The 43,065-nt window shown below is 68.4% G+C and carries 38 protein-coding genes (1 of these 38 running past the window's edge); 20 read left to right on the top strand and 18 right to left on the bottom strand.

Translation table 11 applies throughout. From position 1 onward, the window contains the following. The 3 genes from HJC40_RS36220 to HJC40_RS36210 all read left to right on the top strand — a co-directional run. The coding region (locus tag HJC40_RS36220; protein ID WP_250007984.1) for a phosphate ABC transporter ATP-binding protein at window positions 1–432 on the top strand (432 nt) is incomplete at its 5' end. 427 nt (window positions 433–859) lie between these two features. Beyond that, the gene (locus HJC40_RS36215; protein ID WP_250007983.1) at window positions 860–1,792 is read left to right on the top strand and encodes a CPBP family intramembrane glutamic endopeptidase; all 933 of its coding nucleotides are present in this window, start codon (window positions 860–862) and stop codon (window positions 1,790–1,792) included. Between the two features lie 283 nt (window positions 1,793–2,075). Then, complete coding sequence (locus HJC40_RS36210; protein ID WP_250007981.1) at window positions 2,076–2,537, top strand: PPOX class F420-dependent oxidoreductase; 462 nt, start codon at window positions 2,076–2,078, stop codon at window positions 2,535–2,537. 156 nt (window positions 2,538–2,693) lie between these two features. Here HJC40_RS36210 and HJC40_RS36205 read toward each other — a convergent pair whose 3' ends face one another. After that, complete coding sequence (locus HJC40_RS36205; protein WP_284044223.1) at window positions 2,694–3,809, bottom strand: low temperature requirement protein A; 1,116 nt, start codon at window positions 3,807–3,809, stop codon at window positions 2,694–2,696. Between the two features lie 243 nt (window positions 3,810–4,052). Between HJC40_RS36205 and HJC40_RS36200 the strand changes: the two genes are divergently transcribed. Beyond that, entirely contained in the window at window positions 4,053–5,522 is a 1,470-nt protein-coding gene (locus HJC40_RS36200; protein ID WP_250007980.1) for an alpha/beta hydrolase, read from the top strand. Window positions 5,523–6,124: 602 nt separating this feature from the next. On the opposite strand, the gene HJC40_RS36195 is transcribed toward HJC40_RS36200, so the two are convergent. Beyond that, window positions 6,125–7,024: an LLM class flavin-dependent oxidoreductase gene (locus tag HJC40_RS36195; protein WP_250007979.1), complete on the bottom strand. Its 900-nt coding sequence runs from the start codon at window positions 7,022–7,024 to the stop codon at window positions 6,125–6,127. Continuing rightward, complete coding sequence (locus HJC40_RS36190; RefSeq protein ID WP_250007978.1) at window positions 7,021–8,901, bottom strand: FAD-binding protein; 1,881 nt, start codon at window positions 8,899–8,901, stop codon at window positions 7,021–7,023. The genes HJC40_RS36195 and HJC40_RS36190 overlap by 4 nt, the downstream gene beginning before the upstream one ends. Before the next feature lie 191 nt (window positions 8,902–9,092). Here HJC40_RS36190 and HJC40_RS36185 point away from each other — a divergent pair, with 191 nt between their 5' ends. The 3 genes from HJC40_RS36185 (at window position 9,093) to HJC40_RS36175 (ending at window position 11,028) form a co-directional block, all read left to right on the top strand. Beyond that, on the top strand, window positions 9,093–9,620 hold the full coding sequence (locus HJC40_RS36185) for a MarR family transcriptional regulator (RefSeq protein ID WP_250007977.1): 528 nt from the start codon (window positions 9,093–9,095) through the stop codon (window positions 9,618–9,620). A 239-nt stretch (window positions 9,621–9,859) separates the two neighbouring features. Continuing rightward, a complete protein-coding gene (locus HJC40_RS36180; RefSeq protein WP_250007976.1) occupies window positions 9,860–10,348 on the top strand; it encodes a SigE family RNA polymerase sigma factor in 489 nt (162 codons plus the stop codon). Beyond that, the gene (locus HJC40_RS36175) at window positions 10,345–11,028 is read left to right on the top strand and encodes a hypothetical protein (RefSeq protein ID WP_250007974.1); all 684 of its coding nucleotides are present in this window, start codon (window positions 10,345–10,347) and stop codon (window positions 11,026–11,028) included. The genes HJC40_RS36180 and HJC40_RS36175 overlap by 4 nt, the downstream gene beginning before the upstream one ends. A gap of 56 nt (window positions 11,029–11,084) precedes the next feature. Here HJC40_RS36175 and HJC40_RS36170 read toward each other — a convergent pair whose 3' ends face one another. The 8 genes from HJC40_RS36170 to HJC40_RS36135 form a co-directional block, all read right to left on the bottom strand. Continuing rightward, complete coding sequence (locus HJC40_RS36170) at window positions 11,085–11,417, bottom strand: hypothetical protein (protein ID WP_250007973.1); 333 nt, start codon at window positions 11,415–11,417, stop codon at window positions 11,085–11,087. Window positions 11,418–11,432: 15 nt separating this feature from the next. After that, window positions 11,433–11,867 (bottom strand): hypothetical protein, encoded by a 435-nt coding sequence (locus HJC40_RS36165; protein ID WP_250007972.1) that lies wholly within the window; start codon window positions 11,865–11,867, stop codon window positions 11,433–11,435. Between the two features lie 302 nt (window positions 11,868–12,169). Then, window positions 12,170–12,670, bottom strand: a complete 501-nt coding sequence (locus HJC40_RS36160; protein ID WP_250007971.1) for a hypothetical protein — start codon at window positions 12,668–12,670, stop codon at window positions 12,170–12,172. After that, complete coding sequence (locus tag HJC40_RS36155; protein ID WP_250007970.1) at window positions 12,667–13,164, bottom strand: hypothetical protein; 498 nt, start codon at window positions 13,162–13,164, stop codon at window positions 12,667–12,669. Before HJC40_RS36155 ends, HJC40_RS36160 begins: the two co-directional genes overlap by 4 nt. Window position 13,165: 1 nt before the next feature. After that, entirely contained in the window at window positions 13,166–13,705 is a 540-nt protein-coding gene (locus HJC40_RS36150) for a MauE/DoxX family redox-associated membrane protein (RefSeq protein ID WP_250007969.1), read from the bottom strand. Continuing rightward, window positions 13,705–14,451 (bottom strand): hypothetical protein, encoded by a 747-nt coding sequence (locus HJC40_RS36145; RefSeq protein WP_250007968.1) that lies wholly within the window; start codon window positions 14,449–14,451, stop codon window positions 13,705–13,707. Before HJC40_RS36145 ends, HJC40_RS36150 begins: the two co-directional genes overlap by 1 nt. Window positions 14,452–14,596: 145 nt before the next feature. Further along, a complete protein-coding gene (locus tag HJC40_RS36140; protein WP_250007967.1) occupies window positions 14,597–15,514 on the bottom strand; it encodes a helix-turn-helix domain-containing protein in 918 nt (305 codons plus the stop codon). A gap of 323 nt (window positions 15,515–15,837) precedes the next feature. Continuing rightward, window positions 15,838–17,829, bottom strand: a complete 1,992-nt coding sequence (locus HJC40_RS36135) for a hypothetical protein (protein WP_250007966.1) — start codon at window positions 17,827–17,829, stop codon at window positions 15,838–15,840. Between the two features lie 484 nt (window positions 17,830–18,313). Here HJC40_RS36135 and HJC40_RS36130 point away from each other — a divergent pair, with 484 nt between their 5' ends. From HJC40_RS36130 to HJC40_RS36120, 3 genes are all read left to right on the top strand, one after another. Continuing rightward, window positions 18,314–19,003, top strand: coding sequence for an alpha/beta fold hydrolase (locus HJC40_RS36130; RefSeq protein WP_250007965.1), 690 nt, complete (start codon window positions 18,314–18,316; stop codon window positions 19,001–19,003). Next, on the top strand, window positions 19,000–19,821 hold the full coding sequence (locus HJC40_RS36125) for an alpha/beta hydrolase (protein WP_250007964.1): 822 nt from the start codon (window positions 19,000–19,002) through the stop codon (window positions 19,819–19,821). The genes HJC40_RS36130 and HJC40_RS36125 overlap by 4 nt, the downstream gene beginning before the upstream one ends. Window positions 19,822–19,901: 80 nt before the next feature. Continuing rightward, window positions 19,902–20,174 (top strand): CHASE domain-containing protein, encoded by a 273-nt coding sequence (locus HJC40_RS36120; protein WP_250007963.1) that lies wholly within the window; start codon window positions 19,902–19,904, stop codon window positions 20,172–20,174. A 150-nt stretch (window positions 20,175–20,324) separates the two neighbouring features. Here HJC40_RS36120 and HJC40_RS36115 read toward each other — a convergent pair whose 3' ends face one another. Further along, the gene (locus HJC40_RS36115) at window positions 20,325–21,077 is read right to left on the bottom strand and encodes an SDR family NAD(P)-dependent oxidoreductase (protein WP_250007962.1); all 753 of its coding nucleotides are present in this window, start codon (window positions 21,075–21,077) and stop codon (window positions 20,325–20,327) included. A 63-nt stretch (window positions 21,078–21,140) separates the two neighbouring features. On the opposite strand from HJC40_RS36115, the gene HJC40_RS36110 reads away from it, so the two are divergent. Then, window positions 21,141–21,542 carry a helix-turn-helix domain-containing protein gene (locus HJC40_RS36110; protein ID WP_250007961.1) on the top strand — a complete coding sequence of 134 codons (402 nt, stop codon included), beginning with the start codon at window positions 21,141–21,143 and terminating at the stop codon, window positions 21,540–21,542. Between the two features lie 87 nt (window positions 21,543–21,629). On the opposite strand, the gene HJC40_RS36105 is transcribed toward HJC40_RS36110, so the two are convergent. Further along, on the bottom strand, window positions 21,630–21,983 hold the full coding sequence (locus HJC40_RS36105; RefSeq protein WP_250007960.1) for a MerR family transcriptional regulator: 354 nt from the start codon (window positions 21,981–21,983) through the stop codon (window positions 21,630–21,632). Window positions 21,984–22,060: 77 nt separating this feature from the next. Between HJC40_RS36105 and HJC40_RS36100 the strand changes: the two genes are divergently transcribed. Beyond that, window positions 22,061–22,753 carry an SDR family oxidoreductase gene (locus HJC40_RS36100; RefSeq protein ID WP_250007959.1) on the top strand — a complete coding sequence of 231 codons (693 nt, stop codon included), beginning with the start codon at window positions 22,061–22,063 and terminating at the stop codon, window positions 22,751–22,753. Between the two features lie 121 nt (window positions 22,754–22,874). Here the strand turns inward: HJC40_RS36100 and HJC40_RS36095 are convergent, their stop codons facing one another. Then, on the bottom strand, window positions 22,875–23,942 hold the full coding sequence (locus HJC40_RS36095; RefSeq protein WP_284044201.1) for an alkene reductase: 1,068 nt from the start codon (window positions 23,940–23,942) through the stop codon (window positions 22,875–22,877). A gap of 204 nt (window positions 23,943–24,146) precedes the next feature. Continuing rightward, window positions 24,147–25,133, bottom strand: a complete 987-nt coding sequence (locus HJC40_RS36090; RefSeq protein WP_250007956.1) for an NAD-dependent epimerase/dehydratase family protein — start codon at window positions 25,131–25,133, stop codon at window positions 24,147–24,149. A 70-nt stretch (window positions 25,134–25,203) separates the two neighbouring features. On the opposite strand from HJC40_RS36090, the gene HJC40_RS36085 reads away from it, so the two are divergent. Then, the gene (locus tag HJC40_RS36085; RefSeq protein WP_250007955.1) at window positions 25,204–26,169 is read left to right on the top strand and encodes a GlxA family transcriptional regulator; all 966 of its coding nucleotides are present in this window, start codon (window positions 25,204–25,206) and stop codon (window positions 26,167–26,169) included. Window positions 26,170–26,402: 233 nt separating this feature from the next. After that, window positions 26,403–26,666, top strand: coding sequence for a hypothetical protein (locus tag HJC40_RS36080; protein WP_250007954.1), 264 nt, complete (start codon window positions 26,403–26,405; stop codon window positions 26,664–26,666). A 362-nt stretch (window positions 26,667–27,028) separates the two neighbouring features. On the opposite strand, the gene HJC40_RS36075 is transcribed toward HJC40_RS36080, so the two are convergent. After that, window positions 27,029–27,757 carry a hypothetical protein gene (locus HJC40_RS36075; RefSeq protein ID WP_250007953.1) on the bottom strand — a complete coding sequence of 243 codons (729 nt, stop codon included), beginning with the start codon at window positions 27,755–27,757 and terminating at the stop codon, window positions 27,029–27,031. 274 nt (window positions 27,758–28,031) lie between these two features. On the opposite strand from HJC40_RS36075, the gene HJC40_RS36070 reads away from it, so the two are divergent. The 3 genes from HJC40_RS36070 (at window position 28,032) to fxsT (ending at window position 38,283) form a co-directional block, all read left to right on the top strand. Next, window positions 28,032–32,426, top strand: a complete 4,395-nt coding sequence (locus tag HJC40_RS36070) for an RHS repeat-associated core domain-containing protein (RefSeq protein WP_250007952.1) — start codon at window positions 28,032–28,034, stop codon at window positions 32,424–32,426. Between the two features lie 539 nt (window positions 32,427–32,965). Next, the gene (locus HJC40_RS36065; RefSeq protein WP_250007950.1) at window positions 32,966–34,468 is read left to right on the top strand and encodes a hypothetical protein; all 1,503 of its coding nucleotides are present in this window, start codon (window positions 32,966–32,968) and stop codon (window positions 34,466–34,468) included. Continuing rightward, complete coding sequence (gene fxsT / locus HJC40_RS36060) at window positions 34,396–38,283, top strand: FxSxx-COOH system tetratricopeptide repeat protein (RefSeq protein WP_284044217.1); 3,888 nt, start codon at window positions 34,396–34,398, stop codon at window positions 38,281–38,283. Before HJC40_RS36065 ends, fxsT begins: the two co-directional genes overlap by 73 nt. A 2-nt stretch (window positions 38,284–38,285) precedes the next feature. Here the strand turns inward: fxsT and HJC40_RS36055 are convergent, their stop codons facing one another. Together HJC40_RS36055 and HJC40_RS36050 are read right to left on the bottom strand one after the other, a co-directional pair. After that, on the bottom strand, window positions 38,286–40,091 hold the full coding sequence (locus HJC40_RS36055; protein ID WP_250007948.1) for an HEXXH motif domain-containing protein: 1,806 nt from the start codon (window positions 40,089–40,091) through the stop codon (window positions 38,286–38,288). Window positions 40,092–40,114: 23 nt separating this feature from the next. Then, a complete protein-coding gene (locus tag HJC40_RS36050; protein ID WP_250007947.1) occupies window positions 40,115–40,258 on the bottom strand; it encodes a hypothetical protein in 144 nt (47 codons plus the stop codon). A gap of 169 nt (window positions 40,259–40,427) precedes the next feature. On the opposite strand from HJC40_RS36050, the gene HJC40_RS36045 reads away from it, so the two are divergent. The 3 genes from HJC40_RS36045 to HJC40_RS36035 form a co-directional block, all read left to right on the top strand. Continuing rightward, on the top strand, window positions 40,428–41,483 hold the full coding sequence (locus HJC40_RS36045; protein WP_250007946.1) for an alpha/beta fold hydrolase: 1,056 nt from the start codon (window positions 40,428–40,430) through the stop codon (window positions 41,481–41,483). Window positions 41,484–42,163: 680 nt separating this feature from the next. Next, complete coding sequence (locus tag HJC40_RS36040) at window positions 42,164–42,427, top strand: hypothetical protein (protein ID WP_250007944.1); 264 nt, start codon at window positions 42,164–42,166, stop codon at window positions 42,425–42,427. Window positions 42,428–42,440: 13 nt separating this feature from the next. Next, window positions 42,441–43,065 carry the 5' portion of a hypothetical protein gene (locus tag HJC40_RS36035; protein ID WP_250007943.1) on the top strand. It continues 431 nt past the right edge of the window, so the window shows 625 of its 1,056 coding nt (coding positions 1–625); the start codon lies at window positions 42,441–42,443; the stop codon falls past the right edge of the window.

The following is a 43,065-nucleotide window of genomic DNA, read 5'->3' as shown; positions in this document are numbered from 1 at the left end:
AACGACATCGCCGAGAACGCGCTGCGCCGCGCCGCGTTGTGGGACGAGGTCAAGGACCGCCTGGGCAAGAACGCGCTGGGGCTGTCCGGCGGCCAGCAGCAGCGCCTGGTGATCGCCCGTGCCCTGGCGATCGAGCCCGACATCCTGCTCATGGACGAGCCGGCGTCCTCCCTCGACCCGAGAAGCACCTCGCGCATCGAGGACCTGATGCACGAGCTCACACCGGGCGTCACGATCGTGATCGTCACCCACAACCTTCAGCAGGCCGGCCGCGTCGGTGACTACACCGCTTTCCTGAGTTCCGACCCCGACGACAACGACGACAACGGCCCCGTCGTCGGCCGGCTGGTCGAGTTCGGAACGACCAAGAAGATCTTCAGCGGCCCCGACGACAAACGGACCGAGGACTACGTCACGGGCCGTTTCGGCTGATCCGATCGCGCGCCGCCAACGACGTAGGCGCCCGCGGTGACGGGCCGGGCGGACCCACCGCCCGGCTCGTCCTTCGACTGCAGCTTCCAGCGCGGTGGGCAGCCGGGGGTCACGGACCTTGACTGTGTCGCAAGCACACGGTTTCTCATGAGCCGCAGATTCGAAGGGATAAATCACATGTCTTCTCCAGCCGCGCGGCGAGGTCGAAGAACTCTCGCGCGCACCTGCTTCGGCGTCGTGCCCAGCCCTCCTAGTGCCCTTAATTGTGTGCCTGGCACATGGTGTGGGGTGGTCACATGACGCCGAGTGACGTTCAGCATTGGTTTTGCGCTGCAGGAAGGCGCTACAGGCTGGCTCAGCAATGCCGGTACTCCCCGTCGATCGTCGTGGCCGCCGGTTTCGAACCCATCCCTGTGAGAGCTGAACGATGACCGAACGCACAAGCACGAGTCAAGCTGCCCACGACGCCGTGTCGGCGCTCCCTGGCACCGTTCCCGATCGTCCCTTCGGCGTCCACTTCCGCATGGCGCGATGGAAGTCACTCGTCGTTCTCATCGCGATCCCGGTAACGCTTCTGCTCGTCCAGATCATCGTCTTCCAAGGGGTCGTGGCGATTGAGGGGCCGACCGACCCGAACCGGCCCACCCTCACGCCGCTCTCGATCGCCGCGACGGGCATCAGTACCGCCATCACCGCCGTGCTCATGACAATGCTGGTGGCGTCCCTGGCCAAGGTGCCGTGGCGGGCGGTGATCCGCCACACCCGAGCTTTCGATCGGCGCCGTGTCAGCATCTATCTGTTGGGGTCTGCCGTTCTGGTGGGCTTGAGCATCCTCGTGACTCTCCTGATCGCGCCGGAGTCAACAGGATGGGACTCGTTCGCCGTCGGGGCGACCACCATCGCCATCATCCTCGTCACCCTCGTCGCCACCCCGCTGCAGTCCGCAGGCGAAGAAATCGCGTTCCGAGGAGCGGTCATCCCCGCCGCCGGCTCCTGGTTCCGCAACACCCGCCTCGCCATCGTCTTCGCCATCCTCGTCTCCGGCGTACTCTTCGCGGTGGTCCACGTGACGCTGGACCCGTGGCTCGTCAGCTATCTGATCGTTTTCTCGGCATGCACGACCGTCATGGGTCTCATCAGCGGTGGCCTGGAAGCCGCCATTGCCCTTCATGTCTCGAACAATGTGATCGCAGGCATTCTGAACGCCCTGTTCACTGGGGGCGAATCGACGACACTCGACCGGGCTGTGGGTGCAGGGCCCGGTGCCAATCTCATCATCCTGATGGTGATGAATGTCGCGGTGGTCGCCATGGTCTGGCTCGTTGAACGAGCGAAGCGCAAACGGACCGCATCAGCGTGATAAGTATCCGAGGCGGCGCACTGAGGAATCGATGCGAGTGCCGATCGGGTGGTGCGCCGGCAGTAATCCTGGCTCCGGGCCCGTGGAAAGCGTACCTCGATCGGGGCCTCAACTCGCCGAACACCCTTGGCCCTTACCGAACATCTCTCTAAGGTCCCGGCCACCGCTGCATTCTGTTTATTCCTGACATGTCTCAGGCTAGGCGGTGGCTGCTCGCCGTCCACGAACGATCGCACATCGTCGGAGATCAGAAAGAGGTCTGCTGGAGGTATCGAGACGGCATTTGCAGTTCCCGGTTACGTTAAGTTCCTTCACGCCGACAGGCTGGCAGGTGCGAGTCATGACATCTGATCCCGAGATCATTCCCGGCAAGTTTCTCGATCTCTTGGAGCGGCCACTGATCGCTCATCTGGCGACCGTGCGCGACGACGGCGCACCGCAGGTCAATCCGATGTGGTTCAGCTGGGACGGGGAGTTCATCCGGTTCACCCACACGAACTTCCGCCGCAAGTACCGCAACGTCACGGCGAATCCGGCGGTGTCCCTGTCGATCGTCGACCCGGCTGATCCGTATCGATATCTCGAGGTCCGGGGTGTCGTCGAGCGCATCGACCCGGACCCGGCCGGTGCGTTCTTCGTCGAGTTGGCCGAGCGGTACGACGCCCCGTTCGGCGCCACGCCGCCGCCCGACGCCGCCGCCCGGGTGATCTTCGTGGTGCGCCCCACCGCCACCAGCGCGCACTGAGAGACCACCTCACCAGTGGGCGTAGCGCCGCGGCGTCACGCCGGGAGACTGGCGCGACGGCGACAAGGGCGAGAGAGGCGGGCATGGCGGTCCCTCTGAGTCCTCGAGCTCGCGCGCCCGAGGGAAGTTCCGGCCGATCAGTGGGGGTGCCTTGAGCTACGCGCTGACCGCGGTGTCCCCGGACTCGGCGGGCAGCTGTTGCGTTCGGTCCAGAGGGTCTTTCCAGATCAGGGCGACCACCACGCCGGTGAGGACGACGGCGGTGACGGCGAACGGGATCGGGATGAGCGGGTCGATGAGGACGAGGACCGCCCCGGCCGGCACGATGATGTTGACGTGGCGCCCGGCGCTGCGGCGCATCACGAGCACCCAAATGCCGAGGATGAAGACGGCGATCGGAACGGTGTAGGCGAACGAGGCGACCACCGGGCCGAGCTTGCTGTGGCCGGTGATCACGTCGATTTCGGCTTCGATGCCGGCGGAGAGCGCGCCTGCCGCGGCGAAGACGAAGTAGTGACCGTAGCCGTACCCGAGCGAGAGACCCAGACCGCCGATGGCGGTGTGGTGCGGCGCCCAGAAGTACACCCACCACAACGCGGCCGTGACGACCAGGGTGAGCACGGCCACCCCGATCAGCGGACCGAGTGTGTCTCCCTCGTGCAGCGCCTCGATGATCGCGTTGGCCGAGGCCAGCAGGCTTTCGCCCAGCAGGATGAGAGTGAACAGGCCGAACCGGTCGGCGAGGTGGTGCGGATGCCACGGGGTGCCGGCTTGTCGTTCCGCGACGATCGGCACCGAGAGCTCGGCTGCGAACAGGAGGATCACGGCGACCCAGAACGCGCCGGCGGGCAGCAGCAGCGAGGCCAGCCAGAGGATCTGCACGGCGGCGATCCCGACGGCGTAGGTGGTGGTGGACCGGCGGGTGTCCCCGGCCGAGCGTGACGCGCGCAGCCACTGCGCGACCAGCGCGATACGCATGACGACGTAGGCCAGCACCAGCACGACATAGTCCTGGTCCTCGAACGCCGCCTGGATGCCGGAGGCGAGTACGAGCACGCCGCCCATCTGCACGATGGTCAACAGACGGTAGAGCCAGTCGTCGGTGTCGAACGAGGTGGCGAACCAGGTGAAGTTCATCCACGCCCACCAGATCCCGAAGAACACGACGGCGTAGTTGGCGACGCCTTCCAGCACATGCGCTTCGCTGAGCTGGTGGTGCAGCTGGACGGAAGCGATGCTGACCGCGACGACGAAGACCAGGTCGAAGAACAGCTCCAGTTACGACGCGGTGCGGCCGGCCTCGTCCGGGTCGCGTGGCCCCATCGGCACGAGCCGGTAGCGAGACGTGGGTGCATTCATATGGGCTCACCTAGGTCGACTCGTCGGGGCACCAGTGAAGATTCTGTTCTCAGAACAGGGTCAAGCACCTTGGCCGCTCTGACAGCTCGTCTTGACCGTGTTGCCGCGACATGGTTTCCACTGGGCTGGTCATGCATCCTCGAGTGAGGGAATCACATGCGTAAAGCCTTGTCCGCGGCCCTGGCCGTGGCCGTCGCGGCAGTGGCGATGGCCTCGGTCGGTGGAATGTCGGAGGCCACGACCTCCAGCGCGGCTCCGTTGGCGTGGGGACCGTGCCCGGCCGACGTCCTGTCGCCCGTCTTGCAGTGCACGACGATTGCGGTGCCGCTGGATTATCGCGAGCCGGAGGGCCGGAAGATCGATATCGCGGTCTCCCGGGTGGTGAGCAGGAACCCGTCGGAACGCAGGGGTGTGCTGGTGACCAACCCGGGTGGTCCCGGTGCCGGTGGGCTGGACTATCCGGGACTGCTGGTCAACCCGGCGGTGCCGAAGCCGCTGCCGCAGGTCGTGCAGGATCGGTACGACGTGATCGGGTTCGACCCGCGCGGGGTCGGCCACAGCGCGCCCGTGACCTGCGACGTGACCCCGGAGCAGATCGCCCGGCGTAATTTCTGGTATCCCGAGACCGCGGCCGGCGTGCGTAAGGATGCCCGGGTCGCCCAGGCGATCGCGCGGCAGTGCGCCACTTCGGAGACGGCGTCGCTGCTGCCGCACATCACCACCGCGAACACGGCGCGGGACATGGACCGGATCCGCCAGGCGCTGGGCGAGCCGAAGATCTCCTACCTGGGTACGTCGTACGGCACCTATCTCGGTGCGGTGTACACGACGTTGTTCCCGCAGCGCAGTGACCGGTTCGTGCTTGACAGCAACCTTGGGCCCAAGGGGTTCGACCACACGGCTTTGCAGCGGACGGCGGTCGGCATGCACGATCGTTTCCCGGATTTCGCGAAGTTCGCCGCGGCCAATCCGCAGTACGGGCTGGGCCGCACACCGCAGCAGGTGCGCGCGAAGTACTTCGAGCTGGCCGGGCGGCTGGCCAAGCAGCCGGTCCAGGGCATCGACGGTTCGTTGTTCCGGGGGATCACCTTCGACAGTCTCTACAGCGACGTGGGCCTGACGACGTTGGCCGCGCTGTGGCAGGCGCTCGACAACAATCAGCCGCTGCCTCCGGAGCCGCAGCCGGCGGACGTCGACAATCTGATTTCGAGCCGGCATCACGTGCTGTGTGGTGACTCGCGCTGGCCGAAGTCCGTACGCAGCTATCAGCGCGACGTTGTCGCCTACCGGCTGGCGTATCCGTTGAACGGTGCGGGCGCGGCCAACATCACACCGTGCGCCTATTGGCCGGCGCCGGTCGAACGGCCGGTGCGTATCGGTGATCGGGGACCGTCCAACGTCCTCATGGTGCAGAACCTGCGCGATCCCGGCACCCCACTGGTCGGTGCCCGGGAGCTGAGGAAGGCGTTCGGTCAGCGGGCGCGCATGGTCACGGCCGATCAGGGCGGCCACGGCGCTTATGTGCTGCTTGCCCAGAACACGTGCGCGAATGACACGGTGACCACATTCCTGGCCACCGGGCAACGTCCCCAGCACGACCGGGCCTGCCCCGCGGAGCCTCGCTGACCGTTGACTGCGACGGGACCACTCCGGCTCGGGGCGGTCCCGGACGGCGTCAATGTCTTCCAGGGTCTGGGCGAAGTGTCGCGCCGCCAGACACTCTCCTCGGCTTCAGTCCCGACCCGCACGCGGCGCGTGCCGAGGAAGGGGTACGGCCGGCCTCAGCCGCCGAAGAAGCTGTACTCGCTCGGATTCGCCGAGACGACTGTGCCGCCGGGCGCCGGTCCGGTGGCGCACGCGCACGGCGACGAGGACGAGGCTTTCTACCTGCTCTCACCCGGCCTGGTCCGAGAATGTCGGGTTCTGGGGTGACCACTTCGGGTCCCGGTCGGGTTCGTCTGAAGACGTCGGACCGCTTCGGTCGCAACGGGGCCTTGCGGTTCGATGTCTTCGCCGGCCAGGCAGTCAGCCACCAACCGGATCATCGCGACTTCGGCGGGAGTGGATCGGGAGCATCGGTGTAACCGGCATCGAAGTCCAACAACGCTTGGTCCAAGCCCTCCGGGCCGGGGCAGCACCGCCTGCATCCGCCTGGCGGCGACCAGGTTCGGGGTGTCGCGGACCGTCTCTGCCTGAACCTGTGGCGGGGTGGGCTACGCCGTAGCCGGTCACCGGCGGGCGTGCGCCACATTCTCGCGGACCGCGGGGGCGATTTCGGTGCCGAAGCGGGTGAGGGTGGTGGGGTCGTCGCCGCCGATGAGGAACGTGCTGATGCCGTGCTCGAGGGCGAGCATGGTGAGCCGGTCGATCCACACCTCGGGCGGGCCGTCGAGGAAGCCCTGGCCAGTGGGGACAAGGCTGGCGCGCATGAAGTTCATCAGGCGGCGGACCGCGGCCGGCTCCCGCCCGGCCTCGTGGGCGGCGTCGTCGATGCGGTGGTTGGCGTCGGCGAGGCCGGGGAGGCCGCCGTCGATGTATTCGATGCTGGGCAGCCATCCGTCGGCGACGGCGCCGGTGAGGGCGAGCATGCGGGGCTTGTAGGAGCCGACCCAGATCGGGATCGGGCGGTGGGCGTACGGCGTACGGTCGCCGTCTTCGATCCGGTAGAACGGGCCCTCATGGTTCAGCGGCCCCTGCTGGTCCGGGTCCCAGGCGTCGCGGATGATGCCGATCGCCTCCCTCAGGGCCGCGACGCCCTGCGCGGGGGTCAGTTTGCGGCCGCCCATACGGGCGATGCCGTCCCAGAACGCGCCGGCGCCGATGCCCAGCCGGAAACGGCCGCCGGAGAGCCGGTCGACGGTCGCCGCCGCGCGGGCCAGGCCGAGCGGGGGCCGTAGTGGCAGGCTGGTGACGTTGCCGCTGACCGCGATCTTCTGCGTCCTCGAGGCGACATAGGTCAGCAGGGTCGAGGTGTCGTGGAAGGACGGCTGGTACGGGTGGTCCTGAAAGGTGACCAGGTCCAGGCCCGCCTGCTCGGACACGAGAGCCAGGTCGACGCCGTGCTGCGCGGGCTGCGCGACAGGAGTGACGAAGCTGCCGAACAACAGATCGTGGCCGTAGTCGTTCATGCCGCTTTCTCCGTCTCGAACGTCTGCTCTCCGCCGGCCATGGTGCTGACCGGGAGCTCAGCCGGGGGAATGGTGAAGTTGTCCCGGAAGAGATTGGTCGGGTCGTACTCGGCCTTGAGCCGCCGCAGCCGCTCCAGCACCGGCCCTGGGAAGGCGTCCAGAAGGCGTTCGGGGCGCCGGTCGGTCTCGAAGCTGAGGTAGAGGCCGTCGAAGTGTGGCCGCAACCGGTCCCACTCGGCCGACAGGAGGTCGTCGCTGGAACTCATCGCGGTCGCCTGGAACAGCGGCGACCGGTGGCTGAAGGCCATCGCGTCCGACGGCACCTCGGTGATCGCTCCGCCCATCGCGCGCAATTCGAAGAAGTAGACCAGATCGGAGCTCAGCAACTCGGCCGCCTCGTGAGCGAACTGACGGGTGAGTTCGGGGATGAACGCGGAACGCGAGACCGGCTCACCGAAACCCTGCTGGCCGTCCGGTCCGATGTCGACGGCGTTGGCCATCACCCCCGGATATGCGGTCATCACCACCTGTTGCCGGGCGAGCTGGCCCAGGTCGAGGAACGGGGTCAGCCGCGCGATGACGGTGTCCGGGTCGGGGTGGTCGACCACGGCGAAGAGGGAGACCACCCACTGGCCCTGCCTGGCCCGGCCGGTCACCAGGAAAACGGTGGTGTCCGTGGGGGCCTCGCTCGCGATCTGCCCATAGCGGTACAGCGATTCCTCGATGTCGGTGGAGACCAGAGTGAGCTGCGCCCAGCCGACCTGGCCGACCACGGAGGTCTCGAACTCGAACGCCGTCGCGATCCCGAAGTTGGCCCCGGCTCCCCGCACGGCCCAGAACACGTCGGGGTTCTCCGTGTCGGAGGCGCGGACCGGGGTGCCGTCGGCCAGCACCAGCTCCACCGCCCGCAGACGATCGATGGTCAGGCCGTGCTTGCGGGACAGCAGGCCGATGCCGCCCGCTGTGGCGAGCCCGCCGACTCCGACGCCGCCGTAGTCCCCGGAGCCCAGAGCCCACCCGTGGGATACGAGAGACTGCGCCACGCGCTTCCAGGTGCGGCCGGGCCCGATCCGTACCAGCCGCCGCGATCGGTCGAGAACCTCGAGGGAGTCCATCGCTCCGACGCTGATGACCAGCCCGCCCCGGCTGGTGGAGCGGCCGCTGATGCCGTGCCCGGCACTGCGTACCCCGAACGGGATGTCCCGATGGTCGCGGGCGAACGCGATCGCGTCCGCCACCTCGGCGACCGTGCGCGGGCGCAGCACGAGCCCGGGGTTGCCACCGCGCAGGTAGGTCGAGGCGACGGCGCGGTGCTCGGGGTCGCCGGGCTCGACCGCACGGGCGGCCAGGCCGGCCGGCACCGCGTCGTAGGCGATGCCCGGCATCCGCTGCGCCAGCGCCAGGGCGGATCGGTGCGGGCGCCCGGCCGGTGCCTCGGGCTCCGGCGCCGCCACCAGCGGCCGGAGGCGAGTCACGTCGCCGGCAGTGTGGACGGGCACGACGGGGATGCCGGCCCCGGCGGCGTCACGCACCGAGCCGGCATCGGCATCGGCATCGGCATCCACGACCGTCCAGCGGGCACCGGGTGGCAGGGTGCGTTCCGGGGCGAGCGCGGCGAGCGTCGCCACCGCCTTCGCGAGCACCGCCGGAACCGCCGAGTCGGCGCCTGCCGGGTCGAACGGCTCATCGCGCGGCGGGACGCTCACGCGGATACGGTCGGTCACCCCGGTGATCCAGGTCGCCACCACCCACGCGTCCGCATGGCGGTTGCCGGTGACCACGGCAATGCCGATCCCGTTGTCCTCGGCCACCTGCGCGAGGGCGACCAGCTCGTCCGCTTCGGCGCTGTCCGCGTTCAGAAGAACACCGATCTCCACTCCGCACCTCCAGTTTGCCCGACACCTGAGCGCTGCCTTGGCACAGCAAATCTAGTTCCGGATGGTTTGTTCAACAACATGTTTGTTCGACAACTCACCTCTATGGGCGGGCCTGGTGCGAGGCGGTCGGCGCTCGTCGTCAGTTGCTCAGTCAATAATTTGACCAACAAGCGGTCGGTTACCATTGCCGTGTGGATGCAGGTGGTGGGGGCACGCCGACTGTGGGCGTTCCCGGGTCCGACCTCGGTTGGACCTTGGGGGTGATCTTGCGCCGTTGGCACGAGCAGGTGGAGGAAGCCGTCGCGGGGTTGCCCCATGGGCCCCGGGGCTATCAGATTTTGTCGGTCGTCGGCCACAACAGCCCGCCGACCCAGAGTGGGCTGGCCAAGCACCTCAACATTGACAAAACGGTCATGCCCTACATCATCGATGCCCTCGAGGGCGCCGGCCTGATCGAACGCCGGCCCGATCCGTCGGATCGTCGTGTGCGCAGGATCGTCATCACCCCGGCCGGGGCCAAGAAGCTGAAGCAACTCGAGAAGAAGGTGCGCGCAGCCGAAGACTTGGTCTTCCATGGGGTCGCGCCCGAGACGCGCGCGGTTTTCGTCGATCAGGCCACCCGGCTGGCGGTTTCGATTCATACCGACCGGCCTGCGCTTGACCCGTGCATCGCCGTGCGTGATGTCCTGGCCGATCCCGCCCTGGGGCCACCGCGGTAACCGGGCCCACTCGGCGGAGACGAAGGACAGTCTCGTACGCCTCGGAGTCTCTCGATCTGCGACTGGCCCGGGCGACGAGGTGGGGTGGTCGGCAGACCCTAAACCCGGGCGGTTCCTGTCGAGCCGGAAACACCGCTCCTGGCACAGTCCCCGGGGCACTGTGGGCGCCGCCAAGGCGGTTGCTCGAGTTTCCCGCGGCCGGCATGCAACGAAGGCGGTTCCTGGCGTGTAATCAAGGTATGAGAGGTGCGGACTTCGAGGCGTACGTGCGGGAGGTCAGCCCAGGGCTGCTTCGCTTCGGCCACGTCCTGACTCTTGATCGGTCCGAGGCCGAAGATCTTGCGCAGGAGACGCTCATCCGGGTGGGGTTGGCCTGGGCGCGCGTTCGGCAGAACGGCAACCCGGTCGGCTACGCCAACCGGACCATGGTCAATCTGTTCCTCAACCGGCGCCGCAAACGCGTCGACATTCCCGTTGCGGTGATGCCGGAGCGGGGCCAGGAGGATCGTGGTATCGCCGCCGTTGATGCTGCGGGTGCCCTGCGCGACCTGTTGGCCGGGCTGCCACCTCGGCAGCGGGCCGTGGTCGCGTTGCGTTATGTCCATGACATGCCGGATGACGAGATCGCCGCCCTGATCGGATGCAGTCCGCAAACCGTGCGCTCCCAGGTTTCCCGGGGCCTGGCCACCATGCGCTCCCACCGGCCCGACGAGGAGGTGACGTCGTGACCGACCGTGATCTGGCCGAGTTCGACATCCCGGTGCCCCAGGATTTCGTGCAGCGCGTGCAGCGGGGTGTGCGTCGCCGTCGCCTGCTGCGGGCGGCGGCGACCGGGGGTGCCACGTTGACCGTCGCCGGGGTTGTCGTCGGCGGCTTGGCGCTGGCGCAGGGCGGCTCGCAGCAGGCTCCGGTCACGCCGCCGGCCGCTGCGTCGTCGGGGGAGAGCGCGGCGGCCGGTTCGGCCCTGGACGGCTTCGCGATCAGTTCGCTGCCGCAAGGCGTTGTCCGGGCCGGTGAAGACAGTTTCTACACGGCGCGGGTCACCGATAAGGGCCTGGTCAACGACGGCACGGGGCCAGGATTGGGTGACCCGAGCGCGTCGGTGACCATGCGGCGCTACGACCGCACCGATGGGGCCAGTTTCTTCGTCACGGTGATGCGGCCGATGACCGGTGACGCCGCCACCGTCGGGGCTCAGCTGGTGACGGGTGCGACGGCCGGCGTGACGCCGGCCGTCGAGTTCGACACCTCGATCGGTACAGCTCGGATGTTCCGTAGCGTCGGTAACGAGATCACCACGTATCGGGCGGTCGTCGAAACTCCGGAACACGTGGTGATCACGGTCGAGGGCTCCGGGAAAGCCCGCGCCGCGGAGATCCAGGACATGGCCCGGAACATCGCCCGGTGAGCTAGGGCGTATCTGGTGGACCACGCCGCAGCCCCGCGTGATTCACCAGCTACGCCCTAGCAGCGGGGGATCGTCCCGGAGGTGACACTGATCTGGCCGGAGTGGCTGTACCCGGTCACGCCGGTGGTCCGGTTGCGGTGGTTGTACCAGATGTTGGTTCCGCCGGTCTGTTCGCCGAGCTTGTAGCAGGTGATGCTGGCGCCCTGGCCGCGGTAGCCGAGGCCGTGCGCCGCGCAGCTGGAGGTCGCCTGCGGGCATTTGCGGATGCGTACGCCCGAGCCGGTGTAGTCGCCGCTCGCGGCCGCGGAGGCTGCGGTGGCCGGAATCAGCGCGACCGCGCTCAGCAGCACACCGGCCGCGGCCGTGCCCAGTATTTGCCTCGTTCTCATGGCATCTCCTTTTCGCTAGGTCACTGCCTGGATCACTCCAGCGACGGCCAGCAGCGTCGTCGCCACCGTCACCAGCCGGAACGGCCGGCCGGCGATGCTGTACCGCCTGTCCCAGTCGGAGCCGTCGCCCCAGCCGAGCCGGACCAACGGCATCACCGCCCGGCCGGCCCCGAACGCGGCACCGGCCAGTAGTGCATAGGGCCACCAGGCCAGCAGGGCCACGGTCAGCGCGGCCAGGTGCGGCACGCTGCTGGTCATGAACGTGCGCAACCCGGTGCCCATCTCAAAACCGAACTGCCAGGCACCGAGCCGGCCGCCCTCCTGGATCACTGTGGACGGCACCTGCCGGCCATTCTGGGGCAGCCACACCCTTGCCAGACCGGACTCGTTGCCCACCACCACGACCGCGAGCACCCCGATCAGGGCGAGGCGCAGCCAGGTAGGCAGCATCGGTCGCAGCAGCGACCCGAGCAGCACCAGCAGCGCGCCGGTCGTGACGCCACCCAGAACCTCTCCGGCGGCGAAGTGCCACCGTGCCTTTCCTCGCCAAACTGACGAGCTCAGCAGATCCGCTGAGTTCAGGCTTCAAACGGAGCCGGAGATGGCGTACCCGGATACCAGCCCGAGCAGCAGCCACCAAAGGACAGCGACCGGCGGCCCGCCGGCCAGGACCGATGCCGCGGCGGCGGCTGCCGCCGCGGCGAGGACGACGGCCGGTGCCCACGGGTGGAACAGAGGCCGGATCAAAAGCATCAGATGGCCGTCCGGCAGATGCTGAACGTGTTGCGGGACGTGCTGCCATCGCGATAGACGGTCCGGCCGTCGGAGCACTTACGGTTCACGCCGCTACCGGTCCAGCGCCACGCGTTTCGGCTGCTGCAGCTGGTGTTGTCAAAGGTGTAGTTGTAGGTCACGGAACTGCCGGAGTAACTGTCGTTGCGGTGCCAGGAGCCGTTGCAGGTGCTGCTGTACCAGGCGGTTGCGGGGACGCACGTGGTCGGGGAGGAAGAGTAGTAGCCTCGGCAGTCGTTCCACACCGACAGCACCGGGTTCGGGTTGGTGGCGCGGCTCGGCAGCGCCCGGGTGACCAGATCCAGAGCGGCCAGGCCGAGGCCCAACGCGCCACCGCCGACCAGCTGCAGCACGGTGCGCCGGCTCACGCGGGAGCCGCGGATCGTCGCGGTCACCACGCTCGGGGTGGCGTCCGGAGGTGCGGTGTGGAAATCGGGCAGGGTGGCTACGGTGCTCGTCATGACGGGACCTCCGTGGTAGAAGCGGATGTGGGGTCGAGAGCGGCCTGGAGCGGTCTCAGGTCACCACCGGGAACCGCCTCGATGACGGTGCCGTCGGCGGCGATGACGACGATGCCGGGCGACCAGGACGGGGCGAGGTCCCGGTACGCCTGCTCGTCGACCAGCACGTCCACGCCGTCCGACCGCTGGTAGTCACCGAACGCGGCCAGGACGGCGAACTCGGCGGTGCCCGCGTACGTCGCGGCCAGCTCCCGGAACTCCGGCAGCACCTCGGCGCAGATGCTGCATCCCGGCTCGGCCGTGAACACGTACCGTCGGGAAGCGGTGAGCGGGCGCAATGACCGCGCGGAATCGGGCAGGCCGGCGCGGGCGCCGGCCGGCAACCGCAGGGCCGCTTGCAGGATGCGGACCTGTTGCAGCAGTGCCGCGAAGCCGAAGGCGAGCACGATGATCGCCAGCCAGGCGAGGATCAGGGCAGCGGTGGTGAAGCTCATCTCAGAATCTCCTCCGGGGTACAGGAGCGGCGACGGCGGTCAGGACGACGGCCGCGCCGGCGCCCACCAGCGCAGTGAGCGCAGCGAGCAACCGCCAGTCGGCGATCTCTGCCAGGGCAGGCGCCAGCCACGGCGAGGCCACGGCCGCGCCGGCGGCGAGCATCAGAACCGCCCGCAGCAGCGACCGGCCGGCCCGTTCGCCGGTGGTCCCGAGGCACCCGCATGAGGCGGCCGGGTCGCGGTAGGTCAGGACGGACAGGTAACCAGCGAAAATCAGGTAGACGACCGCGACGGCGGCGCCCGCCACCCGCGCTGCACCGGCGGTCAGCACCGGCGCGATGGCGGAGGCGACACCGACCACAATCGACGCCGTCGGCAGCAGGCCGGCTACCGCGTCGATCCACCGGCGCGGAACGATCCGGTGCGCGCGCAGATGGTGCCGCAGCATCGCAGGGTCACGGCGGTGCCGGAGCCCGGCTACGACCAGGAGAGTCGCCCCAGCCTGAACGACGATCAGCAGAGCCAGGGCCGCGAGCGCCATTACTTCCAGTGCAGCGTGCTGAGTCCGGTCAGCAAGGCGAGGGCCTCGTCCTCGGAGCTCTCCCGTGGATCCAGCGTGGCCACCGCGGTCGGCGTCGCGCACACCAGCACGGGCTTCGGCGCGGCCTCCTTGGCGTCACTGATCTGCCGCCATACTTCGCCGACCGCCACCCGGTGGCCGGACCAGGCCGGGAGGCTCGCCTCTTCGGTCTCCGCTTTGCGGACGGTGAGGTAGCCGACCGATGGCAGGTGCTTGAACGCGGTGATCCGCTGCCACGACTGCCCGGAGGGCAGCCCCACCTGGAGCCCTGCCGGGCTGTCGGTGAACGTGAGGTCGTCCAGCTTGCTCAGCATCCCCGCGTGGGTCGCGCGCGGTTCATTGACCCAGCAGTACGCCTCGTGCCAGTGACCCTGCCACGCGACAAGGCCGACCGATCCGTCGACGTTGGCGGCGAGCAGGAAGGTACCGCCCTGGGCCGGGTACTCGGCGATGTACTTTCCGTTCAACAGCACCGCGACATGACCGTCCACAGTGCCCGCCGGACCGGTTTCGAACGCGCGGCCCCCGATGCTGCTCGCCTCGGGAGATCCGCGGAACCTGACCCGGTTCTCGGTGAACCATGGCTCGACCAAGCCGGAATCCGCGTGTTTGACAGTCAATGTGCTGCCGTCGGGCGCGACGAGTCGTCCGCCGGATCGTGGGCGCCAGGCTCGGACCGCCTCGCGATCAATCGTCCGCACTGCCATAGAGATCCCCCCGTTCACTCTTGGTGCGACAGAGGTTACGGACCGGATCGACTTTTCTCGATCCTGAAACAAACATCATCCACAAACGACATAGCGCATACACCGCTCGATCTCCACATTGTTCGGGTCGCTCCAGGGCTCCTCGTCAGCTTCGGGTCAAGATGAAATCCTTGCGGCTGAGCACTGCGGCGAGCACCTCGCGTGGCGCCCGTTCCGGTGAGCCGGACTGATAGGGCGGCTGCGGGTCGTACTCGTGAGCCAGCTGAATGGCCTGGGCCACTGCATCTCCGGCGATGCGGCCGGCCAGGGTGACGGCCATGTCGAGTCCGGCGGAGACCCCGGCGGCGGTGAGGTACTTGCCGTCGGTCACCACCCGCTGTGCGACCGGGACGGCTCCGAGCGGGGCGAGTTGGTCATGTGCCAGCCAGTGCGTGGTGGCGCGCCGGCCGGTGAGCAGCCCCGCGGCGGCGAGCAGGAGCGAGCCGGTGCAGACCGAGGTGGTCCATGTGCTGGTGGTGTCCACCGCGCGCAGCCACTCGCGGATCGGCCCGTCGCCCATGTGGTGGCCTTGTCCCGGCCCGCCGGGCACCACGACCACGTCGCGCCGGTCCACCTCGGACAGGGCGGCGTCGGCGGTCAGGCCGGGCGAGACGCCCAACTCGCGGATGAACGCGCGGCGCATCGTCTCGGCCGTGCCGTATCCGCAGCGGGCGGCGATGCGCTCCAGCCCGTCGTCGCCGTCGAGCAGCAGGCGGCGCGCCGCCTCCAGGCGTACGTCGTCGACGTAGCGGCCCGGTGTCTGGCCGACCTCGTCCGCGAAGGCTCGCGCGAACTGGCGCGGCGACAGGCTCGCCCGCCGGGCCAGGGCCGGCACGCTGAGATCCGCGTGCGGGTTGTCGGCGACCCACCGCTGCACCTCGCGCAGCCCCGGCCGCGCCGCGAGCTGCGCCGACAATGGGGTGCTGAACTGCGCCTGATTGCCCGGCCGACGCAGGAACATCACCAGATGCCGGGCGATCTCCAACGCGATCTCACGGCCGAGATCCTCCTCGACCAGCGCCAACGCCAGGTCGATGCCGGCAGTGACGCCGACCGAGGTGGCGATCGGCCCGTCCAGTACGCACCGGCGTCCCGCCGGGGCTCGCCGTGGTGACCCGGTAGGCCTCTGGGCCGGCGCCGGTGAACACCTCCAGCGGACCCGTCACATCAAGGCTCTGCACACCCTCGAAGGCAATGATCAATACGTCGCGGCCTGACACGGACTCAGCTTCCCGGCCGCCGGCGCTGACAGCAATGTCGTAGATCCCACTTTCCTGCCACGAGCGGCGCCGCTCCCGGTCAGGCCTCACGTTCACCGGCGAGGACTCGCCGCACAGTCGACGACGATCACCCATCGCTGCCGGCGAGAGCCTGGCACAACTTCAGAAGGTGTTCGTCGAGGGGAACCCGGGCGCTCGCCGCCAGGTCGGCGGAGGCGCTGAACCGCCGGTCTGCGCCACTCTCCGCGCGGAACAGGGGTTGCAGTGCGGTTGCCAGCCGGCCGGTCGCTGCCTCGGCGATCGTGGTGCGGGTGTACAGATTGCCGTGCCAGGCGGCGGCCAGGACGGGGACTACCCGTTCGGTCTCGCCGGTGAGCCGCCACAACGTCAGGGCGGCGTGCGCCGGTGTCCACCAGTGCGGGTCCGGTGCGTTCAAGTACGTGGCGACCAGGGGCGCGGCCGAGGCGGCGGGGGAGCCCATGTCCGCGATCTCCTCGAGCGCGTTGCCGGCGGCGGGCCCGTTCAGGCGGGCTGTCAGTAGGGCCAGGGCGTCCGGGGACCGATCGATGCGCCACAGTGCTCCGGCCGCCGCGACGGCCAAATACGGATAGCCGCTGACGGCAGCTTTGCGCAGAGCGGGAAGGGCCTCCGCCGCGGCCGGGCCGATCCGGCCGAGCGTGGCTGCGGAGTCATCGTCCAGACGCGATCCGAGCAGCCGCGCCACGGCCGGGGCGGCGGCCGGGCCGAAGGCCCGTAGCGCGTGCTGCAGCGAACTCCATTCGAAGGGCACCTGATCGCCGGCCTTCATCACCGGCAGACGGGGCACGATCTCGGCGGTAATGAGTTCGGCGTGCCCGGTGTAACGGGCGAGTCCGAATCCGATGTTGTCCGGGCGCTGCTGCTGTCGCAGCGCAGTCAGCAGCAGCGGCAACGCCCGTTCGTCGCCAAGGTTGGTGAGGATGCCGAGGTAGGGGTGCAGCTTGCGTCCTGTCCGGTTCCATGCCGGGCGCCCGTCGCGCCACGGACGGGCGTCGAGGTCGGCCAGGTGCTCCGCGACTGTCTCGACGGCGGGCGCAGCGAGCGGCCCCCAGTCTTCCAGCATGGTGGCGGCCCGCTCGGCGAACGGCTGTGACCGATCGAGGAGCTCCGCGGTCCGGGTCACCGCCTCGCGGTAGTCGCCACGCCATTGACTGATCAGCTGGTACCCGGCGTACAGCGCGTCGCCGGCGAGGTCGTCGTAGGGAGAGGACAGCAGCGGGGTGATGATCGCGGTTCGTTCTGCGACGCGTGGGCCGAGCGGGCCGGTCAGGTCTTCGAGGAGACGCGCGCAGTGCGGCGCACGGCGTTTCTCGTGCAGGCTTTCCCGCGGCGACGCCTGCTGGGCAGCCGGCTCGAAGACGGGGTCTGCCTCCGCGTAGGCGTGGCCGATCAGGATCGGCACGTCATCCAGGGGGACCCGCTGCGGGTCGGTGCGGGCCACAGCGATCAACGCGGCCAGCGCGTTGGACGCCGGTGCGGAACGGCCGAGGCTCAGCAGGTACGTGATCGCGTCGTCATCGAGCCGCAGCCTGCCCAGGGTGTCCAACAGACTCCTGCGGACACCGGGGTCATCCTCGGTGCGGAGCACGTTGATCAGCAGGTCAGCCAGATCGGTTACCGCCGCGGCCAGAAGCAGCTTTGGCGCGACGGCCCGCACTCTCGCGTCGGGATCGCCCGAAAGACCGATCAGATCCGGTGCTGCATCCATGATCAGCGCGTAGGCCCGCCCCGTCTGACGGTGCATCTCGACCCAATCTTCGTCGTCCCGGTCGTACTCGCTCAGCTCGGTCTCGGCTGACCCTTCGCCGGCTTCGGCGATGCTGGTGAGCAGTTCGGCGATCCGTTGCCGACCGGCCGGACCCGGTGTGGCCACAACTTCGATCAGGTAAGGCAGGACGGCGACTGTGGCGTCGTAGATGCTGCCCTGGTCGTCGAACGCTTCGCCGATGGCGTCAAGGGACTCTCGGCGGACCTCCGGGTCCGGGTCGCCGAGGCCACGCACCCAGCCCGGCACGTCTTCCGCCGAGCCATTGGCGTGTTGCAGCGAACCCCAGTCGATGTCTTCCAGTCCGATGTACACCCGCGGAGCCTAGATGGGCACGCCTTGACTCGTGGCTGACATGGCCGCCCGAATTCACCCACACCGCCAACGAGCCCCGATCCGGCGCCGCCTCACGGGGATCGACGAATGATCGGTCGAGCCACTGGGCGTCGTCCAGGATCACGGTGAGTGGTTCGGCTGCGCAGAGTTCGGTCAGCAGGGTCCGGAATCCCAGAGGTACCGGCAAACGGTTGGCCCAGGTCGAACTCGGTCGGCGTGATGGCCGGCACACGCCGCCCGGTTCGCCGGAGACGACGACCTGTCCGCCCGTCGCACTCGCGTCCGCGATGACCCGAAGCCGCTTCACGCCCGAAGAGTCCGAATCCTTCGGCTGTCATGGCGGACCCTGCGGGTCCTCCGCCCAGCCCCCGCAGGGTCCGCTCGAGGGATTTCCCCGACGCCTCGGCAGGCAGTCCATTCCTAGCCTTACGGCATCAGTTCCAGCAAATCCTAGGAGTAAGCAATGAGTGAAAACCGGCCAACGGTGGTCCTGGTCCACGGCGGCTTCGTCGACGGTTCCGGCTGGCGAGGCGTGTACGACCGGCTCCGCGCGATGGGCCACGACGTCCGCATCGTCCAGAACCCCACCCTCACCTTCAACGGCGACATCGACGCCGTCAAACACGTCCTCGACGACATCACCGGCCCCGCCATCCTGGTCGGCCACTCCTACGGCGGCGTGATCATCACCGAAGCCGGCAACGACCCCCGAGTAACCGGCCTGGTCTACATCACAGCGTTCGCCGCCGACAAAGGCGAATCCGTACTCTCCCTCGTCGCCAACCCGGCACCCGGCGCCCCGGTCCCGCCGATCCTGCCCCCGCGCGACGGCTTCCTGCTCCTCGACCGCGACAAGTTCGCGGCCTCCTTCGCCGGTGACCTCCCGGCCGGCGAAGCCGCGTTCATGGCCGACTCCCAGATCCCCTGGGGGCTCGACGCCGCCGACGGTGCCGTGACCGAAGCCGCCTGGCAGACCAAGCCGAGCTGGTACCTCGTCGCCGCCGACGACAAGATGATCCCGCCCGCAGCCCAGCGGCAGATGGCCCAGCGAGCCGGCGCCACCGTGCGCGAGGTCGAAGCCAGCCACGCCGTCTACGTCTCCCAGCCGCAGGCCGTCGCCGACCTCATCCACACCGCGGCGGAAACCGCGTGAACGCCGAAGTGTCCCGCCGTCAAGTACTGGCCGCCGGCGTGGCCGTGGCCGGGGCGGCAGCGCTGACCCCCGGCCCGGCCACGGCCGCCGTCAACAAGGACAAGAAGAAGCCGACAATCGTGCTGGTGCACGGAGGCTACGCGGATTCCTCGTCCTGGAACGCCACCATCCACCATCTGCAGAGTCGGGGATATCCCACGGTCTCCGGGTCGAATCCGTTACGCGGCTTGCCCACCGACGCTCCCTACATCGCGAGCCTGCTCGACTCGATCAGCGGACCGGTCGTGCTGGTCGCGCATTCCATGGGCGGCACCGTCATCACCAACGCCGCGGCTGGCAAGAGCAACGTGAAAGCGCTGGTCTACGTCTCCGCATTCGTGCCCGACGTGGGAGAAACGCAGGGCGAGCTCATCACCAAGTTCCCGGGCAGCGAGGTCGAAGCTGTCAGCGTCGGGGTCCCGTACACCAAGCCTGACGGCACCACCGGTACCGACCTCTACCTGAGCAAGGACGGCCAGGCCGCTTTCGCCGCGGACATCCCTGCCGCGACGTTCCGCGTCCTCCAGGCCACTCAGCGACCCTTCGACGCTGACTCCTTCATTCATCCGACCACGGCCGCCGCCTGGCGTTCGATCCCGACCTGGGGCCTGGTCGCCGGCCGGGACAAAGCGATCCCACCGGCATGCCAGCGATGGATGTACGCCCGGGCAGGCGCTCGCAAGGTCGTCGAGATACCGACGTCCTCCCATGTCGCGATGATCAGCCATCCGAAGGCCGTTGCCGATCTCATCGAGGACGCGGCCCAGGCAACCCGCTGACCGGAAATGTCTGAAGGCGGTGGTGGCCGAGTACCTATCGGCCACCACGGTCCCAAAACGCCGGACCTGAGACTTTCGGAGTGAGATATCACCATGAGAAACACCGCCTTGAGCCCGTCGCGCAGTCCTCGGCACCGTTGCAGGCGCTGGCCGAGGCTCGCCGCAGCGGCCGGGTGACGGTGTCCGGCGCCTACCATCTGATCCGTGACCAACACCTTCCCGTAGCGCAACGGCAGCTGTCGTTCGTGCTCACCACCGCGGTGTACGGCCCGGCCGACGCCGCCGGCACCCGGGCGTTCCGTGGGTGGCTGCTCTCGGTCTGCGCGGGCGCACCTTCGTCACCGAGACCATGAGCCGCGTCTCGCAGGTCTTGGCCGACGTCTCCCTGCACGCCACCGCTACCGACGGGCCCCTTGCACCGCAGCGCAGCCTCATCCGGCCCGGCCGGCCGCAGCATCGCGCGGCTGTTCGCCACGCTCTTCGCCGGGGCCGGCCCACCGGGGTCAGCGCTGGCCGCCGCTGGCGAAGAGGATGTCGCCGGTTACCCAGCGGGCGGCCGGGGAGGCGAGAAAGACCGCTACCGGCCCGTAGTCGTCAGGGGTGCCCAGGCGGCCGAGCGGGATGTCGGCGATGGCGGCGTCGGCCATCGGGGAGCCGATGAAGCCCATCGCCCTTGTGCCGTCGGTGTCGGACACGCTGGGGGCGATCGCGTTGACCCGGATGCCTCGGGGAGCCAGTTCCTTCGCGGCGATCAGGGTCGCGGAGTTCACGGCGCTCTTCGTGGCCACGTACAGGGCGCTGTAAAGAGGGTGGCTCGCCGTGCCGGCCGTGGACAGGTTGATGATGGAAGCTTCACCCAGGTCGTCCTGGGCGGCCAAGGCCTGCATGGTCAGCAGGGTGCCCCAGAGGTTGGTGTCGATCTGCTCGCGGTAGTCGTCCTCGGTGATCGCGGTCAGCGGGCCGAAGGCGTACACGGCGGCGTTGTTGACCAGGATGTCGACCGGGCCGAACGCCTTGCGGGCGGCCGCGAAGAGCACCGCCACGTCGTCGCGGCGGCGTACGTCGGCGGCGACCGCCAGGGCGGTGCCCCCGGCCGCGGTGATCTGCTTGACGACGCGGTCGGCGCCGGTGGTGTCCGAGCGGTAGTTGACCACGACCCGGGCGCCGGCGGCGGCCAGCGCGGTGGCGATACCGGCGCCGATTCCCTTGGCGGCTCCGGTGACGATGGCGGTGCGGTTCTGCAGAGGTGTGTCCATGGCGACTACGTTATGCAGGGAACTTACTGGCGGTAAGTACGTACCTTTTTGTAAGCTGCTGCCATGGTGGTGAGTAAGCAGCTCCAGACGGCTTCGCGGTTGCTCGCGGGTGACGCGTTCGACAGCCGTTGCGCCTCTCGTCCGATCATGGATCAGGTGACCACCCGCTGGGGCACGCTGATCATCGCCGCGTTGATCACTGGGCCGCACCGGTTCTCGGCGCTGCATCAGCGGGTGGGTGGCATCAGTCAGAAGATGCTCTCGCAAAACCTGAAAGCCCTGGTCCGTACGGGTCTGGTCGAGCGTACGGTCGAGCCGGCCGTCCCGCCGCAGGTCACCTACAGCCTGACCGAGCTCGGCGAAAGCCTCGCCGAGCCGCTGTGTGCCCTGCTCGGCTGGTTCGGCGCCAACACCGCGGCGATGGTCGCCGCCCAGCAGAGGCACGACGCCCTCGCCCCTCGGTGAATCGACGCCGCATCAGCTAGGAGCGAGCCGCCGACCGTGCCCGGCGGCATGAATGCCTGGGGCAGCGGGGGACCACCTGCTCCGACGTCAGGCCGCCAGAAGCCTGAGGCGCGTTTCCGCGACCATCTCATCGAGCCTCTGGAGGGTGGCGGCGAGCTCCGCGGCCTGCGCCCGCAGCCGGGTCCGCTCCTCCTCCAGGCGCGCGACCATGGCCGGGGTCGTCGTCCCGGTGTCGTAGCAGGGCAGGATTCCCGCGACGTGCCGGGCGGGAACGCCGGCGGCGAACAGCACCTGAATGGCCTGGACCCGGTCCACCGCGTCGTCGTCGTACTCCCGGTGCCCCCCACTGGTGCGCGTCTCCCGCAGCAGTGACTGCTCGCCGTACCAGCGCAGCGACCTCGGACTCACCCCGGTCAGCCGGGCCAGTTCGCCGATCCGCACGATGTGGCACCTCCATGACACACGTCTCACGACAACGACTTGAACCTGACATGTATGTCAGCTCTTACGGTCGGGTCATGAGAATCGAAAACTCCACTGCACTGGTCACCGGGGCCAATCGAGGGCTGGGTCGCGAATTCACCCGTCAGCTGCTGGTTCGCGGCGCCCGCCGGGTCTATGCCACCGCCCGCGACCCGCGCTCGATCGACGTCGACGGAGCCGTGCCGCTCGAACTGGACGTCACGGATGCCGCCAGCGTGGACGCTGCAGTCCGTGCGGCTCCCGACGTCGACCTGCTGGTCAACAACGCCGGCATCGCCACCCTGCAGCCGGTGCTCGCCGGAGACCTCGACACCATCCGGCGCGACGTCGAGACCAACGTCTTCGGCACCCTCCAGGTGACCCGCGGATTCGCCCCCACGCTCGGCCGCAACGGTGGCGGCGGCATCGTCACGGTGCTGTCAGCCGCCTCCTGGTACGCCGTACCCGGCAATGCCGCCTACTCGGTGAGCAAGGCCGCCGCCTGGAACCTGAACAACGCCTTCCGTGTCGAGCTCGCCGAGCAGCACACCCAGGTCCTGGGCGCCCACGTCGGCCTGGTCGACACGGACATGAGCGCGGGGTGGGACTTCCCCAAGATCAGCGCTGAGGAGTTCGTGACCACCGTGCTGGACGGGCTGGCCGCCGGCGAGATCGAGGTCGTTGCCGACGACTTCGCGCGGCGCGCCAAGGCATCGCTGTCCGGCCCCCCGACGACCTTGAGCCTTTAGAAGGCCTGACTGAAGCTGCGCTTGGTACCCCCTGGCCGCCTCACCACGCTGGCCGCGAGGTTCGGCGGCGGCTGTACGCGTACTTTCGATGCGGCCGACGCTCGGTATGCCGGCCGGCTGTTCAGTCGAGCGGGGCGTAGTCGATGTAGCCGCGGTCGTCGCCGCCGAAGAAGGTGGTGCGGTCACCCTGGGCGAGTGGAGCTCCGGTGGCGAGGCGGTGGGGCAGGTCGGGGTTGGCGATGAAGTTGGCGCCGAAGGCGAGCAGATCGGTGATGCCATCCTCGATGAGCCCCAGGTCGGCCGGGCCGGTGGGCGTCGTTCCGGTGTCGGGGTTGAGGATCAAGGTGTGGGGCCACGCCGCACGGACTCGGCGGGTCAGGTCGCGTCCGGCCCGTTCTGCGAAGTGGAGGTAGGCGAGGTCGAGATCCGCGAGTTCGCGTACCAGGGGCAAGTATGTGGCGTCGTGGTCAGTGCCGTCGTTGATGTCGTTGACGGTGGCCCCGGGTGAGAGGCGGATGCCGACCTTGTCGGCACCGATGGCTTGGCTCGTGGCCCGGGCGACCTCGACGGCGAACCGGATCCTGCCGTCCACGTCCCCGCCCCATCGATCGTCACGCTGGTTGGTGTGGGTGGAGAGGAACTGGTGGATGAGGTAGCCGTTGGCGCCGTGCAGCTCGACGCCGTCGAATCCGGCGGCGATGGCGTTGCGGGCGGCCGAGGCGTAGTCCTCGATGGTGGCCAGGATCTCGTCCTCGGTGAGTTCCCGGGGGACGACGAAGTCCTGCAGGCCGGTGTGCGTGAAGACCTGCCCCTGGGCCTGCACGGGGGACGGGCCGACGGGAACCAGGCCGTCGGGCAGCAGGTCGGGGTGCCCGATCCGGCCGCTGTGCATGAGCTGCGCGAAGATCACACCGTCTTCGGCGTGTACCGCGTCGGTGACGGTGCGCCAGGCGTCCACCTGTGCCGGTGAGTGCAGTCCGGGCACGTCGGTGTAGCCCTGTCCCTGCGCCGACGGGTGGGTGCCCTCGGTGATGATCAGACCGGCGCCGGCTCGCTGCGCGTAGTAGGTGGCCATTGACGGGGTCGGTGTGGTGCCGGGGGCACGACTCCTGGTCATCGGGGCCATGACGATACGGTTCTTCAGTTTCTTCCCGGCCAGCTCATGCGGCTGAAATGCTTTGGTGGACATCACAGTTCCTTTGACGACGTCAACTGGGGATGGTCATTTCTGAACCGGCGATCGAGGACCCCGGCAGCTGCTCAGACAGAGTCGGCCAGGGCGGACGGCGGGCTGCGGTCCCCGCCATGGACGCCGGGCGCGGCGCCGGCATCCGGGGGTTATCGGCCGGTACCGATCTGGCGACGGCGGTGGGCCTGCAAGCCACGCAGCTACTCACTCAGATGGTGCCGCGCTGTTGGGGCCAAGGCGGCTGGAGAGCCGATCGGCGATGTTTCCGGTCGCACCGACGGCGCCGGCCAGCATCTCTCGGAGGACTGTGTCCAGCGGCGTCGGCTGCACGCCGAGGGTCGCCTCGGTGCGGCTGGAGTCGAGCACATGCGGGTTCTCGTTGCTGTACATCATTTCCGTGAGTTCGCCGAAGATCGGTTGCTGTCGAGCCAGTGCGGCGAGCTCGTCGCGGTCGATGCGGTGCAGCTGGGGTGTAGGCGCTCCGGCCAATTCAGTGAGCCGCTCGCTCAGTGCCCGTACGGAAAGAGACGACGTGACCGGCACGTGCCAGGCCCGGCCCCACGCGTCGTCGTTGCGACTCGCGGCCACGAGCGTGCGGGCGATGTCTTCGGTGTAGTTCCAGCTGTGCGCTACGTCAAGGTCTCCCGGCCAGGACGCCAGCTCGCCGGCCAGCAGGGGACCGAGCACGAACGCGCCGTAGGGACCGACCGGGCCCGCGCCGAGGAAACCGGTGGCCCGAACTTCGGTGACCCGTGCGCGGCCTGCTTCGTGAGCGGCCAGAGCGTCGAGCCACATCTGCGCTCGGACACGGCCTTTGACCGTGGTGGCGGTCATCGGCAGGTCCTCGGTCATCGGCCCGTCGACATGACCGTAGCCGTAGGTGTTGCCCAGCATCACGTAGGCCGCTCCGGTCCGCTCGACCGCGCTCAGTAGCGCCGCGGACATCGGTGGCACGTCGACAGCCCACCGGTCGTACGCGGGAATGGCGGTGTTGACCAGCACGCGTGCGCCCTCGGTGAGCTCGGTGAGCCGGTCGGCGTCGGTGATGTCGGCGGCCACGGTCTCCACCAGCGGGTGGTCGGCGCCGCGGCCACTGCGGGTGATCTGGCGGACGCGCTCGCCGCTCTCGGCGAACTGGCGGGCGGTGGGTAGACCGGCTGCACCGGCTCCGGTGACAACGACGAATGACATGTCCCAAGCCTGCCGACCTGCAGCGCTGTACAGTAGTGGCCCGAGTGCCATACATCCGGAGGTTCTGGCCATGCACCGCGTCGTCGTCATTGCCGTTCCGCCGGTCAACACTTTCGATCTGTCCATCCCTGAGCTGATCTTCCGCGGGGTGGAGATCGATGGGCGACCTGCGTACGACGTCCGGGTCTGCACGGCTGAGCCGGGGATCCTGCCGTCCGACGGCGCTTTCGACTTGCTCGTCCGGCACGGCCTGGAGGCAGTCGACGAGGCCGACACGGTGATGGTGACCGGCGGGGCCGGTCGCGACGACGTCCCGCCGGCGGTGCTGGAGGCGCTGCGCACAGCGGCCGCAGCAGGCAAGCGTCTCGCGTCGATCTGCACCGGCGCCTTCGTGCTGGCAGCCGCCGGTCTCCTGGAGGGTCGGCGCGCCACAACGTTCTGGGTGAAGTCAGACATATTCCGCCAGCGCTACCCGGCCGTCACGCTCGAACCGGACGTGCTGTTCGTCGAGGACGGCCCCGTGATCACCTCGGCTGGGCTGGCCGCCGGCATCGATCTCTGCCTGCACATCGTCCGCTCCGACCACGGTGCTGCAGCGGCCAACGCGGTGGCGCGGCTGGCCGTTGTGGCACCGGTGCGCCCGGGCGGTCAGGCGCAGTTCATCGAGACACCCTTGCCGGCCGAGACCGGCGTCTCCCTTGCCGCCACTCGAGCCTGGGCGCTGCAGAGGCTCGACCAGCCACTCACGCTGACCGACCTGGCCCGGCACGCCAACAACAGCGTACGGACTTTGACGCGCCGATTCCGCACCGAGACCGGCCTCAGTCCGCTGCAATGGCTGCTGCATCAGCGCATCAACCGAGCGCGCGAACTTCTGGAGTCCACGAACCTGCCGATGGACCTCGTCGCCGCTCGCAGCGGACTGGGCAGCTCCGACTCGATGCGCCAGCACCTCACCCGCCGGGTCGGGCTGACACCGACGGCGTACCGGCGAACCTTCACCCATCTGCCGGAACACCGGTCGCCGTCGCTTTGAACAGATGAATGTATTGCTTTTCTGATCAGAAATTAAATCGCTTTCCGCCGTAGTGATGAGGTCAGTGGCGATCAGATGCCCAAGGACCAGTCACGCCGGCGGGACCGGGGGTTAACCCGCCGGAGACGACGGAAGCTATCGGGGGGTCTGCACGATTCTGCTGGAAGTCTCTGACCAGCAGGATTAGTCCTGTCAGCAAGACAACGGGAATCCGAACAGACAGGACAGAGACCATGTGGCAGAGCAACTACTCGTACGACGACAGCCAGACCTTCGCCTACGGCTACCAGAGCAGCGGTTCCTCCGGCTTCGAGGGCCAGTGCGAGAGCGGCGCTCCTCGCCAGGACGATGTTCCGCAGCAGGGCGAGCAGCCGGGTGGCTTCCCGTCCGACGACTTCCAGCCGGAGGGCTCGAACTACGGGGAGCACTACCAGACCCAGGAGTTCCACTACTACCACTCCGAGCACCACGTCGACTCGTCCGCGTTCCAAGCCTGAGCTGAGGACCCGCCTGGGTGTCGAGGTCATCGACGGTGCGGTTCAGCACCGCGTGGAACCGCTCGACCCGCCGGGCCGCCAAGGCGGCAAGCCCGGCCGGGAAGTCGGCACCGATCGCCGCCTGACCGGGCATCGGCAGTTGCCGTGCCGCGGGAAGCGGGGTGCCGGCCCGCCGGCGTTCGATCGCGATCACCTGCTCGCCGACGGTCTCCACTTCGATGTTCTCGGGAACGGCCCAGGGAAGAGGCCGGGAGTCAAGATCCGCGTAAAGGCCGCGGTCCGGCGCGGCGCGTCAGCCGATCCGCGTACCAAAGCTTCGCCACACGGAAGTCATCGATCTCGAAGACTGCACCATCGAGAGTTCAAAGGGATGGGCGCCACACCACGCTGACGTAGAAGAGGTGGGGGTCGTTGCCTGCGTCGTATTCGTGGTAGAAGGAGACGCTGCCCGAGCCGGTGGGGTGGCGAATCAGGTCTCGGGTCATGCCGGTTGCCTTCATGAGGGCGTCTCGGGCTTGTACCGGCTCCAAGTCGCAGCCGAAAGCCCGGAGCGCTTCGGGGTATTCGGTGAAGGGGCGGGAGCGGCGCCAGGCCGCGTGCTGCCACGTGTCTGCCTTGGCCTGCTGGGCCAGCACCAGAACGGCTTCGGCGGGAATGGGGAAATGGTCGGGGAAAGCGGGTGGAAGACCGCGTTCGTCGAGCGATTCCAGGAATGTCACGTCGGTCAGGATGTGGGCGTTCGCGTCGTATTCGTAAGGCGGCGCAGGGGGGCGGAGCGGCTCCAGGCGGCCGGACACCCCGCTGGCGTCGAGGGCGGCCAAGGCTGTCGCGACCACCCGCGGGGCCTGGTCGGGGTGGTCCTGCAGGTCCAGGTGGAGGGTCGGGCCGTCGTCGCCGAGAAGGGCGTCCACCCAGTTGGGCAAGGGTTCGGTGGGCTCGTCGGGGTGGGGAATGCCTCGGACGGCGTCGGCTGCGGCTCGCAGGGCGGCCATGGCCGTCTCGGCGTCGGGATTGTCGCGGATCACCAGCACGGCCTGGCTCGGGCGTTCAGCCACGTAGGCGGCCAGGGCGGCCTCGTCTCGTTGCAGCATGGCCGGGATTCTCGCACACGGGCATTGACGTCGGTGGACAGAAAGAATAGCTTCAATGCGCTTCATGGGAGCGCTCCCGCAGTCGAGCGTGGAGTGCACTGAAGACACGGGGGAAGTACAAATGAACAAGATCAGGAGATTGCTGGGCGCTTGCGTCGCGGCGGTGCTTGTGGTGCCCCTTTTGCCGGCCACCGCGAGAGCGGCGCCGATTGTCACGCGGGATGCGGTCGAGCTTTTCGGTACGCATCCGGGTTATGGCTATGCGGGTAGCGGTGTGCAGACGGCCACCGGCAACTTCACGATCGCGGTGCCTGACCTGCCGGGGGTCGCACGGACCTACAATTCGCTCGACGAGACGGCCGGCGTCCTCGGTCGTGGGTGGACGCTCAACCTGTCGATCCACCTGAGTTTCGACGGCGACGACGTCACCCTGCACGACGAGGACGGTCGTGAACTGCTCTTCGAGGCCGACGGTGACGGCTATCGGCGGCCGGCCGACATCGAGGCCGACCTCACCAGGGGCAGCGACGGCGGGTTCGTCCTGCGGTTCACGGCCAGCACCGCCTGGGTCTTCGACGCGGACGGCCGGGCGGTCTCGCGGCGTGCCGGCGGCACGACCACGACCTTCACGTACGCGGGGGAGCAGCTCACCGAGGCGAGCTCGAGTGACGGCCGCAAGTGGACCCTGGCGTACACCGGTGACCGCATCAGCACGGTGACCACAGAGGACGGTCGGAAGGTCACCTACACGTACACCCCGGACGGTGACCTCGCCACCGTGACCTCCCCGCGCGACGGGCTGGTCCGGTACACGGTCACCGACGGGCGCCTCACCCGGCTGACCGACGCCGCGGGGCAGACCCTCACCAACACCTACGACGGCGACGGCCGGGTGACGCGGCAGGAAGCCGGCTCGGGCAGCGCGGTGACCATCGTCTACAGCGACGACTCCACCAAGGTCACCGACTCGGTCTCCGACGCCACCGCGGTCTATCGCCTGGACAGCGCGGGCCACCTCGTCGGGCTGACCGTGCCCGGCGGCGGCGCCTTCACGCAGAGCTTCGACGCGAGCGGGCGGCTGGTCGGCGCGACCACGCTGGGCGGAGCGGCCGCCGCGGTCGAGTACGACAGCCGCGGCAACGTCACCAAGCGGACCTTCGCGGGCGTCAGCACCGGCTACGCGTATGACACGGCGGATCGGGTCACCCAGGTGACCGACTCGGCCGGGCAAGCCACCCGATACACGTACGCCGGAAACGAGACGCTGCCCTCCACTGTGGTCGGCCCGGATGGTGCCACCACGCGCTACACGATCAGCGACGGCCTGGTCAGCATGGTGGTGGATCCGGTCGGCGGGGAGACCGAGTACGCGTACGACGCGCAGCGCCGGCTCACCAGCGCCACCGACCAGGACGACCGGGTCACCCGTTACGGGTACGACGCGGCGGGCAACCGCACCTCGGTCACCTCGCCGGGCGGTGCGGTCACCCGATACGCGTACGACGGCGCGGGCAACGTCACCGAGACGACAGCCGCGGACGGCGGCGTCACCAAGAACACGTACGACGAGGCCGGCCGCATCGCCGAGGTCACGGATCCGGACGGCGGGGTCACCAGCTACGCGTACGACGCCGCGGGCAACCAGACCAGCACGACCGACGCGCTGCAGCGGACCACGACCTACACGTACGACAGCACGGGCAACCGCCTCACCTCGACCAACCCGGCCGGGGCGGTCAGCAAGTACACGTACGACCAGTTCGGCCGGGTCAGCACGGTGACCGACCCGACCGGCGCGCTCATCCGCTACAGCTACGACGCCGACGGCCGGCAGACCGCGCGCGCCGAGGCGGCCGGGTCGACCGCGACCAGCTACGACAAGCGCGGCAACGTCACCTCGACCACCGACGCGCTCGGCAACGTGACGCGCTACGTCTACGACGCGCTGGACCGGCTGACCGAGCTGCACGACCCGATCGGCGGTGTCTGGTACACCCGCTACGACAAGGCCGGCAACGTCGTCGAACGGCAGACGCCGAACGGCGCGATCGCCCGCAACATGTACGACGCGGCGGGACGCCTGCTCACGGCGGTCGACCCGATCCAGCAGACCATCAAATACGCGTACGACAAGGCCGGCAACGTCACCACGGTCACCGACCGGGCCGGCGGCGTCACCAAGATGGGGTACGACGCGGACGGCCGCCGCACCAGCCTGACCACCGCCGCCGGGCTGGTGACCCGCTACGAGTACGACGTCCGCGGCCAGGTCAGCAAGCTGATCAGCCCGGGCAACCGGGCCACCGGCTACACGTACACGTCAAGGGGGCAGCTCAAGACCACGACCGACCCGAACGGCGCCGTCCGCACCAGCGCCTACGACGCGGTCGGCCGGCTTTCCTCGGTCACCGACGCCAACGGCAAGGTCACCGGATACGCGTACGACAAGGGCGGCAACCTGACCCGGCTCACCGACGCCCGGGGTGAGGTCACCGCGTACACGTACGACTCGGCCGGCCGGCAGACCTCCGTCACCGATCCGCTGGGCCGGGTCACCCGTCAGACGTACGACGGTCACGGCAACCTGACCTCGGTCACCGACCCCGACAACAAGGTCGAGAAGTTCGAGTACGACGCGGCCGACCAGCTGACCAAGCGGACCGGCACCGACGGCAAGACCCAGACCTTCACCTGGGACGCCGCCGGGCGCCGCACCTCGATGACCGACGCCACCGGCAAGACCCGTTTCGAGTTCGACCCGGCCGGCCGGCTGCTGTCGGTGGTGCACCCGGACAGCTCGGTCTACACCTGGACCTACGACGTGGCCGGGCGCCGCACCAAGATGACCTACCCGGACGGCACTCTCGTCGACTACCGCTACGACCCCAACGACCGGGTGGTCGGCGCGGCCGACAGCAAGGCCGGGACGGCGTCCTACACCCTGGACGCCGACGGGCGGCTCACCGGCGAGGCGCTGCCGGGTGGCTGGTCACGGGCCTACGGATACACCGACGGGCAGCTGACCACCTACCGAGAGACCAAGAGCGGCACCACCAGCAACACCACGCTGACCCGGGACCCGGCCGGCCGGATCGTGCGGCAGGCCGACGCGGCCGGCACCACCTCGTTCGGTTATGACCCGGTCGGTCAGCTCACGTCGCAGACCGGTGCGCGGGGGACGCTCGCGGCGACCTACGACGCTTCGGGCAACCGTACGAGCATCACGCGCGGCAGCACGGTCACCAATCTGACGTACGACGCGGCCGACCAGCTCACCAGCACCACCACCGGCGGGGCGACCGCGAACTACCGCTACGACGGCGCGGGCCGGCTCACGTCGCGCAGCGGCAGCGGGCAGAGCCTGGCCATCACGTACGACGGGTTCGGTCGCCCGGCCCGCACGGTGGAAGGCGCCACGACCCGGAACTCCGTCCACAACGCGGACGGGTTGCTCGCCTCGCTCAGCAGCACGACCGGCGGGACGACCACCAGCAACCAGTTCTCCTGGTTCCCGGACGACAACCCGCAGCTGCTGGCCCAGAAGGGGGCCAACGCGACGAGCTTCACGTACGGGTACGGCCGGATCGCCGCGGGCAAGGCGCTGTTCTCCCGGGACGCGTACGGGTCGACGCTGCGCACCGACGCCACGGCCTCCTGGGCGCAGTCCACCGGCTACGACACCTTCGGGGCACCCACCGGCGCGTCCGCCACGCCCGCCTTCGGGTACCGCGGGGAGCTGGCTGTCGGGTCGACGCTCTACCTGCGGGCACGCGACTACGACCCGTCGGTGGGCCGGTTCACCAGCCGCGACCCGATCACCACGTATGCCGGGCGTACCGACGTCTACAGCACTTACACGTACGCCAACAACGACCCGCTGAACGTGATCGACCCGAGCGGCGAGATCGGCCTCGGCGGACTCGTCGGGTCGCTGCTCGGCTCGGTGCTGGCCGCCGTGTCGGCGCTGGCCAAGTCGCTCAGCTGCCCCGACGACCCGGGCAACTCGATCAAGCGGCACGACAAGTGGTTCCAGGGTGCGTGCCTGCGCACCCGCGGGTTCATCAAGCAGGACTGCCTGGACGGGCGGGACTGGTGCCTGAACGGGTTGTGGAACAGCCGGCAGCCCGAACGGGCCGGTCAGGCGCTGGCCATCAACGAGCTGAACAAGCAGCGCGAGGGTTTCCTGCGCCGCTTCTGGGACGACCAGCTCGGCTACGGAACGGCGGTCAGCGAGCACGTCGACTGGGAGGTCGGCCCCAAGGGCGGCACCCGGCGCGACATCATGACCGACGAGCGCAACATCTACGAGGTCAAGGTCTACTACGGTCCGGGCACCACGAGTGAGGTGGATGCGCAGCTCTACCAGTACAAGCTCGAGCTGTGGAGCCTCGGTGCCTACGACATCCGGATGGGCACCGAACTGCAGGGCTGGGCCAACGCCTTCAAGGTCCACAACAGCTGGGACTGGATCATCGGCGGTGACCTGGTCTACGTGTGGGGCATCGACCTGCCTCCCGGCCACGTCTACGTGGCCAAGGGCAAGAAGGCTCCGGCCAACGTCCGCGCCCAGGGCGAGCTGAAACGCCAGCAGAACGGCGAAGGCGACGGCGCGACCCTCATCCCCATCATCCCGGTCATCCCGGTGGTGCCGGTTCCCGTAGTCCCCTGACGTAGGAGGCGGGCGGGGGTGACGGGACCCCCGCCCGCGACCTGCGATGAGCCCGCACGTGACTCGCCGATCACCTCGACCGATGCTGTCCACTGCGGAGGGGCTCCAGGCGCAGCCGCGTCCGACACCATCGCACTCCAACGATCCGTGGGCCCGGCACGGCGGGCCCGGTCAGACCGACGTCGACGATGACGGGCTTCAATGGTGGCCGGCGCCCTATGGTTCCGCCGGGGGCCGACGATGGGAAACCCATCAACAATAGTGGCCGGTACGCCCGGCTGCCGCCGATCAGAGGGGCTGTTCGATCGGCAGGCGTGTCCGATGGCGGAGGCGAACAGTCGGGAAACGCCCGAATGTGCCATGAGAAGCCCTGATCTTTGACAGGATGGTTCAGGCCCCTGGGGTGCGAAGTGGCGCAGCCACAAACGTCCGACACGCCTTGATAGTGGTTGGAGGTGCCCGTCCAGGACAGGCAGAGGGTAGCCTGATGCGACCGGGCACACCGGCATCCATCCGTCATACACTCGACCTGTGAGTAGATGAAGACTGAGCAGACCAGCGGTGACCTGGCCCGGCACCGGATTCAAACGGTGCTCGTCGGGGTGCTCGAACGCACCCGGCTCGTACGGACGCAGTCCAGTCGGCAGTCCCTCATCGAGCAGCTCCAGGACCGTGTTGGCCACTTCTCCTTGCGCGAGCACTCCGAGCTCCGGTTGCAGACAGCCGAGCTGGTCCGCGCCTGCAGCAGACTCATCGACGGAGTCCCGGCCCTGGTCGAGGTCGTCGAGTATCTGGAGCCGGGCACCGAGGAGGTCGACCAGCTGCGTCGGCTGCGTGACGAGTGGGAGGCGGCCGACGTCCTGAATGAGGACGACTGGACGACGTTGCAACCCCTTCTGCAGAATCTGACGCCGACCAACCTCACTGTCCTCTATCAGCGCGCCACCGAGCACCGATCACCGGGGCCGCCCTCGTGGTGTGCCGACGCGTGGCAGGCTTTCGTCCATCTTGCCGGGCAGAATGCCGGGCCGGATGGTCTGCAGCCGAGCATGAATTTCCTGGTGCTGCTCGAGGATCAAGTGGATGAGAAGGCAGCACGGTGGATCCGGCTGCGGAACGGCCGGCTGGCCACCGGGCAAGGCCTGACTCAGCAATTGGAGGAACGGCGGGCCTATCTCGCGCGCGGTGGCGAACAACCGACAGCGTCCACTGCCTACCTCGTCGTCCAGGTCGAGCCACATCTGGATCCGAGCGGCAGGGAAGAGATGTACGCCCTGTCGTACTTCCGTCAGTGGCACGGCGCCGATTCCTGGTATTCACGACGGGGGGAGACCAGTCTGGTTCACCTCCGCGACCTGGAACGCGAGGTGGAGCAGCTGATCGAGCAGATGGAGATCGACTGGTCGGACCGGACGGGCACCGTGTTCGTCGAGTTTGTCCTGCCCTGGGAGTTGCTCAACGTCGGAGTCGATCGTTGGCGCAAGGAGACCGGCTCCGCGCGGCCGATCGCACTGGCGATGGACTATCCGGTCGTGGTCCGCAGCCTTGAACGGCTGCGCACCCAGCGCTGGCATCGCCCCTGGCACCAACGTTGGCGCCAACTGTTGAAGGCTCCTGCGCACAGCAAGGTCTACTGGAGCCATCCCAGCGGGAAAGATTACTTCACGCGGCTCGAGTCCGAATTGAAGGCGGATGACCGTGTTGTCTCGCTCGTGCTGAGCGAGCCGCCGGCGCAACGGGGCGAGACCGGCCAGCAGGAGATCGAGGCAGCCCTTCGCGCCGGGCTGCCAGTGATCATCTGGCATCGGGGCGACTGCACCAGCGCGGAGTTCCGAGAAGCGGTCACCAGCTTGGTGAGTGATGGTGGTATCGGCCGCCTGCCACTGCGCGCGAAGGAGCTACGGCATGAGGCACTACGGCTAGAGCCTGCCCAGCGGGACGGCCACATCGGCCACCATCTGACGATTCTCTGGGACGACCCGGAGCGCAGGCCCGACGCTCTCGGCGCCCCCGCCGATCGAGGGATCGGGGCGAGCTGGTGACCAGAGGCGAAACCGAGGCTACCTGGCGTGCTATCTCGCAGGCGTTACGGCCGCTGTCCGAGTCGGCTCCCGTCGGGGCAGCCCGGTGGGAGGTGGCCGTGCTCCTCGACGCGGGGCCCTCGATGGCGGTCTGGCAGGACATCGTCGACCGCCTGGTAGAGGTACTCCGCAACCATGAGAACCTCGGCGACGTCGACGTGGTGCCGTTCGACCCCTCCGCAGCGAATCCGGCCGACCCGCTCCAGCCGTTCCTGGGCCCCGGCCGGATCGTCCTCCTCCTGACCGACGGCACCGGCCCGGCCTGGCACGCGGGCACGATGCTGCCGCTGTTGAGTGCCTGGGGCCGACGGTCACCGATCGCCATCCTTGACCTGCTCCCGCAACTGCAGTGGTATCGGACCGGAATCCGGCCACGACGGCTACAGATGTGGTTACCCACGACCGGGCCCGCTTCCGCCAATGCCGACTTCTCGTGGAAGATGCACAGTCCGGTACCGGCGGTGTTCGACGAGCCGGTGGGCGACGACCCGGTGCCGGTGCCGGTTCTCGAACTTGATCCTCGATGGCTGGCAGCCTGGGTCAGTGTGCTCATCGGTGGTCCGTCCCGGCTCCCCGCCCTGCTGGTCAGCGACTCTGTGCCGGAGGACGTGGCACTGCCCGGGCCGATGCCGGACGCCAACGCTCGGACGCGGGTCCGTGAGTTCACCGCGTGGGCGACGCCGACTGCCGTCGCGCTGGCCACGCAGCTCGCTGCGGCCCCGCTCAACCTGGATGTGATGCGGTCGGTGCAGCGCGCCCTGATACCGGACTCGCAGACCTCGCACCTGTCCGAGATTCTCAGCAGCGAGCTGCTTTATCCGGTGTCCTCTTCGGGCGGAGTCCGCGAGAGCGCCGGGATCGCCTACGAGTTCCACCAGGGCGTCCGCCAGGAGCTGCTCGCGGCCGGACGTCGGGCGGACGCGGTTCGGGTGTTGCGGGTGGTCGGCGATCAGTTGGGGCCGACCATCCCGGTGGTCCAAGGGCTGAGCCAGATGCTCGATGATCCCGACGCCACGCCGATCTGGCCGGTGACTCCGGAGACCGCGCCTTTCGTCCGGGTCGAACAGGCCGTGCTCCACGCCCTTTCCGGGCGTTACCTTGCGCGGGCTCGCCATTTGCACGAAGCGTTGGGCGTCGAGTCGGACGCGCCGCCGGGCAGCGCTGCGGCGAGCGCATCCTTTGCGACAATGAGAACGGCATCGGGCACCACTGATCGCACATCCGAAGGAGCAGCCGTGTCGTCGAGCAGGGTGGCGGATGTGACCACGTCACAGAGGACCCCAGCCAGAGCACCTGTCGTCTGGGGAAGCGTTCCGCCCCGCAACCCCAACTTCACCGGCCGGGAGACCCTGCTGGCGAACCTGCACGATCAGATGCGGGTCGGCACGACCGCGGTGCTTCCCCACGCTCTGCAAGGGATGGGCGGCGTCGGAAAGTCACAGCTCGCAGTGGAATACGTGTATCGCCACCAGGACAAGTACGACGTCATCTGGTGGATTCCGTCCGAGCGTCCGGCTCAGATCGGTAACGCCCTGACCGAGCTTGCCCAGCGGCTGCAGCTACCGGTGGGCCTGGAGGCGAACGCCGCGGTGCCGGCCGTTCGGGAGGCCCTGCGACTCGGGCAGCCGTACGCCAACTGGCTTTTGATCTTCGACAATGCGGAGAGCCCGGAGGCGGTGCAGCGGTATTTTCCCAACGGTGGGCCTGGACACATCATGGTCACCTCCCGCAATCCGCAGTGGTCGAGCATCGCTCAGCAGCTCGAGGTGGACGTCTTCGCGCGCCGGGAAAGTGTCGATCTTCTTCGTCGGCGTGGCCAGGAACTGACCGACGAGGACGCAACCCGGCTGGCCGAGGCGCTCGGCGACCTCCCGCTGGCATTGGACCAGGCCGCTGCCTGGCGCGCCGAGACCGGAATGCCTGCCGACGAGTACCTTCGTCTTTTCGAACAGAAGCGGACCGAACTCCTCGAGGTGTCGGTGCCGCTGGACTATCAGCTGCCGGTTGCGGCCGCCTGGAACGTCTCACTGGACCGCCTGGCCGACTCCAGCCCGGGCGCCCTCCGGCTGCTCCAGGTCTGCTCCTTCTTCGCCCCGGAGCCCATTCCCCGGACGCTGTTCAGTCGTGGCCGGGCCAGCAACGTGGACCCCGAGCTGGACGAGGTGCGGCGCGACCCGATGCGGCTCAACCGGGCCATTCGCGAGATCAACCGGTACGCTCTGGCGAAAATTGACCACCGGACCAACTCCATTCAGATGCACCGGCTCGTCCAAGCCGTGCTGATGGACCGGCTCGACGACGCGGAACAGGCGTCGATGCGGCGCAGCGCGCACCTCCTGCTCGCCGACGGCGACCCTAATGATCCGAATTCCCCCGACAGTTGGCGCGCCTACGCCGATCTGTACCCGCATGCCATGACAGCGCAGGCGTTCTTGTCCACCGACCCGTGGGTGCAACAGCTGATCGACAACCTGTCCCGCTATCTCTACTGGTGGGGCGATCACCGTGCCGCCTACGAGCTGGCCACGCGAGCCTACGAGGCGCGCAGCGAGCAGCTGGGGGCCACGAACCCGTCGACCCTGCGCATGGGCCACTGGATGGGATGGCTGTTGTTCGTCCTCGGCCGGTTCGACGAGGCGGCCCAGCTCAACCAAGAGGTGCTGAACGCCTACCGCGAGTTGGTGGACGAGAACAATGAGGATCTGCTGCGTGCGCTCGGTGCCGTCGCTGCCGACCGCCGAGTGGCCGGCGACTTCAAGGGAGCGCTGGAACTGGCCGAGGAGGTCTATCGGCGGCACGTGCGGGCACTCGGCCCGGACGACGTGGAGACGATCACCGCGGCCCACAACCTCGCGGTGAGCCTGCGGCTTACCGGCGAGCTGCAGCGGGCGTCCGAGATCGACGAGCAGAATCAACAGCTGCGGATCCAGCTGTACGGCACGGACCATCCGATCACGCTGGAAAGCACCCGGAACCTGATCACCGATCGGTGCGAACTCGGCGATTACGTCAGCGCTCGAGCCGAGGCGCAGGCGGTTGCTGATCAACTACGCCACCAGCTGAGCCCGGGCCACCCGCAGACTCTGCGAGCACTGCGGACGCTGGCCGTGGCACTTCGCAAGGCCGGTGACCACGAGGCTGCCCGCTGGATCTCCGAGGAGGTCCGGGAGGGATTCCTCATCCGTTACGGCGAGAACCACCCGGACACCATCGCGGCATCGCTGAACCTCTCGAGCGACCTGCGCGAGACCGGCGATCTCGACGGCGCGGCCGAACTCGGCGAGCAGGTGTACGAACGTTATCGGCAGCTGTTGCTCAGCGACAGGCACCCACACGCCATCGCCGCCAAGCTCAACTGGGCGGTTACCGAACGGCTGCGGGGCAGAGTGACCCAGGCCCGGCAGATGGACGAGGAGGGATTCGCCCAGCTGCGTGAGCAGCTCGGCGACGACCATCCGCTCACGCTGTCCGCAGCGCTCAACCTGGCGAGTGACCTGTATGCCCAGGGGGAGTACGCCTTGGCGTACGAGCGGGATACCGACGCCATCGAACGGCTGGCCCGGGTTCTGGGGCCGGAGCATCCGACCACTCTCGCCGGCCAGGGCAACCGGGCGATGGACCTGCTGAAGCTGGGCCGGGAGGAGGAATCCGCCGAAGTGCACACGAGCGCGGTGGCGCACTTCCGGCGGCTCCTCGGCGACGATCATCCGGCCACGGCAGCGGCGGTGGATCTCAACCTGCGGGCCAACTGCGACATGGATCCGCTGCCGCTGTGACGTCAGCCCGGCCCTATCCAGTCGGCGAGCTGCACGGGGTTGCCGATTTCACCGGTTGATCGGTGCACCGCTCGCACCAGTTCGGGCCGATGGCGCAACGCGTCCGCGGCTCGGCCCGGCCAGCCTGCCGTCAGCACCAGGCCGAGTCCGGCCCAGGCGCTGGGACTGCCCGGATCCGTGGTGAGTTCGGTCAGGTATCCCTGGCGAGCCTGGTCCAGATCACCCGCCACATAGGCGAGGTCGGCGGCTATCGCGCCGGTCACGTGGACGCCGATGGAGGACGGGTCGCGTCGGAGTTGTTCGAATCCGGCCGCATCGGTCAGACGCCAGAGCGTCAGAACGGCCCTGGCGTCGAGTCCGCGGGCGTTGGGGTCGGCTGTGACGATTGGTGGTGGCCCGGCCGGCTCGGGGCGGTCGTTACCAGCCGCCCAGGACATGGCGAGCGCCGCTACCACGTCCGCCGGATGCTGGAGATGATGGATCCGCCAGCGGGCCCTGTGATCGGTGACCGCGGCGTCGGCGGCAGCGAGCGGTCGTTCCGGTACACTTTCGCTCTGCCAGCGGTCCGCGGTGGCGATGAGGCCTTGCACGAGATCCTCACCAACCGCGGTAAGCTGCGGCAGCTCTGCCAGCACCGCCAGGGTGGCGCGCACCTGTTGCCGCCAGCGGGCGAATTCGAAGTGAGCCAGCACACCGATGCTGTCCGAGGAATGCCCACGGAAGGTGCGCCAGAACTCGGTGATTCCGGCGAACGCGTAGACGCCTTGAAGTAGCCCGCCGAGCGGTCGTGGATCGTCCCGCCATGGCGCGTACAGACTCTGTGCGGGCTCGCCGGTATGCAGGGGTGCCAGGTGCAGCAACGCGCCGAGCTTGATGTGCTGGAACTCGTGCACCATCGTGACCGCAAGCTCGACGGCGTCCTGCGGCGCCGACATGATCATGCTGCCGAAAGCGTCACCCGCCGATGCACTCATCGTTCGGAACCGCTCTGCCGACGGCTGCGGCACCAACGAGAAGAGCCCCTGAGCCATTGGCGCCGCGAGAAGAGGGCTCGTCTCGACCAGCAGGCGCCAAGCTTGGGTCAGCAGCTCCCGCCAGTGACGCAGCTCCGACCCGTTCAGCAACTGAGGGGGTGTCGGCGCGCGAAGGTTGCGGTAGGGATCGAGGCAGTCCAGGTGAATCGCGAGGGTCTGCCCGTCCGCCTCGACGCGTACGCCCGGCAGCGCTTCCCACCCGTTTCCGCCGACCGGCACCTCGCCACCAGGTGTGTCGACCACGCCGGATCCGCCGGCGCCGTGAACGTCGGTGTGGTCCCACTGCCCGGTGCCAGGCACCCGCGCGGCGCCGAGCGTCGGCAGCACCGTGAAACCGTCTCGCACCGGCACGGTGATCCGGAAATCGATGCCGGTTCGCAGCGCTGCCGCGGCGGCGAGGGTGTGCAGGTAGCCGAGGTCCACCCAGAGCGGCACCGGCGATTGAGCGGTTCCGCGAAGACGTCGCAGAACATATCCCGCCCAGACACCCACCTGCGGATGCAGCAACAGGTCGGCGACCTCGGGTGGATCGCGTCGCTCCGCTTCGATGAGCAGTTCCCAGGCGGTCTCCACGGAGGGGAGTGGACGCATGTCGTTCTCGGGCCGGACGATGTCGAGCAGGGCGCGCAGTTGCAGCATGCGCCAGCTGCGCTCGACGGTCAGAAGCTGGGCGATCGAGTCGGCGTCCCCACCGCCGGAGAAAAGTGCGGTCACGTGCTGCTTGTCCAGCCGGTGGTAGCGGGGCGGCCTATCCGCGGCGCCGTCATTGCCCATCCAGGAACTCCGACCCAATCAATTTAGTCGATGCGTTGAGGATTGTAGCCGCTGGTGATGCCTTCGGTGTCGTCGATGCGCCGCAGCAGTCTCTGCATGGTCGGGGCCAGAATCTGGTCGTCGTAGGTGGGTAGATCGGCGAGGGTCACCTCCGTGAGGTCCGCCATGTCCGACTCAATGTCATCGATCGATCGGCTCACTGCCGCCGTCTCCTTACGTCGCTGCTGTTTCGTCGCTCATCATGTCGCACCCGGTAACGATCCTGGAAGCGTTGAGTGAAGGGAGGATCCACCTTCGATACCGCTGGAACTGGACCGCTTACGGTAAGTTGAGGTCATGAGCGGGAGGCTGGGACTGGTATTCGTTCACGGGATCCTGTCGTCGGCCGACACCTGGTCACCCTTCCTGAGCCTGATCGAGCATGACGCCAGTCTCGACTTCCTGGCACCCTCCACGTTTTCCTACACGAGCCCGCCGATCTCGCTGAATCCCCTGCGCCGGATACCCGACATCAACGACATCGCAGACAGCCTGCGCACCTACCTGACCAACGATCTGGCCGATGTCACCGGACTCGTGTTGGTCGCGCACAGCCAAGGCGGTCTCGTGGTGCAGCGAATGCTCGCTCGCACGCTCGCCGACGGTCGCGGTTCCGAACTGGCTCGGATCCGCCGCATCGTGCTGTTCGCCTGCCCCAACTCCGGCTCCGAGCTCGCTCTGCTGCTGCGTCGTGGACTGCTCGGGTGGCACTCTCAAGAGCGTGATCTGAGACCGCTCAACCGGGACATCACCGAGGCGCACCGGGTGGTGCTCAACCAGATCATCCATGCCACCTCGGCGTCAGACGGGGCGTGTCCCATCAGGATCATCGCCTACGCCGGGGAGAGCGACGGTGTCGTCACCCCCACCTCGGCGAAGAGTGTCTTTCCCGAGGTGGGCGTGTTGCCCGGTGACCACTTCTCCATCATCAAGCCGGACTCGACCAGCCACCGTTCCTACGCGGCACTGAAACGGAACCTCATGGAGGCGCGGTCGGCAGAGGTTCCCGAGCGAGCACCGCGCCCCGGCGCGCCACCCGGGATCCCGGCGGCACGACCCGCTGCCGATCTGTACCGTGTGCTGGTGGACGGGCTGCTTGCTGTCCCGCGGATGACCGAGCCGGCGTTCCGCGATCAGATCTACGATCTTCTGCCACCGGTGATCATCCACCAGATGCGACGTGACAACGCCGCCCGGATCGAGCTGTTCTCCCTCCTGCGCAGCTTCGAGCACTATCGGCACCTGGCTCCGTGGGACTCGCTCGCCATGGCGCTCGAAACGCTCGTCCCAGATCATCCGGCGGTCGCCGATGTGCTGGACAACCTGGCGAGTGCGGGGCTGCGAAAGGCGTGACGGTGCGCCGCTCAGCCCGCGTCGAGGCCGTATGTCTCGCCTGAAAAGCGATCACATCGCTGATCACGGGCGGGCGTGACGACATCGGTCTCGTAGGCATCGCTCCGGCCTTGATGTCCGGGGTGAACCGTGACAAGGCGAACGGCGAGCGAACGTCCGATGCAGACGGTGCTTCTTGGTGTCGCGTACCGCGCTTCGGCGAAGTGGCAGGGTGAACTGACCACGAGTGGCTTGTTCGTCGGCTCCGGGTTCCGGCTCGTCGAGCTCAGGCTGTTCGACCGCGACGGTGTCGGGCCCGTACACGATCAGCGCGCCTCCTGGACATCGAGCCTGACAATGAACGCTGATGAACCTGAGCTGGATGCAAGTCGTTGGGCCGAGGAAGAGACTCTCGAAGACGTCATGGTCCGGACGGGCCGTGCCGTCGAGCGCGCGACTCAAGGAGGCGCGTCGACTCTCAACGCTCTCTTTCAAGGTCTTCGCGACCCGGCCACGCAGCTGATGGGGGGCGGTCTGTGGTCAGACGCCCAAGGACCAGTCACGCAGGCGGACCGGGGGTTAACCCCCCGAAGACGACGGAAGCGATCCGGGGGTCTGCACGATTCTGCAGGACGGCTCCGACCAGCAGGATTAGTCCTGTCAGCAAGACAACGGGAAACCGAACAGACAGGACAGAGACCATGTGGCAGAGCAACTACTCGTACGACGACAGCCAGACCTTCGCCTACGGCTACCAGAGCAGCGGTTCCTCCGGCTTCGAGGGCCAGTGCGAAAGCGGTGCTCCTCAGCGAGACGAGCAGCCGCAGCAGGACGAGCAGCCGGGTGGCTTCCCGTCCGACGACTTCCAGCCGGAGGGCTCGAACTACGGGGAGCACTACCAGACCCAGGAGTTCCACTACTACCACTCCGAGCACCACGTCGACTCGTCCGCGTTCCACGCCTGAGCTGAGGACCCCGATGACCGTCACCGTCGACCATGATGAGCTCCGGGAATTGAACCGGCTGGTCCGGCTGGGCGCGCAGGCGAACGCGCGGCCGGACCTGCTCGCCCGGTTGTCGGCCGGCCCGTTCACTGCCGACCAGGTCATCCGGTCCTTGCAGTCGCTGCAGATCGACCTTCGTAACCGGCGTGCCGGGATGGGGGATCCGGGCCGCGGTGCCCGGCTCGCCGCCGAGGCCCGGCACGCCGAAACCCGGCTTCGCCGGTTCCGCGAACTCAGTGCGCGCTGGCCTCGCCTGCTCAGTGAGGCGGTGGGCACGGCCGATTCCGATCTGGGGTACGCGATTCAGCGCCGCGTACGGTGCCTGATCGACGAGGGCACCGCGCTGATCGAGTCCCGCGTGCCGCGCGGCGAGTTCGACCGATGGCTCCAGTGCCGGATCGCCGCCGAGGTGACCGACGGCGATCGGGCTCTGCGGGCGGCCGCCACGATGATCGCCGGTCGGATGAGCGCCACGCTCGGGCTGAGCACCGTGATCGCGCCGATGCCGCAGGTTTTCGGGGCGCCGACCGTGGTCGCCGCGCCCTGGCCGACCCCGGCCGGCCGCCAGCCGCTGGCGTCACGGCTGATCAGCATTCTGA

The sequence above is a fragment of the Actinoplanes sp. M2I2 genome, assembly GCF_023544445.1.
Taxonomy (GTDB): Bacteria; Actinomycetota; Actinomycetes; order Mycobacteriales; family Micromonosporaceae; genus Actinoplanes.
The sequence above is the reverse complement of the archived record's forward strand: the minus strand, read 5'-3'. Positions and strand labels throughout refer to the sequence as shown.

What these genes read in the sequence shown, in the direction of transcription:
- HJC40_RS36040 (WP_250007944.1), top strand. Translation starts at nt 42,164, where the DNA reads ATGTGGCAGAGCAACTACTCGTACGACGACAGCCAGACCTTCGCCTAC.
- HJC40_RS36055 (WP_250007948.1), bottom strand. Translation starts at nt 40,091, where the DNA reads ATGGGCAATGACGGCGCCGCGGATAGGCCGCCCCGCTACCACCGGCTG.
- HJC40_RS36065 (WP_250007950.1), top strand. Translation starts at nt 32,966, where the DNA reads ATGAAGACTGAGCAGACCAGCGGTGACCTGGCCCGGCACCGGATTCAA.
- HJC40_RS36195 (WP_250007979.1), bottom strand. Translation starts at nt 7,024, where the DNA reads ATGAACGACTACGGCCACGATCTGTTGTTCGGCAGCTTCGTCACTCCT.
- HJC40_RS36100 (WP_250007959.1), top strand. Translation starts at nt 22,061, where the DNA reads ATGAGAATCGAAAACTCCACTGCACTGGTCACCGGGGCCAATCGAGGG.
- HJC40_RS36095 (WP_284044201.1), bottom strand. Translation starts at nt 23,942, where the DNA reads ATGTCCACCAAAGCATTTCAGCCGCATGAGCTGGCCGGGAAGAAACTG.
- HJC40_RS36130 (WP_250007965.1), top strand. Translation starts at nt 18,314, where the DNA reads ATGAGTGAAAACCGGCCAACGGTGGTCCTGGTCCACGGCGGCTTCGTC.
- HJC40_RS36180 (WP_250007976.1), top strand. Translation starts at nt 9,860, where the DNA reads ATGAGAGGTGCGGACTTCGAGGCGTACGTGCGGGAGGTCAGCCCAGGG.
- HJC40_RS36090 (WP_250007956.1), bottom strand. Translation starts at nt 25,133, where the DNA reads ATGTCATTCGTCGTTGTCACCGGAGCCGGTGCAGCCGGTCTACCCACC.
- HJC40_RS36160 (WP_250007971.1), bottom strand. Translation starts at nt 12,670, where the DNA reads ATGACGAGCACCGTAGCCACCCTGCCCGATTTCCACACCGCACCTCCG.
- HJC40_RS36145 (WP_250007968.1), bottom strand. Translation starts at nt 14,451, where the DNA reads ATGGCAGTGCGGACGATTGATCGCGAGGCGGTCCGAGCCTGGCGCCCA.
- HJC40_RS36165 (WP_250007972.1), bottom strand. Translation starts at nt 11,867, where the DNA reads ATGCTGCCTACCTGGCTGCGCCTCGCCCTGATCGGGGTGCTCGCGGTC.
- HJC40_RS36215 (WP_250007983.1), top strand. Translation starts at nt 860, where the DNA reads ATGACCGAACGCACAAGCACGAGTCAAGCTGCCCACGACGCCGTGTCG.
- HJC40_RS36085 (WP_250007955.1), top strand. Translation starts at nt 25,204, where the DNA reads ATGCACCGCGTCGTCGTCATTGCCGTTCCGCCGGTCAACACTTTCGAT.
- HJC40_RS36050 (WP_250007947.1), bottom strand. Translation starts at nt 40,258, where the DNA reads ATGGCGGACCTCACGGAGGTGACCCTCGCCGATCTACCCACCTACGAC.
- HJC40_RS36200 (WP_250007980.1), top strand. Translation starts at nt 4,053, where the DNA reads ATGCGTAAAGCCTTGTCCGCGGCCCTGGCCGTGGCCGTCGCGGCAGTG.
- HJC40_RS36170 (WP_250007973.1), bottom strand. Translation starts at nt 11,417, where the DNA reads ATGAGAACGAGGCAAATACTGGGCACGGCCGCGGCCGGTGTGCTGCTG.
- HJC40_RS36075 (WP_250007953.1), bottom strand. Translation starts at nt 27,757, where the DNA reads ATGCTGCAACGAGACGAGGCCGCCCTGGCCGCCTACGTGGCTGAACGC.
- HJC40_RS36080 (WP_250007954.1), top strand. Translation starts at nt 26,403, where the DNA reads ATGTGGCAGAGCAACTACTCGTACGACGACAGCCAGACCTTCGCCTAC.
- HJC40_RS36110 (WP_250007961.1), top strand. Translation starts at nt 21,141, where the DNA reads ATGGTGGTGAGTAAGCAGCTCCAGACGGCTTCGCGGTTGCTCGCGGGT.
- HJC40_RS36155 (WP_250007970.1), bottom strand. Translation starts at nt 13,164, where the DNA reads ATGAGCTTCACCACCGCTGCCCTGATCCTCGCCTGGCTGGCGATCATC.
- HJC40_RS36045 (WP_250007946.1), top strand. Translation starts at nt 40,428, where the DNA reads ATGAGCGGGAGGCTGGGACTGGTATTCGTTCACGGGATCCTGTCGTCG.
- HJC40_RS36150 (WP_250007969.1), bottom strand. Translation starts at nt 13,705, where the DNA reads ATGGCGCTCGCGGCCCTGGCTCTGCTGATCGTCGTTCAGGCTGGGGCG.
- HJC40_RS36115 (WP_250007962.1), bottom strand. Translation starts at nt 21,077, where the DNA reads ATGGACACACCTCTGCAGAACCGCACCGCCATCGTCACCGGAGCCGCC.